Annotated in this window: 51 protein-coding genes and 1 pseudogene (1 of these 52 only partly in view); 13 read left to right on the top strand and 39 right to left on the bottom strand. The window is 70.2% G+C overall.

The window, feature by feature from the left end; translation table 11 throughout:
* Positions 1–502, bottom strand: partial view of an SDR family oxidoreductase gene (locus tag ACIBF8_RS00525; protein ID WP_396780195.1) — the 5' portion only. It extends 326 nt beyond the left edge of the window; 502 of the gene's 828 nt are visible here — the first part of the coding sequence; it begins with the start codon at positions 500–502; its stop codon lies beyond the left edge, outside the window.
* A gap of 293 nt (positions 503–795) precedes the next feature.
* Entirely contained in the window at positions 796–2184 is a 1389-nt protein-coding gene (locus ACIBF8_RS00520; RefSeq protein ID WP_396780683.1) for a glycoside hydrolase family 6 protein, read from the bottom strand.
* Between the two features lie 388 nt (positions 2185–2572).
* On the opposite strand from ACIBF8_RS00520, the gene ACIBF8_RS00515 reads away from it, so the two are divergent.
* The 6 genes from ACIBF8_RS00515 to ACIBF8_RS00490 all read left to right on the top strand — a co-directional run bounded on the left by ACIBF8_RS00515 (position 2573) and on the right by ACIBF8_RS00490 (position 9287).
* Positions 2573–2842 (top strand): hypothetical protein, encoded by a 270-nt coding sequence (locus tag ACIBF8_RS00515; RefSeq protein ID WP_396780194.1) that lies wholly within the window; start codon positions 2573–2575, stop codon positions 2840–2842.
* Between the two features lie 198 nt (positions 2843–3040).
* Entirely contained in the window at positions 3041–4099 is a 1059-nt protein-coding gene (locus tag ACIBF8_RS00510; RefSeq protein ID WP_396780193.1) for a CapA family protein, read from the top strand.
* Positions 4100–4255: 156 nt separating this feature from the next.
* On the top strand, positions 4256–6460 hold the full coding sequence (locus tag ACIBF8_RS00505) for a HAMP domain-containing protein (RefSeq protein WP_396780192.1): 2205 nt from the start codon (positions 4256–4258) through the stop codon (positions 6458–6460).
* A 2-nt stretch (positions 6461–6462) separates the two neighbouring features.
* Positions 6463–7740, top strand: coding sequence for a poly-gamma-glutamate synthase PgsB (pgsB, locus tag ACIBF8_RS00500; protein WP_396780191.1), 1278 nt, complete (start codon positions 6463–6465; stop codon positions 7738–7740).
* Entirely contained in the window at positions 7737–8222 is a 486-nt protein-coding gene (locus ACIBF8_RS00495; RefSeq protein ID WP_396780190.1) for a poly-gamma-glutamate biosynthesis protein PgsC/CapC, read from the top strand. Before pgsB ends, ACIBF8_RS00495 begins: the two co-directional genes overlap by 4 nt.
* 27 nt (positions 8223–8249) lie before the next feature.
* Positions 8250–9287 carry an NlpC/P60 family protein gene (locus ACIBF8_RS00490; RefSeq protein ID WP_396780189.1) on the top strand — a complete coding sequence of 346 codons (1038 nt, stop codon included), beginning with the start codon at positions 8250–8252 and terminating at the stop codon, positions 9285–9287.
* Positions 9288–9340: 53 nt separating this feature from the next.
* Here ACIBF8_RS00490 and ACIBF8_RS00485 read toward each other — a convergent pair whose 3' ends face one another.
* The 18 genes from ACIBF8_RS00485 to ACIBF8_RS00400 form a co-directional block, all read right to left on the bottom strand.
* Positions 9341–10270: a hypothetical protein gene (locus tag ACIBF8_RS00485; RefSeq protein WP_396780188.1), complete on the bottom strand. Its 930-nt coding sequence runs from the start codon at positions 10268–10270 to the stop codon at positions 9341–9343.
* A gap of 161 nt (positions 10271–10431) precedes the next feature.
* Entirely contained in the window at positions 10432–11409 is a 978-nt protein-coding gene (locus tag ACIBF8_RS00480) for a carbohydrate kinase family protein (RefSeq protein WP_396780187.1), read from the bottom strand.
* 14 nt (positions 11410–11423) lie between these two features.
* Positions 11424–12869, bottom strand: coding sequence for an adenosylhomocysteinase (ahcY, locus tag ACIBF8_RS00475; RefSeq protein WP_396780186.1), 1446 nt, complete (start codon positions 12867–12869; stop codon positions 11424–11426).
* A 107-nt stretch (positions 12870–12976) separates the two neighbouring features.
* Positions 12977–14512 (bottom strand): peroxidase family protein, encoded by a 1536-nt coding sequence (locus tag ACIBF8_RS00470; protein ID WP_396780185.1) that lies wholly within the window; start codon positions 14510–14512, stop codon positions 12977–12979.
* Between the two features lie 82 nt (positions 14513–14594).
* Positions 14595–15980, bottom strand: a complete 1386-nt coding sequence (locus ACIBF8_RS00465; RefSeq protein ID WP_396780184.1) for an acetyl/propionyl/methylcrotonyl-CoA carboxylase subunit alpha — start codon at positions 15978–15980, stop codon at positions 14595–14597.
* Positions 15981–15982: 2 nt separating this feature from the next.
* On the bottom strand, positions 15983–16309 hold the full coding sequence (locus tag ACIBF8_RS00460; RefSeq protein WP_396780183.1) for an acetyl-CoA carboxylase biotin carboxyl carrier protein: 327 nt from the start codon (positions 16307–16309) through the stop codon (positions 15983–15985).
* Positions 16310–16406: 97 nt separating this feature from the next.
* Positions 16407–18068, bottom strand: a complete 1662-nt coding sequence (locus ACIBF8_RS00455; RefSeq protein ID WP_396780182.1) for an acetyl-CoA carboxylase carboxyltransferase subunit alpha — start codon at positions 18066–18068, stop codon at positions 16407–16409.
* A complete protein-coding gene (locus ACIBF8_RS00450) occupies positions 18065–18535 on the bottom strand; it encodes an SRPBCC family protein (RefSeq protein WP_396780181.1) in 471 nt (156 codons plus the stop codon). Before ACIBF8_RS00450 ends, ACIBF8_RS00455 begins: the two co-directional genes overlap by 4 nt.
* A 4-nt stretch (positions 18536–18539) precedes the next feature.
* Positions 18540–18797 carry a phosphopantetheine-binding protein gene (locus ACIBF8_RS00445; protein ID WP_396780180.1) on the bottom strand — a complete coding sequence of 86 codons (258 nt, stop codon included), beginning with the start codon at positions 18795–18797 and terminating at the stop codon, positions 18540–18542.
* Positions 18794–19255, bottom strand: coding sequence for a cupin domain-containing protein (locus tag ACIBF8_RS00440; protein WP_396780179.1), 462 nt, complete (start codon positions 19253–19255; stop codon positions 18794–18796). The genes ACIBF8_RS00445 and ACIBF8_RS00440 overlap by 4 nt, the downstream gene beginning before the upstream one ends.
* Positions 19256–19257: 2 nt before the next feature.
* Positions 19258–20265 (bottom strand): methyltransferase, encoded by a 1008-nt coding sequence (locus ACIBF8_RS00435; RefSeq protein ID WP_396780178.1) that lies wholly within the window; start codon positions 20263–20265, stop codon positions 19258–19260.
* On the bottom strand, positions 20262–20603 hold the full coding sequence (locus ACIBF8_RS00430; protein ID WP_396780682.1) for a TcmI family type II polyketide cyclase: 342 nt from the start codon (positions 20601–20603) through the stop codon (positions 20262–20264). The genes ACIBF8_RS00435 and ACIBF8_RS00430 overlap by 4 nt, the downstream gene beginning before the upstream one ends.
* A 2-nt stretch (positions 20604–20605) precedes the next feature.
* Positions 20606–22228: an FAD-dependent oxidoreductase gene (locus tag ACIBF8_RS00425; RefSeq protein ID WP_396780177.1), complete on the bottom strand. Its 1623-nt coding sequence runs from the start codon at positions 22226–22228 to the stop codon at positions 20606–20608.
* Positions 22221–22547, bottom strand: coding sequence for an antibiotic biosynthesis monooxygenase (locus tag ACIBF8_RS00420; RefSeq protein WP_210781784.1), 327 nt, complete (start codon positions 22545–22547; stop codon positions 22221–22223). The genes ACIBF8_RS00425 and ACIBF8_RS00420 overlap by 8 nt, the downstream gene beginning before the upstream one ends.
* A gap of 15 nt (positions 22548–22562) precedes the next feature.
* Positions 22563–23621 (bottom strand): methyltransferase, encoded by a 1059-nt coding sequence (locus tag ACIBF8_RS00415; protein WP_396780176.1) that lies wholly within the window; start codon positions 23619–23621, stop codon positions 22563–22565.
* Positions 23618–24838 (bottom strand): ketosynthase chain-length factor, encoded by a 1221-nt coding sequence (locus ACIBF8_RS00410; RefSeq protein ID WP_396780175.1) that lies wholly within the window; start codon positions 24836–24838, stop codon positions 23618–23620. The genes ACIBF8_RS00415 and ACIBF8_RS00410 overlap by 4 nt, the downstream gene beginning before the upstream one ends.
* Complete coding sequence (locus ACIBF8_RS00405) at positions 24835–26097, bottom strand: beta-ketoacyl-[acyl-carrier-protein] synthase family protein (RefSeq protein ID WP_396780174.1); 1263 nt, start codon at positions 26095–26097, stop codon at positions 24835–24837. Before ACIBF8_RS00405 ends, ACIBF8_RS00410 begins: the two co-directional genes overlap by 4 nt.
* Positions 26098–26178: 81 nt before the next feature.
* On the bottom strand, positions 26179–26967 hold the full coding sequence (locus ACIBF8_RS00400) for a BTAD domain-containing putative transcriptional regulator (protein ID WP_396780173.1): 789 nt from the start codon (positions 26965–26967) through the stop codon (positions 26179–26181).
* 232 nt (positions 26968–27199) lie between these two features.
* Between ACIBF8_RS00400 and metK the strand changes: the two genes are divergently transcribed.
* Positions 27200–28387 (top strand): methionine adenosyltransferase, encoded by a 1188-nt coding sequence (gene metK / locus ACIBF8_RS00395; RefSeq protein WP_396780172.1) that lies wholly within the window; start codon positions 27200–27202, stop codon positions 28385–28387.
* Between the two features lie 16 nt (positions 28388–28403).
* Here the strand turns inward: metK and ACIBF8_RS00390 are convergent, their stop codons facing one another.
* The 6 genes from ACIBF8_RS00390 to ACIBF8_RS00365 all read right to left on the bottom strand — a co-directional run bounded on the left by ACIBF8_RS00390 (position 28404) and on the right by ACIBF8_RS00365 (position 35523).
* The gene (locus ACIBF8_RS00390) at positions 28404–29102 is read right to left on the bottom strand and encodes a response regulator (protein WP_396780171.1); all 699 of its coding nucleotides are present in this window, start codon (positions 29100–29102) and stop codon (positions 28404–28406) included.
* Positions 29103–29231: 129 nt separating this feature from the next.
* Positions 29232–30353 (bottom strand): ScyD/ScyE family protein, encoded by a 1122-nt coding sequence (locus ACIBF8_RS00385; RefSeq protein WP_396780170.1) that lies wholly within the window; start codon positions 30351–30353, stop codon positions 29232–29234.
* A gap of 88 nt (positions 30354–30441) precedes the next feature.
* Complete coding sequence (locus ACIBF8_RS00380) at positions 30442–32523, bottom strand: multicopper oxidase family protein (RefSeq protein ID WP_396780169.1); 2082 nt, start codon at positions 32521–32523, stop codon at positions 30442–30444.
* 117 nt (positions 32524–32640) lie between these two features.
* Positions 32641–33300, bottom strand: a complete 660-nt coding sequence (locus ACIBF8_RS00375) for a response regulator (protein WP_396780168.1) — start codon at positions 33298–33300, stop codon at positions 32641–32643.
* A complete protein-coding gene (locus tag ACIBF8_RS00370; RefSeq protein ID WP_396780167.1) occupies positions 33297–34415 on the bottom strand; it encodes a sensor histidine kinase in 1119 nt (372 codons plus the stop codon). The genes ACIBF8_RS00375 and ACIBF8_RS00370 overlap by 4 nt, the downstream gene beginning before the upstream one ends.
* A gap of 82 nt (positions 34416–34497) precedes the next feature.
* Complete coding sequence (locus ACIBF8_RS00365) at positions 34498–35523, bottom strand: methyltransferase (RefSeq protein ID WP_396780166.1); 1026 nt, start codon at positions 35521–35523, stop codon at positions 34498–34500.
* 127 nt (positions 35524–35650) lie between these two features.
* On the opposite strand from ACIBF8_RS00365, the gene ACIBF8_RS00360 reads away from it, so the two are divergent.
* Entirely contained in the window at positions 35651–37168 is a 1518-nt protein-coding gene (locus ACIBF8_RS00360) for an aminotransferase class III-fold pyridoxal phosphate-dependent enzyme (protein ID WP_396780165.1), read from the top strand.
* Between the two features lie 160 nt (positions 37169–37328).
* Entirely contained in the window at positions 37329–39026 is a 1698-nt protein-coding gene (locus tag ACIBF8_RS00355; protein WP_396780164.1) for an MFS transporter, read from the top strand.
* A 53-nt stretch (positions 39027–39079) separates the two neighbouring features.
* Here the strand turns inward: ACIBF8_RS00355 and ACIBF8_RS00350 are convergent, their stop codons facing one another.
* Genes ACIBF8_RS00350 through ACIBF8_RS00340 form a run of 3 tightly spaced genes read right to left on the bottom strand, consistent with a single transcriptional unit; the run spans position 39080 to position 41513 of the window.
* Positions 39080–39691 (bottom strand): PadR family transcriptional regulator, encoded by a 612-nt coding sequence (locus ACIBF8_RS00350; RefSeq protein WP_396780163.1) that lies wholly within the window; start codon positions 39689–39691, stop codon positions 39080–39082.
* Between the two features lie 20 nt (positions 39692–39711).
* Positions 39712–40359, bottom strand: a complete 648-nt coding sequence (locus tag ACIBF8_RS00345; RefSeq protein ID WP_396780162.1) for a response regulator — start codon at positions 40357–40359, stop codon at positions 39712–39714.
* 29 nt (positions 40360–40388) lie between these two features.
* A complete protein-coding gene (locus tag ACIBF8_RS00340) occupies positions 40389–41513 on the bottom strand; it encodes a sensor histidine kinase (protein ID WP_396780161.1) in 1125 nt (374 codons plus the stop codon).
* Positions 41514–41796: 283 nt separating this feature from the next.
* Here ACIBF8_RS00340 and ACIBF8_RS00335 point away from each other — a divergent pair, with 283 nt between their 5' ends.
* Together ACIBF8_RS00335 and ACIBF8_RS00330 are read left to right on the top strand one after the other, a co-directional pair.
* Positions 41797–43260: a multicopper oxidase family protein gene (locus ACIBF8_RS00335; RefSeq protein WP_396780160.1), complete on the top strand. Its 1464-nt coding sequence runs from the start codon at positions 41797–41799 to the stop codon at positions 43258–43260.
* A 19-nt stretch (positions 43261–43279) separates the two neighbouring features.
* Positions 43280–43714, top strand: a complete 435-nt coding sequence (locus ACIBF8_RS00330; protein WP_396780159.1) for an SRPBCC family protein — start codon at positions 43280–43282, stop codon at positions 43712–43714.
* A 983-nt stretch (positions 43715–44697) separates the two neighbouring features.
* On the opposite strand, the gene ACIBF8_RS00325 is transcribed toward ACIBF8_RS00330, so the two are convergent.
* The 8 genes and pseudogenes from ACIBF8_RS00325 to ACIBF8_RS00290 all read right to left on the bottom strand — a co-directional run bounded on the left by ACIBF8_RS00325 (position 44698) and on the right by ACIBF8_RS00290 (position 54316).
* A complete protein-coding gene (locus ACIBF8_RS00325) occupies positions 44698–45972 on the bottom strand; it encodes a cellulose binding domain-containing protein (protein WP_396780158.1) in 1275 nt (424 codons plus the stop codon).
* A 330-nt stretch (positions 45973–46302) separates the two neighbouring features.
* Positions 46303–47448: an alanine racemase gene (locus ACIBF8_RS00320; protein WP_396780157.1), complete on the bottom strand. Its 1146-nt coding sequence runs from the start codon at positions 47446–47448 to the stop codon at positions 46303–46305.
* Entirely contained in the window at positions 47445–49043 is a 1599-nt protein-coding gene (locus ACIBF8_RS00315; protein WP_396780156.1) for an IucA/IucC family protein, read from the bottom strand. Before ACIBF8_RS00315 ends, ACIBF8_RS00320 begins: the two co-directional genes overlap by 4 nt.
* Positions 49040–50668: an IucA/IucC family protein gene (locus ACIBF8_RS00310; RefSeq protein WP_396780155.1), complete on the bottom strand. Its 1629-nt coding sequence runs from the start codon at positions 50666–50668 to the stop codon at positions 49040–49042. The genes ACIBF8_RS00315 and ACIBF8_RS00310 overlap by 4 nt, the downstream gene beginning before the upstream one ends.
* Positions 50665–51834, bottom strand: coding sequence for an acetyl-CoA carboxylase biotin carboxylase subunit family protein (locus tag ACIBF8_RS00305; RefSeq protein ID WP_396780154.1), 1170 nt, complete (start codon positions 51832–51834; stop codon positions 50665–50667). The genes ACIBF8_RS00310 and ACIBF8_RS00305 overlap by 4 nt, the downstream gene beginning before the upstream one ends.
* An 86-nt stretch (positions 51835–51920) precedes the next feature.
* Positions 51921–52229: pseudogene (locus ACIBF8_RS00300) on the bottom strand (MFS transporter); the annotation flags it as partial.
* Positions 52230–52352: 123 nt separating this feature from the next.
* Positions 52353–53609, bottom strand: coding sequence for an MFS transporter (locus ACIBF8_RS00295; RefSeq protein WP_396780153.1), 1257 nt, complete (start codon positions 53607–53609; stop codon positions 52353–52355).
* Positions 53606–54316 carry a siderophore-interacting protein gene (locus ACIBF8_RS00290; RefSeq protein WP_396780152.1) on the bottom strand — a complete coding sequence of 237 codons (711 nt, stop codon included), beginning with the start codon at positions 54314–54316 and terminating at the stop codon, positions 53606–53608. Before ACIBF8_RS00290 ends, ACIBF8_RS00295 begins: the two co-directional genes overlap by 4 nt.
* A gap of 81 nt (positions 54317–54397) precedes the next feature.
* Between ACIBF8_RS00290 and ACIBF8_RS00285 the strand changes: the two genes are divergently transcribed.
* Positions 54398–54958 (top strand): GNAT family N-acetyltransferase, encoded by a 561-nt coding sequence (locus ACIBF8_RS00285; protein WP_396780151.1) that lies wholly within the window; start codon positions 54398–54400, stop codon positions 54956–54958.
* Between the two features lie 123 nt (positions 54959–55081).
* Here ACIBF8_RS00285 and ACIBF8_RS00280 read toward each other — a convergent pair whose 3' ends face one another.
* Entirely contained in the window at positions 55082–55258 is a 177-nt protein-coding gene (locus ACIBF8_RS00280; RefSeq protein ID WP_396780150.1) for a hypothetical protein, read from the bottom strand.
* The gene (locus ACIBF8_RS00275; RefSeq protein ID WP_396780149.1) at positions 55255–57138 is read right to left on the bottom strand and encodes a sigma-70 family RNA polymerase sigma factor; all 1884 of its coding nucleotides are present in this window, start codon (positions 57136–57138) and stop codon (positions 55255–55257) included. Before ACIBF8_RS00275 ends, ACIBF8_RS00280 begins: the two co-directional genes overlap by 4 nt.
* Positions 57139–57461: 323 nt before the next feature.
* Between ACIBF8_RS00275 and ACIBF8_RS00270 the strand changes: the two genes are divergently transcribed.
* Entirely contained in the window at positions 57462–57647 is a 186-nt protein-coding gene (locus ACIBF8_RS00270) for a hypothetical protein (protein ID WP_396780148.1), read from the top strand.
* Positions 57648–57671: the final 24 nt, after the last annotated feature.

Genomic DNA, 57671 nt, shown 5'->3' with positions numbered 1-57671 from the left:
GCCCAGCCTCGACGGCCAGCGACTCGGCCGCTCCCTCCACCGCGAACTTGCTCGCGGTGTACGCGGCGAGGCCCGGGAAGGGAACCATGCCGGCGACCGAACTGACGAAAATGGCGTGCCCGTGGTGCTGCGCCCGCCACACCGGCAGCACCGCGCGGGTGAGCCGCCAAGGCCCGAACACGTTGGTGTCGAACTGCGCGGCGAGTTCCGCGTCGGAGACCTCCTCGAAGGTGCCGAACTGTCCGTAGGCCGCGTTGTTCACGAGGACGTCGACGCCGCCGAAGGCATCCACCGCCCGCTCGACGGCTGCCGCGCACTGCCCCGGATCCCGTACGTCGAGGGCGGCGGCCACCACGTTGCCCGGATGCCGCGCCACCAATCCGTCCAGGGTCTCCAACCGCCGGGCCGTCGCCACCACCTGTTCACCCTCGGCGGCGAGCCGGGCCGCGAGGGCCTGACCGAGTCCACTCGAACACCCCGTGATCAACCAACGCTTCGTCATTCCCTCGACCCGCCCTATCCACTACGTCACATGGCGATTGCAGAGTGTCAAAGGCGGCGTGAGAGGCATAGCGGAATCGGCAGTCGACTACCGGACGCGTCGGGTATCCGGCACGAAGCCCCGATGGGGTCGGAACTGACCGCGCCGGGACCTCGAGGCGTTGAGCGCTGGCCTACGCCCCGGCCGAGGCGCCGCTCGCCGCGAACGCCAATTCCCCCGGCCCGTGCCACCGGGACAGGGACGGCCCGGCGCGGAGAGCGGTCCTCCACGCCGGGCCGCGGCATCGGGTGGGGTCAGCCGACGCAGGTGGCCATCACGCCGGGGCCGGTGCCGGTGCCCTGGAAGCCGAAGGTGGTCGACTGCCGGCCGCCGATCCGTCCGTTGTAGCTCACGTTGGTGAATTGGACGGTGCCGCTGGTGCCGCTGGCCTGGGCGTTCCAGGTGCCGGTAACGGCAGCGCCGGCGGGCAGCGCGATGCTCACGGTCCAGCCGTTGATCTCCGACGTGCCGGCGGTGACCGTCACATTCGCGGTGAAGCCGCCGGCCCACTGGTTGACCGCGACCGACGCGTAGCACCCGTCACCGGCCGGTGGCGTGGTGCTCGGCGGAGGGGTGGTCGGCGGCGTCGTCGTCGGCGGGGTCGTGGTCGGCGGGGTCGTGGTCGGCGGCGTGGTCGTCGGCGGGGTGGTGGTGGGCGGGTTGGGAGCGCCGTTGGCCAGGCTGAAGGCCAGGTCGGGCTGGAAGGAACCGGCCGTGAAGCGGCAGCCGTCCGCCTCACCCGGCGGCTTCACCCAGAGGTACGCGTCGATGTTGCTGTCGCCGGTGTTGGTCGTCGGGTACTGCCCGATGCGTCGGTCGGTGTTGTCGTCGCCGCACCAGTCCCCGCTGGCACCGCCGTTGCGGCTGGTGTCGATGACCTGGCGCTTGCCCGAGATGCCCATGCCGTTGAGGGCGGAGATGACCGAGCGACCGAAGTTCGCCTCGCTGGAGGTGGAGTTGTAGTTCGACACGTTGGTGAAGAAGCCGTCGGCGTACTGCACGCCGGCCGCCCTGAGCCGGTTGGCCGTCTCACCCGCGCTGTTCCAGGTGGAGTGGCCGCCGTCGAGGTACACCTTGGCGTTGGGGTTGCCCGACTTGATGGTCCGGGTGGCCGTCGAGATCGCCTCGTTGCGCGCGTTGATCTCGGCGCTGCTCAGGCACGTCAGCAGGGCGAGCGAGTCGGTTTCCAGGATGATGATGACGGTCTGGTTGCCCAGTCCCCTGGCGAAGTTGGACACCCAGGTCTGGTACTGGTTGAGGTCCGGCGCCCCACCGGCGCTGGCCCCGCCGCAGTCCCGGTTGGTGATCTCGTACACCGCCAGCACCGGGATCTGCTGTGCCGCGTTGGCGGCGCCGATGAACCCGGAGACCTCGGACTGCACGGTCGAGGGGTTGAAGTTGGCGAACCAGCGGGCCTGCGGCTGGCTCGCGATCTTGTCGCGGATGACGGCGGTACGCGAGTCGCCGGGGTTGGCGGCCACCCAGCGGACCACGGCCGAACTCGGGTCGCGGTAGAGAGACCCGGACAGGGTGCCGGCGGAGGCGCTGCTGACGGCGAGGCAGACGCCGACAGCGGTGGCGCCCGCGACGGCCGCCACGCTGACGGCCGCCGATCTGCGGCGGAGCGAGGAGAGGATGGCCACGTCGTGTTGCCTCCAGATCACATAGATGTATCTAAGTTCATGGGAGCGTTCCCATGGACGTTAGCGGAGGCGCGCACCGCTGCCAAGACGTGAGCGCTTGTCGATGCGTCAGTGGCCCGGGTTTTGGGGGGTCAAAGGCCCGAGGCAGCGGCGTAGGTGAGGCGTAGGTGCGTCGCCGGAGCCTCGGACGCGTACCAGGCACGCCGTCGATGGACAGGTCGCGGGGGCGCGTCGGTCCGCGTGCCCCTCGGCGCGCTGGGGGTGCTGGCCTTCGGCATGCCGCTGCCGGCCACCAGGGTCGCCGTGCCGGATCTCGATCCATGGTTCGTCGCCTTCGGCCGGGCGATCGGCGCGGCGCTGCTGGCGTACGCGTACCTGCGGTTCACCGGTGCGCCGCGATCCAACCGACGGGCAGTGGCGACGGCTCTCGATCATTTCTTTCGGCGTCGTGGACGGCTTCCCGCTGTTCACATCACTCGCGCTCACCACGCAGACCTCAGCGCACGGCGCGGTGGCCATCACCGTACTGCCCGTCGTGACGGCCGCCTTCGCGGTGCTGACCCTGATCTGGTCGACGCTGCTGCTCGGCAAGCCGTCACACCCGCGTCGGTCGGGTCGGTGGAGGTGCTGCTGCTGCTGGGCTACCCAGCACACCTGAGCCAGTGCTCAGGCGGCCCGCACCGAGACGTACTAGCCTGTCGTGGTGGCGAGTAGTTCTCAGCCGAGCGGCGCGCTCTCCGGCACGCTACGGGCGACCCTCAGTTGCATGATCGCGCTAGCGGTCGGCGTAGGTGCGATCTATGTCCTCGGACCCTGGTCGACTGAAACGGCTGGGCCCCATGCCCCGCCCCGTCCGATGGGCGCCTCGGTGGAGGTCGCCGGCCGTACGGTCTCCGTGCTCGGGGCGGGGGACATCCTGCTGCACCCCGAACTGTGGGACCAGGCCCGGCGCGACGGTGGCGGCGAGTTTGACTTCGGCCCGATGCTGGCGCCGGTGCGTGAAACCGTTTCCAGCGCGGATCTGGCCCTGTGCCACCTGGAGACCGCGCTGGCACCGCCGGCAGGCCCGTACCTCGGCTTCCCGAAGTTCAGTGTGCCGCAGGAGGTGCTCAAGGGCATCAAGAGCGTCGGGTACGACGGTTGCTCCACCGCCTCGAACCACACCATCGACCAGGGGTACGACGGCGTCAAGCGGACCCTCGACGCGTTCGACAAGTCGGGTCTGGGTCACACCGGCAGCTACCGGACCGAGCGTGAGGCCGGCATCGTCAAGATCTATCGGGCCAAGGGCGTGAAGATCGGTCACATCAGCTTCACCAAGAGCTTCAACGGCCTGCGCCCGCCGGCTGGCAAGGAGTGGGTGGCGAACCTGATCGACGTGAAGGCGATCCGGCGGGACGCGGCGGCGGCGCGGAAGGCGGGTGCCGAGATCGTGGTGGTCAGCCTGCACTGGGGCACGGAGTACGAGCACGAGCCGGACGTCGACCAGCAGACCTGGGCCCGCCAGATCGCCGCGATCGACGACGTGGACGTTGTCTTCGGGCACCACGCGCACGTCGTTCAGCCGGTGGAGCGGATCGGCGACACCTGGATCGTCTACGGAATGGGCAACCAGATCGCCCGGCACGCCGAGCCGATCAACGCCAACCGTGACGGTGCGATGACCCGGGTGACGTTCGGTCCGGCAGGTGAGACGAGAAGGTGGAAGGTGCTGGCCATCGAGGCGATTCCCACATTCGTTGATCTTAATCCAGACATCCGTCTGGTCGATCTGGAGCGGGCGATGGCGGATCCCGCCCTGTCCCCGGGGCGACGCCGAATCTACGAGGCCGCGGTCGAGCGCATCGAGGGCAACCTGTTGACCAGGGCAGCCGGCACGGCGGGCCTGGTGGTGCGCGGCGTGCCGCGCAGATAGCGGCCACGATCTCGCCGCCAGCCAGTCCACGTCGGCCCAGCTCGCGTGGTCGTTCACCTTGCTAGCATTCGCGACGGCCGGCGACTGTGCCTGGCTGACGAGCTGGGATGGATCGCAGCCCAGAGCGCAGGCTCCGCGCGGAAGGTTGTCGTTTCTTTGGCAGGCAGGTCAGCCCAGTACGCGCCATGGCAGTCGGCGGCTGGGCCCGCAAACGAGCAGGAACAGCTGCTGGCGTGGCGGCGACGGGCGCTGGACCAGCAACTACCGGCGGCGGCCTTCCCGGCCGGCGCCAGTGCGCCCTCACTGGTCTATCTCTGGGCCACGATGTTCGTGGTCGCCATGGCGATCCTCGGGTTCGCGGTCAGCGCCCAGCGCGGAGTGCTGCCGGCCGTCGTCGACTCCCAGCGCGACGTCGTTTCGAAGCTGGCGTCGGGCATGCAGGTCGAGGCGCGCGGCCGGGCGACCGACCTGGACCGGACGGTGCAGGACCGCCGCACCACGAGCGACGCCGACCTGCTCACCCGGTTGGTCGACGCGGGCACCGGCTTCACCGGCGCGGCGATCGTGGAGACCGCCTCCCGGCGACCTCTCGCAGCCAAGGGCACGGCGCTGCCGATCGACCTGCTGCCGCCGGTTCTGGTGATCGACAGGACGATCGCCGTCACCACTGCGGACGGCCCCGCGCTGATCTACTCCGTCGCGCTGGACGACACCCGCGCGGTGCTCGCGACCCACCCGGTCACCATGCGGAACCTGCGGCTCAACCCTGACGCCGGGCACGGCATCCACATGATCACCGCTGATGGCAAGAGCAGTCTGATGCAGGGTGCCAATGCGGTCGACGCCGTACACCTGCCGACGGTCTTCGCCGGCCTGGCCGGCGCCGACTCGCCGCAGAGCCGTGAGGTGATAGTCAAAGAGTGGACGGACCGCAGGTTGGTGGTGTCGTCCGCGCCGGTGGGTGAAACCGGACTCGTGGTCGTATCCCTGCTCGCGTCCGAGTTGAGCGTGGGGACCTCAGGCACCAAGGGTGCGCTGCTCGGGCTCAGTCTGCTGGCCGTGACCCTGCTCAGCTTCCTACTCATGCGCAAGTCCCTGGTCCGTCCGGTCCGGGCGCTGCTGGATCAGGCCAAGGCCGACGCCTGTGGAGCGATGACGCGGCACCGCGCGCCGATGCTCATCCGCGAGGCGCACCGGATCGCGCGGGCGTTGGCGCTGACCTCCGGCGACCAGTACCCGCCGGATCGGCGGTGGCGACCCACCGTCTTGCAGGGCCTGACCGTCGCTGTGGTGGTCGCGATGCTCTGGCCGGCGGCGGCTGCGACGCTGGCCTTACAGGCTCCCGACCCGACGATTCCGGTGCAGCTGGTCCGGGACGAGGAGAACCGGGCCGAGGAGGCCAGCAACGCCCTGGGGCACCTACTGGATGATGGCTTGGCCACCGTCTCCCGGGTGTCGCAGGGGGTGCCCACCAAGGACCTCGCGCAGGCGGAGCGGACACTCGACCGGGAACTCGCCGACGAGCATCGCCTCCGGGCCCTGTACCTGGTCGACCGAGACGGCACGGTGGTGGCCGGCGCCGGTCGGGATCCGCTGCGGACCGTCGCACCACTGCCAGGCGAGGTTGGTATCCACCTTGACCACGCGGCCCACCGGTTGCCACTGGTGTACGCCTTCAACCAGCGCTCTGACGGCTACGCGGTGGTTGGTGAGTTCGACCCTGACCGTCTGCTCGGGCTGGTCCGTCGGGTCGACGGCCGGGTCCGGGTCGTCGACGCCGAGCTGCGGACGATTCTGGATTCGGAGGGCTTCCGGGCATTCCAGCCGCTCCAGGGTGAGGTGGCCCGGAAAATCGCCGTCGAGGTGCTGCCAGGCAGCACGGTGGGTCAGTCGACCACCGAGGACGGGGCTCCCGCGCTGGTCGCCGCCTCCGGCCTGACCGCGCCGGCGACCGTCGCCCACCTCGAATGGGCTGTCGTGCTGGAGCAGGATGTCGCCGGGCTGCGCCTGCCGGCGATGGTGGAGCGGCGCTGGACCCTGCTGGTGGCGGGTGCCGTGGTGGGCATCGCCCTACTCACCCACGTGTGGCAGCTCTACATCTTCGTCCGGCCGTTGCGGAGGTTGAGCTCCTTCGCCGAGCGGATGAGCGACGGAACCGTGGAACTGCCCGTTCCGCCGCAGCGGCACGACGACATCGGCGCGATCGCGATGTGCCTGGAAATCTGTCGCCAGGTCCGGCACACCGGGTCCGCCCGGTTCGGCGGCGCGCTGCGGCTGCGCGGCGCGGGAACTGATCGGACCACGGTCCTCGCGCGCGTCCGGCACGCGGCCGGGACTCGCAGCCGGGCGACGAAAGGCTGAGCATGTTCTACCTGTACACCGTCTACAGCCTCTGTTGCCTCGCGTTGCTGGTCGCCGGCGTGATCGAGCAGCGGAACCACAACCGCAACCTCAACACCATTCCGCACCGGGTGCTGGTCAACGGGATCCGTGGCAAGAGTTCGATCACCCGACTCTGCGCGGGCGCGCTGCGCGGTGGCGGCAAGGTCGTGGTCGCCAAGACCACCGGCACCGCCGCGCGGTTCATCTTCCCGGACGCCAGCGAGGAGCCGGTACACCGCAAGTTCGGGATCGCCAATGTGGTCGAGCAGATCGGCATCGTGCGCCGAGCCGCCGTCTACCACCCGGATGCCCTTGTCATCGAGTGCATGGCGGTCATGCCCGCGTTGCAGGAGATCAACCAGAGCAAGCTCATCCGGTCCACCATCGGGGTGCTCTGCAACGTCCGCGAGGACCACCTCGCGGAGATGGGGCCGACTCTCGACGACGTGGCTCGGTCGCTGAGCCGGTCGATGCCCGAGGGCGGCATCTGCATCACCGCGGAGAAGGACCGGCTGGAGATCCTTCAGCAGGAGGCCGCCAAGCGGAAGTGCCAACTGATCGCGGTCGACCCCGAATCGGTGACCGACCAGGAGATGGCGGGCTTCGGCTGGATCACCTTCAAGGAGAACGTGGCCATCGCGCTCGCCGTCGCCGAGCAGCTCGGCGTCGACCGGCACAGCGCGCTCACCGGCATGTGGTCGGCGCCACCCGATCCCGGAGTGCTCTCGGTGGCCCGAGTCCTGTACGGCAGCAAGCGGGTCCGGTTCGCCAACATCTTCGCCGCCAACGATCCGGAGTCGACGTACATGAACATCGAACAACTCGGGAAGCAACAGCTGATCAGTCAGCCGTTGACCATGGTGATCAACTGTCGACCAGACCGGATGGAGCGAAACGGGCAGATGGGCACGCTCGCCGGCCGGGTACAGCCGCAGCACATCGTGCTGATCGGTGAGATGACCCGCAGCGCCCGGGTCAACGTGCCCGCCGAATTGCAGAGCCGGGTGGTCGACCTGGGCGGCAAGCTCCCGCCGGAGCGGCTGGTCAGCGAGGTGATGGCGGTGACCGAAGGGGACGCCTCCATCGTCGCCGTCGGGAACATCCACGGGCAGGGTGAGGTGCTGCTGCACGAGCTCGCCGCCCTGCCGAGCTGGGAACCGCAGGACCACACCAGTGCCGAATCGATGCTCCGTCCACCGACCGCGCGCAGTTTCGACGTGGACGGCGAGACCGTGTTCCTGGGAAGGACCCGCCGGTGACATTCGGAGGAGAACTCAGCGCCCAGCTCGCCACCGCCTGCCTCGGCATCGGCCTGGTCTTCGCGCTGCTCTGCTATCTGACCACCAACCTCTCGCCCGGAGGGATGATCACGCCGGGCTGGATCGCGCTCGCGCTGATCGAGGACCCGCTCCAAGCTGCGGTGATCGTGGTCATGACGGTCGTCACGTACGCCCTCACCAAGCTGATGCAGCGCATCGTGATTCTCTACGGCAAGCGCCTCTTCGCCGCGATCGTCCTGCTCAGCGTCCTCCTCCAGATGACGCTGTTCGTGATCGTCCAACGCGACCTGCCGCTGCTCTTCGCGCACCAGACCCTGGGCTTCGTGGCGCCCGGACTGATCGCCTACCAGCTCGTGCGGCAGCCGCCGAAGGCAACGGTGCTGGCCACCGTCATGGTCACCGTCATCACCTACGGCGTGGCGTTCAGCGGCGTCGTGGCCGGCTTCGTGCCGGTCACCTGAGGCCACCACCACCGAGGAGGGACAGGCATGAACTACCGGACTTACTCCCGCAGCCGCGCCGTGCTGATGACCGTCGCCGCCTTCGCGTTGCTGACTGGTGGCAGCACCTTCACCTACGTCGCCGTCCGGCACAGCGCGACGGACCCGATCGAGTTGAGTCTCGGCGCGCAGGCCGCCGGGCCGAGTTCGTCCGGCTACAGCTACCGGCGGCTGACCGCGCCGGACCGGACGCAGATGGTCGACGCCAAGGGAAAGACCGTCGCGATCATGACTGACGGTGCCCGTACGGTGCACATCAGTGGCCCGCAGCGGAACTTCGCCGAACCACGGTTCACCAAGGCCAAGGTGCCCGCCGAGTTCTGGGTGCGACTCGCCCCGCGGGAGTGGCGGGCGGGCGCCGAGAAGGAGAAGTGGTTCACCGACTGGTTCGCCAAGGCTCGCAAGGACCGCTCACCGGATGTGCTGGCGGTCGCCCGGGAATACACCTACGTCGCCCTGCCGAAGAAGGATGCGAAGGGTCGGCAGTACTCCGGCGACGCCGCCTTCGGGCCACTTTCGGACATCGACCCGGACGGCCGCGCGGAGAACTCCGACTTCTACGACTATCTCGGGGTGTCGTGGGAGTTCCCCGACAAGAAGGAGAAGCCGACGGCGTCGCACATCCGCAGCCTGGACTGCTCCGGGTTCCTGCGCATGGTGTACGGCTACCGGATGGGCTATCCGCTGCTCGGCACCAACAACGCTGGCCCCGGCCTGCCCCGGCGGGCGACCGCGATGGCGTCGGTGGGACCAGGGACGCTGCTGATGCCGAACACCGGCATGCGGGCCCGGGAGCTGGATCGGCTGCTCCCCGGCGACCTCCTCTTCTTCAACGCCGGCCCGGTGCAGGGCGCGAACATCGAGCACTCCGGCATGTACCTCGGTGTGGACGACCGGGGACACCACCGGTTCATCTCCAGCCGTACCACCGCCAACGGCCCGACCATGGGTGACCTGGGTGGCGAGTCCATCTTGGACGGTACCGGCTACTGGGCATTGCGCTGGCGGACGGCTCGCCGGATCTGACCTTGATGGCAACCCCGCACCGGATCACGGCTTCGTGGGTCTGCTGTCGCTGTTCAACATGCCACGGCGGCGAGCTGCTCCGCGAGCGCCGTCGCGACGCGGCCCCGAGCCTCGGCGTCCCGCCGGACCGACCAGCTCAGCTCCAGGTGGATGAAAACGGCTTCCAGCGCCGCCGCGGCGCGGCCCTGCTCGTTCGTCTTGCCCTCAAGCTGACCGCACTTCTTCACCCACGCCCGGCAGGTGGTCAACCCGGACCCGGAGAGACCGTCCGCGATCCGGCGGGCCACCGGGGTCACCCTCGCCGAACCGGTCGACACCACCGCGTCGGACGTGGGCAGGTTCCGGTCGGCAAAGCCGTGCAGTTGGATCTGATCGAGGCCGTTCTTGGCGAACTCGACCGCCAGGGTGTGGAACAGCGACCGATCGTTGTGGGCGACGTCCGCGTCGCCGCCGGCGGCCTGCCGATGGGCCCCAGCGACCAGCAGCACACTGGCCGGCACCTTCCGGTGCAACGCCAGCCCCAGCTTCTCGGTGTTGATGTCGAAGCCGGGGTGCGGCACCTCGATGACCGTACCCGGGGCCGCGCTCCGGTCCACCAGGACAGCACCCCAGGAACGATCGTCGGACCCGGTGGCGAGGTAGAGGTCGAACGGGCGGCCGGTCGCCGGGTCCGCACCACGGTGCGCCCGGAAGCCGAGGTCGTCGAAGATCTGGCCCACGTCGACGCCGTCACCCGGACCGGTGACCAGGGATCGCGCGGCCCGCCGGGCCGCCGCTCGCTCCCCAGCGTCGGGGTCGCGGTAGGTGTTGTCCCGGGAGAGGCCGGCGGTCAACTCATCGATGAGAAGCTCCGGGTCGGGCCCGCGCTGCTCTTCGGACTTCGGCTTGGCGCCGGCGCACGCCCCCGACCCGAGCATCGCCAGCGTCGCCGCCGCCAACAGTCCCCGGCGAGTCGGGCTCGCGGCCGGAAGCGGTGTAGGCACCCGTGCAGGTTATCCGATCATCCCCAGCGGATCGCTTCGACTCGGGCCGACGCGGCGCTGCGCCGGCCCGCCTCGGCCCGGCCCGGCGGCCAACCCCGCTGTTCTCCGGGCCCGGGCAGCGTGAGCGCGAGCGCCAGGTTCGTCTCGGCCGGGTGGCCCGGTCAGACCCGGGCCAGCCCCAGCGCGCGTACGTCGACCGCGACGTCAGGGCCGTACGAGTCGACGATGCGACGCTCGAAAACGTCGGCGTCGACCGTGTATTCCTGCGGGCCCTCGACCTCCAGCACGTGCGCCGCCAGCACGCAGCCCACCTGCGCCGCCCGCTCGATGGGCAGGTCCGCGGCGAGCGCGGCGAAGAAGCCGGCCCGGAAGCCGTCGCCGACGCCGGTCGGGTCGACGATGCCGCCCACCTGCGCCGCCGGCACCACGAAGTCGCCGTCCTGCCCGGTGATCCGTACCCCGTTGGCACCCAGGGTCACGACCCGCACGCCGACGCGGCGCAGGATGTCGTCTTCGCTCAGCCCGGTCTTCGACTCCAGCAGCGCCGCCTCGTACTCGTTCGTCAACAGGTAGCGAGCACCACTGATCATCGCTTCGATGTCGGCCGACGACATGCGGGCGAGTTGCTGTGACGGGTCGGCGGCGAAGGGCAGACCCAGTCGCCGGCAGGCGGCGGCACGGGCGAGCATCGTCTCCGGGTTCTCCGCGGCGACGATGACGAGCCCGAGCCCGCCGGCCCGCGCGGCGACACCGTCGAGGCTGATCCGGTCGGGCTCGCCCATCGCGCCGGGATAGAACGACGCGATCTGGCAGAGGTCGGTGTCGGTGGTGCAGATGAACCGGGCGGTGTGTGCCACGGAGCTGACCTGCACCTCCGAGCAGTCCACCCCGTTGCGCTCCAGCCAGCTGCGGTAGTCGGCGAAGTCGCCGCCGACCGCGCCGAGCAGCACCGGCCGGTGCCCGAGTTGAGCGAGCCCGAAGGCGATGTTGGCCGCGACCCCGCCACGCCGGACGACGAGGTCGTCGACGAGGAACGAGAGCGAGACGGTGTCGAGGCTGCCGGCGATGAACTGCTCGGCGAACCGCCCCGGAAAACGCATCAGATGGTCGGTCGCGATCGAGCCCGAAACGGCGATCATGCGGGACGGCCCTCTCAGTAGCGGTAGTGGTCGGGCTTGTAGGGGCCTTCGACCGGGACGCCGAGGTAGTTGGCTTGTTCCTTGGTCAGTTCGGTGAGGTGGACACCCAGCGCGGCGAGGTGGAGTCGGGCGACCTTCTCGTCCAGGTGTTTGGGGAGGGTGTGCACGCCGACCGGGTACTGGTCGGTGCGGGTGAACAGCTCGATCTGCGCGATGGTCTGGTTGGCGAAGCTGTTGGACATCACGAAGCTCGGATGCCCGGTGGCGTTGCCCAGGTTCAGCAGGCGGCCCTCCGACAGCACGATGATCGAGTGGCCGTCGGCGAACCGCCACTCATCCACCTGCGGCTTGACGGTGATCCGCTCGACGTCGTCGCGTTTCGCGAGACCGGCCATGTCGATCTCGTTGTCGAAGTGACCGATGTTGCCCACGATCGCCTGGTGCTTCATCCGGGCCATGTGCTCGTTGGTGATCACGCTGAAGCAGCCCGTCGCGGTCACGAAGATGTCCGCGGTCTCGACCACGTCATCGATCGTCGCGACCTGGTAGCCGTCCATCGCCGCCTGCAGGGCGCAGATCGGGTCCACCTCGGTCACGATGACCCGCGCTCCCTGACCACGCAGACTCTCGGCGCAGCCCTTACCGACGTCGCCGTAGCCGAACACGACGGCGACCTTCCCCCCGATCAGCACATCGGTGGCCCGGTTGATCCCGTCGATCAGCGAGTGCCGGCAGCCGTACTTGTTGTCGAACTTGCTCTTGGTCACCGAGTCGTTCACGTTGATCGCCGGGAACAGCAGGTTGCCCGCCTGCTGCATCTCATACAGCCGGTGCACGCCGGTGGTGGTCTCCTCGGTGACGCCCTTGATCCCGGCGGCGACCCGCGTCCAGCGGCGATTGTCCTCCCGCAGCGACTGCGTCAAGACGCCGAGGATGACGGCATACTCCTCCGAGTCTGCGCTCTCCGGCGACGGCACCGCCCCGATCGACTCGAACTCGGCACCCTTGTGCACCAGCAGCGTGGCGTCACCACCATCGTCGAGGATCATGTTCGGGCCCTGCCCGTCCGGCCAGAGCAGCACCTGCTGGGTGCACCACCAGTACTCGTCGAGGGACTCGCCCTTCCACGCGTAGACCGGGACACCCGCCGGGGCCTCCGGGGTGCCGGTCGGGCCGACCACGACCGCCGCTGCCGCGTGATCCTGGGTGGAGAAGATGTTGCAGGAAGCCCACCGGACCTGCGCGCCGAGTGCCACCAACGTCTCGATCAACACCGCCGTCTGGATCGTCATGTGCAACGAGCCCGTGATCCGCGCGCCCTTCAACGGCTGCCGGTCGGCGAACTCCCTCCGGATCGACATCAACCCCGGCATCTCATGCTCGGCAAGCTCGATCTCCTTACGCCCGAAGGCCGCCAACGACAGATCCGCCACCTTGAAATCGCTGAAGTTGCCAGTCATGCCCCGCACCCTCCCCCACCCGCGTCGAGGACCGTTGGAGTCCCGTTCAACCGCGCTCGTGCTCCGCACACCGGGCCACCCCGGGCCCGGGTGCGGAGCAAGCGCCGTCAGGAGTTGCGGCTGGCCGGGTCGACCCGGGCGTACGTGAGCAGGTCGGCCATGGTGAACTGACCCGAGAAGCGGGCGGGCAGGGTCGGGCGCCAGTTGGGCTGCACCTTCAGGTAGCTCCCCGGGTCGAGCTGGGCGATGCCGATGAGCACCTCTGCCACGATTCGCCCACCGACGGCGCCCAGTGAGCCGCCGCCGGCCTGGAGTTGGGCCTCCTTGAGGATGTAGTAGAAGAGCGGGGTGTTGGTGTCGAGGCCGAGGCCGTAGCCGGCGAGCTCCGGGAAGTTGAAGCTGCCGAGTGCCGGCGCGCCGATGTGTGCGGCGATCCGCTGGCCCGACGGGATGCCGAAGGTGAGCTGTCGCAGCAGGTCGCGGCCGAGCAGGTTGGCCGACGGCGAGCCGGACGGCGGCGGGGGCAGTGGGAAACCGAACAGCGGCGTCGCGTTGCGCACGTCGATCCACTTGCTCCACCGCACCTGGCCGTCGAAGAACTGGAACCAGAACTGGTAGTCGAGGTAGCGGCGGGCGGCCCGCTTCCCGCCGCGCAGGTCGGCCGGGTCGGCACCGCTCAACGCCGGGTCGAAGAGCATGGCGTAGAACTCGTCGCCGCCGTTGCCGGTGCGATTGACCAGGTAGGCCGGTCGCGGCTGGCTGTGACCGAAGCGGAACGCCGCGGCGGTGAACTCGACCGGGATGAACGTCGCGTTTGGCTCCGGCCGGTAGAAACGACGACCTCCGCTGAGAACGGTGGAGACCGTGCCCGGTCCGGCGATCAGCGGAAGGAACTCGTTGAGCACGATCCACTGGTAGTGCCAGGTGACGAGTTGCCGGGCCACTGCGAAGACCTGTGCCGCTGGCGTGCCCTGGGAGCGCACCAGATCGACCACGCGGTTGTGGAAGAGGATGAACGCGGCCGTGATCTGCGCGATCGGCAGGTTCTCGTCGTTGCGGACGTCGAAGACGATTGCGCTGCCGTTGGAGTTGCGCGGTAGGTCTTCGAAGCGCCCACCCGACTCGATCTTCAGCTTGGCGGGATCGGAGGAGTTGTAGAGCTGCGGGCTTCCGGTCGGCCCGCCGCCGTAGAGTGAGTCGAGGTCGAGGGCCGGCGTCCGGGGGTTGGGCACCGTGGTCGGGTCGACCGGCGTGCCCAGCGGCGCCGTCGTCTCGAACGCCAGGTCGTGGTCGACGAACTGCCCGAAGTACGTCATGCCCTGCGGGATCGAGAAGTTGTCGGGGTTGTTGATGCTGTGCTGCTGCTGGTCGGCGAGCGCCTCCGCACCGACGCTGAGCGGGTCGCGGGCGTCCATCGGGCCGCCTAACCGGGACAGGTCGATCAGCGCGTTACGCATCTGGGTCGTCGCGGACCCGAACGGCGGCAGCGACGGAAACATCCGCCCGAACCGGTCGGAGAACGCCGCCGCCGCGGGCGACGCGTCGAGCAGAACTCCCCCGGTGCTGGCGACGAGCGCCCCCGCGCCGACCCCGGCCAACAACCGCCGCCGGCTGACACCTCGAGAAGCGTTGTCAATTGCCATGTCGGCCACCTTCCGTCCGCAGGCGCCCGCGTGGACGCACGGGCCGCAAACCCGCGAACCGGCAGCAGTGTGAACCCTTCGGTTAGTGGGGCCCTGGAGCCTCGATGGTGTCCGGCTGGAGGCTGGTGAGCATGGTGTCGACCAGCGAGGTGTCGTGTTTGGCGGCCCGGAATAGCGGGTGGTCCATCGTCGATCGCAGGAAGTCGCGGGTCGTGGCCACGCCCGGCCCTTCGACGGCGCACTCGTCGAGGGCACGAGCCATCCGGGCCAGGGCCTGTGCGCGGTCGGGTGCCCAGACGACCACCTTGGCGAGCAGGGAGTCGTAGTCGGCCGGCACCCGATAACCGGCGTACCCGTGCGTGTCGACGCGGACGAACGGTCCGGCGGGCAGGTCGAAGCGGGTCAGCTCGCCCGGCGTCGGGACGAAGCCGCGGGTCGGGTCTTCGACGTTGAGACGGCACTCGATCGCCGTGCCGCGCGGCACCACCTCGGCCTGGGTCAACGCGAGCCGTTCGCCGGCCGCGACGAGGATCTGTTGCCGCACCAGATCGACGCCGGTCACCAGCTCGGAGACCGGGTGTTCGACCTGGAGCCGGCAGTTGACCTCCATGAGGTGGAAGTCGTCCCCGCCGCCGACCAGGAACTCGAAGGTGCCCGCGCCCACGTAGCCGACACCGAGCGCGCCGGTGACCGCGGCGGCGGTCATCCGGTCGACCAGGTGTTGCGGCAACCCCGGCGCGGGCGACTCCTCGATCAGCTTCTGGTGGCGTCGCTGCACCGAGCAGTCGCGCTCGCCGAGGTGGATGCCGTTGCCGTAGCGGTCGGTGAGCACCTGCACCTCGACATGGCGGGCCGACTCGAGGTAGCGCTCGATGTAAACCCGGTTGTCGCCGAAGAGCAACTGCGCCTCGGCCCGCGCGGAGGCGAACTCGCCCAGGAACGAGGCTGGGTCGCGAACCACCCGTACGCCTCGGCCACCGCCGCCCGCGACGGCCTTGATGATCAGCGGAAAGCCGATCTCCGCGGCGACCGCGCGGGCGTGCGCTGCCGACTCGACGGCGTCGGTCGTGCCGGGGAGCACCGGCAGGCCGAGGCCCGCCATGATGCCCCGCGTGCGGGCCTTGTCGCCAAGCGCGGCCATCACCGCGGGCGGCGGCCCGATGAACGTGATCCCGTCGGCCGCACAGATCTCGGCGAAGTCCGGGTCCTCGGAGAGGAATCCGTAGCCCGGATGGATCGCATCGGCTCCCGTGCGGCGGGCCGCCTCGATGATGGCCGGTGCGCTCAGGTAGCTGCGCCGGCTCGGGCCCGGCCCGATCTGGACGGCTTCGTCGGCCAGGCGCACCACCGCCGAGTCGCGGTCGACGGTCGAGTAGACCGCCACGGTCCGCAGCCCCATCTCCCGGCAGGTCCGCGCGATCCGGACCGCGATCTCGCCCCGATTGGCGATCAGCACCGACTCGAACACCGTCAGTCCTCCGACACAGCTAAGGCGATCAACCGTTCGCCGTACTCGACCGGGGTCGCGTTGGGCACCAGTACCTTCACGACCTCGCCCGCGCGGTCGGCTTCCACCGGGATCATCATCTTCATCGCTTCGAGGATCGCGACCTGCTGGCCAGGCACGACCCGATCGCCCTCGCGCACGAACGGGTCAGCACCGGGCGACGGTGCGAGGTAGAGCGTCGCAACCATCGGCGCGCACACGTAGTGCAGACCGGCGTCGGCTTCGACCGGCAGGGCCACCGGGACGGTCGCCACCGCCGGTGCGCCCTCCGGCCACTCCACCTCGACCACCAGGTCGCCGTGCTGGAGCCGGGCACGGCGGACCGGACCTGGCGTCGATCCGATCAGCCGCGCGAGACTACGGACGGCGGCATCCAACGGGTCGGCGTTACCCTCCGGCATCCGTCAAACCTCCCATCTGTCGGAAGCGGGCCCGGCGCTGGGCCCGCACCTCCACGCGGTCGAGACCGGCCAACTCCGCCAACGCGTCGACAACCGACCGGTGTACGGCCGCCGCGGTCGCCCCGGGATCGGCCGGCGCCCCGCCGGGCGGTTCGGCAATCACCCCGTCGACGATGCCGAGCGCGAGCAGGTCGGTGGCCTGGAGCTTGAGCTGCGCGGCGGCCTCGTCGGCCCGACCGGAGTCGTTCCAGAGGATCGCGGCACAGCCTTCCGGACTGATCACCGAGTACGTCGCGTTGGCGAGCATCAACACCCGGTTGCCGACGCCGAGGGCCAGCGCGCCCCCGCTGCCACCCTCGCCCGTCACGACCGCGACGACCGGCACCGTCAGCCCGGCCATCAGCCGGATGTTGTCGGCGATGGCGAGGGCCTGCCCGTTCTCCTCGGCCGAGATGCCGTGGTAGGCGCCGGGGGTGTCGATCAGGGTCACGATCGGCGTCCCGAGCTTCTCGGCCAGGCGCATCAGCCGGGCCGCCTTGCGATAACCGGCCGGGGTCGCCATGCCGAAGTTGCGGCTCGCCACCTCGGCGACCGTGTGGCCCTTCTGGTGCCCGATGACCACAACTGACCGACCGTCGACCAGGCCGACGCCGCCGACGATCGCCGGGCAGTCACTTGCGAGCCGATCGCCGTGCAGCTCCACGAAGCCGTCGACGAAGTGACCGATGTAGTCCAGGGTGGACGGCCGGGCGAGATCGCGGGACCGTGCCACGACCGCCCAGGAATCCTGCGACTCGGGTGGTGCCGTCGCCCGTACCCCGTAAGGATCCGGCGCGGACCGCTCGCCTCCCGCGAAGGCCAGCAGCCGGCTGATGGTCGACCGCAGGTTCGACCGGGGCACCAGGTCGTCGAGCATGCCGCGCGCGAAGAGGTACTCGGCGGTCTGGAATCCGGCTGGCAGTGGCTGGCGCAGCGTCTGCTGGATGACCCGCGGCCCGGCGAAGCCGAGGCGCGCACCCGGCTCGGCGAGAATGACGTCGCAGAGCGTCGCGAAGGACGCCGCGACACCGCCGTAGGTCGGGTCGGTGACCAGCGAGATCGTCAACACGCCCGCCGCGTCGAGGGCCCCGAGTGCCGCGCTCGTCTTGGCCATCTGCATGAGCGACAGGACGCCCTCCTGCATCCGGGCACCGCCGGAGGCGCTGACGATCAGCAGCGGCGTACGGCTCTGCAGCGCCAGCTCCGCTGCCCGCGTGATCCGCTCCCCGACGCCCGCGCCGAGGCTGCCACCGAGGAACCGGAAGTCCATGACGGCGGCGATCAGTGGCTGCTGATCGACCGTGCCCCGGACGCAGACCACCGCCTCGTCGAGCCCGGTGCGCCGGCGGGCACCCTCCAGCCGGTGCGGATAGGGCTTGGTGTCGACGAACCCGAGCGGGTCGCCGGACGCGCCGACCGGTGGCAGCTCCTCGACCGAGTCGAGATCGAAGAGCTGCTCGATCCGCTGGTGCGCGGTGATCTGGTCGTGGTGGTTGCACTCCGGGCAGACGCCCAGGTTGCGCTCGACCCGGCGCTGGTAGAGCAACGCCCGGCAGCCCGGGCAGACCAGCCAGCTCTTACCGACGGGCGTGTTGACGGTGGCGGTCATGACTGCCCGCGCTCGGCCGCGGCCTTCTCCACGATCTCCCGGATGCGCGCCTGCTGCTCGCGGGTGGTCCGGTTGAGGTGGGCGGTCATGCCCTCGTCGTCGGCGTGACCGCCCGGCCGCATCTCGAAGTCCTGCACCCACCGCATCCGTACGCCGCCGCCCGGAAGCTCGGTGTATTCCCAGAACAGGTTCATGTACTTGAAGGCGCCGGTCTCCAGCCGCCGTGCCCGCACCACCTTGTCGGCGCGGTCGGGCACCCGCTCGGAGACCCAGCTCCAGACTCGACCGGCCGGGTCGGGGTGCATCGTCAGCCGGAAGACGACGGCGCCGTCGGCGGACGTCGAGAGCACCTCCGTGCTGGCGTACTCGCTGAAGAGGGACGGCCAGTTGGGCACGTCGTTGGTCAGGTCCCAGACCAGGTCGAACGGCGCGTTGATGACGACCGCATTGTCCGTGTGTCCGGCCATGGGTTCACCGATCCGCGAGTCGTTGGTTGACGTAGTCGACGGCGAGCCGGGGCGTCTTCATGATCGACACGGCGTCGTCGGGGATGCGCACCTCGTACTCCTGCTGCACCCGCGCCGCCAGTTCCAGCAGCGCGAGCGAGTCGTAGCCGAGGTCGTCGAATGACGCGTCGAGCGTCGCCGGGTCGGCCCAGTCGGTCTGCTCGACCACGCCGGAACTGGCTTCCAGGATCCGGCGCAGGTCGTCGAGGGTCAGCTGGCTCATGAGTTTCCTCCCGTGGGTCGCTGCCAACCGTCGCGCACGCCGCCGACCTGCGGCACCGGCGACTCGGGGTGCGGGACTTCCTCGGTGTCGACGTGGCCCAGCTCGGGACGCGGCGCGAGCGGACTGATCTGGAAGACGATCAGCGCGGTCTCACCGCCGGCGTTGTCGATGCGGTGGCGTTGGCCGCGCCGGACCATGAGGGCTTCGTCGGCGGAGAGCTTGACCTCCGTGCCGTCGATCCGGATCACGACCTCACCGCGCACGAGATAACAGAACTTGTCCGAGTACGGGTTGTACTGCTCGGCCAGGAACTCGCCCGGCTTCAGCCGGACCGTGCCCATGAAACCCTCAGTCGCGTCGACGGTCTTCGGGCTGAGCAGGATCCGCACCTCGCCACCGATCCGGTTGATGCCGGGCACGTCGGTGGCGGCGACCTTGACTATCGGTTGCCGATGCATGGTCATCCCTTCTCTGCGACCAGGACTCGGAACGGCAGGTCCGTCGGGTGCACGGTGGCCGGGCCGAAGCCCGCCGCGGCGAGGACCCGGTTGTAGGCGGCGACGGAGTGCGACTCCCCTTCGAAGGTCCAGACCAACATCAGGACCGAGAAGAGGTACGGTGCCGGGTCCAGTGCCGGCGACTCGTCGCCGGTGGTGAAGCCGACGATGACGAGCCGTCCACCCGGCTTGACCACGGCACCGAGCCGGATCACCAGCTCACGCACCCGCTCCTCGGAGAAGTGGTGGGTGACGTTGGTGAGCAGCACGACGTCGTACGGGCCACCGAGGTCGGTGGTGAACATGTCGCCCGGCAGGAACGACGCCCGATCGCGTACGCCGAGCCGCTCGGCGTGCTTCTCGGTCACGGCGAGCACGTTGGGCCAGTCGAGCGAGGTCACCGCCGCCTGTGGGTTGTGCTGCGCCAGCGTGTAGCCATAGACGCCATGGCCGCAGGCGACGTCGAGGATGTCGAGCTCGGCGCGCTCCTTCGTCCACGGCGCGAGCGCCTCGGCCATCACCTCGGCGGTCGGCTGGGCCACCTTTGTCGCGTACGCGGCGAAGTCCTCCCAGTAGGTGTACTCCGGGGTCTCGGCGTGCACGTCGAGAACGGTGCCGCCGGCCCGTACCGCGGCGCTGAGGTCGCGCAGCGCGTCCCATTCCCAGTCGCTCGACATCACCTTGACCATTCCGCCCAGATAGTCAGGGCGGGTGCTGACCAGGTGGTCGGCAGCGGCCGGGGTGAGCGAGAAGTGCTCGCCAACCCGGTCGGTGAGGCGGATGGCGGTGAGCGCGTCGAGCAGGATGCGGGCGCCACGCGGGTGGATGCCGAGCTTCGGAGCCAGCCCACCGGCCGTTGCCGGGCCCGCGGCGAGCGCGTCGAAGACGCCCAGCTCGACGCCGGTACGCAGCAGGCTCGTCTTCTTGTAAGCCTGCATCATGTCGTTGATGTCGCGGCGGGTCAGCGTCACGTGATGCTCCCTGTCTCGGGGCTCCAGGTGTAGAAGGGCGTGGCCTTCGAGTCCTGCAGTTCGCGCATGCTGTCCGGGGCATAGCGCTGCAGGTAGGCCGCGAGGCGCCGATTGACCTCCTGGAAGTCTGCGCGGGCTCGGGCCGCGAGCAGCTTGTCGAAGACGTCGGTGTCGGCCTCGAGCAGATGCATGTAGAGGTCCTGGTAGCGGAAGAGCGTGCGCCGCGAGATGCCCACGACGTAGGGCATGTCGCCCTTGTCGTGCTCGGCGAAGAGTTCGGCGACCGCGTCGGCGTGGCTGGGGTCCATCCGCATGACCATGAGAGCGCGGTAGGACATGGTCACGCTCCCCGCAGGATCGTGGCCAGGGCCGCGGCCAGGGTCTGCGTCTGGTCGTCGACCGGGCCGGCGCTGCGCCAGGCGACGATGCCGTCGGGGCGTACCAGCAGCGCACCACCGGGGCCCACGCCGCAGCTGGCGAGCCAGGAGCCGTCGTCGGCGAGGTCGCCGTCGGGGCCGGCGGTCAGCGCCTTGATCGGAAGACCGGTCTCCGCCGAGACCGCCTCGGCCGCGGCGAGCCAGGTTTCGTCGCCGGGAGCCGTGGCCAGCGTCCAGCCGTCGGTCAACACATCGATGGTGGAGACCCGGCTGCCGTGGTGGTCGACCCAGCCGTGCGGTGCACGCGATCCGGGCTGGCCGGTGAAGGTCAGCTCGCGGGGCAGCAGCTCGGCGTCGGCGGGCGCGCCGACGATCGCGTTCGAGGTGTACCGGTAGCCCATCGTCACGATGACGAAGTCCCGATAGGCGGCCTTGTCCTCGTCGGCGAGCTGACCCCGGGTGCGGAAGAGCATCCACGCCTGGTCGGCGGTGGCGGCGCCGACCGGCCGGCGCTCGGCTTCGTAGGAGTCGAGCAGGCTCTCGTCGGCGTGCCCCTGGAGCACGTCGGCGAGCTTCCAGGACAGGTTGTGCGCGTCCTGGATGCCGGCGTTGACGCCGAAGCCACCGGCCGGCGGATGCGCGTGACAGGCGTCGCCGGCGAGGAAGACCCGCCCCGACTGGTACGCGTCGGCGACCATGTGCCGCGCGTCCCAGGGCTGGGCCGACTCGACCTCGACCTCCAGCTCAGGGTCACCGGCGGCGATCCGAGCCAGCTCGACGCAGCGTTCCGGCGTGAAGTCGGCCGGCGACTGCCCCCGCTCCGGGTAGTAGTTGACGCCGAACATCCACCGCCCCGGCTCGATGAAGAGCAGCAGGCCCTGGGCCAGCTGATTCATCAGGTAGATCAGTGTGAACCGCGGCGCGGTGTCGGGCAGGTCGACCTTGGCCCGGAAGATGATGCTGACGAAGTGCCCGGCGACGCCGTTGCTGCGGTTGCCGATCTGGAGCATGTCGCGGACCGGGCTCTTCACGCCGTCGGCCGCGACGACGTAACGCGCCCGGATGGTCCGCGTCGTGCCGTTGTCGTCGACGGTGGCCGTCACGCCGTCCTGATCCTGGGTCAACCCACGCAGCTCGGTCCGGAAGCGGATCTCGGCACCCGCTTCGGTGGCCGCGTCGAACAGCAGAGGCTCGTAGTGGTCCTGGCCGCACCAGATCGGCCAGCTCGGCGTGAACCGGTCGTAGTCGACGTCGTGCGCCTCCATGACGAACGACTTGTGCAGGTCGGCCAGCGACTGGGCGCCGAGCATGACCAGTGGCGTGGCTCGGCCGGCGCGGACGAGGTCGAGTTCAGCGCCCGGCCCGACGATCTTCATGCCGGCCTCCTGCACGGCCGGCTCCAGGCCGACGGTGCGGAAGATCTCCACCGTGCGGGCGTGCAGACCGGTCGCCCGGGGGATCGTCGACAGCCGGGGCCGACGTTCGACCAGGATCGGCCGGATCCCCTTGCGGGCCAGGAAGAGTGCGGTCGACAGGCCGACCGGGCCGCCGCCGACGATCAGGACGTCGGTGCTCTCGTCAGACATGAGCGTCCTCCGTGTAGACGACTTTGTAGAGGTGGCGTTCCGGCGTGGCGATCGCGCGTACCTCGCCGAAGTGGGGGTGGACCTCGGGGTTCTGGAGCATCGCGGTGAAGTGCTCTTCGCTCTTCCACTGCGCGTAGTTGACGACTCGGGTCCCGTCGAGGCTGGCGTGGATGTTCGCCGACACGAAACCGTCGACCTTGGACATCACCGCGTCGGTAGCCTCGATCAGGATGTCGACGAGCTTCTGCTGGTTGGCCGGCTCGACGGTGAAGACGTTGACCATCGTCACGACCGGCTGGTCGATGCCGATGTGTGCCATTGCGGACTCCCTTTCCTAGATCGGACGCGCTTCGAGCAGGGCCCAGCCGCGAGGGGCGGGGGTGTTGACCAGCTCGAAACCGGACGCGGCGAACAGCGCCTGCCATTCGCGCAGGTCGCGCTCCTTGCCGCCGAAGAGCACCAGCATGTCGATATCGATGATCTTGGCGTGGTCCCATTGGTTGCGTGGCGGCACGATCTGGTCGATCGCGATGAGGCGGGAGTCGGCGTCGCCGATCGCCGCGCGGATCCGGCGCAGCAGCGTGACGCAGGTGTCGTCCGGCCAGTTGTGGACGATCGACTTCAGGATGTACGCGTCGGCGCCGGCCGGGAGGTCGTCGGTGAAGAAGTCGCCGCCCCGCACCTCGACCCGCTCGGTGACACCGTGCTCCTTGAGCAGCGGTTCGGCGTCGGCCACGACCTCGGGCAGGTCGAAGAGCACGCCGGTGCCCTCGGGATGACGCTGGAGCATCTTGGCCAGGAAGTAGCCGTTGCTGCCGCCGATGTCGGCGATCCGGCCGAACCGCTCGGGCGCCAACTCCGCCGCGAACCGGTCGGCGAGACGCCGGCTCCAGTGGGCCATGAAGCCCTCGAAGAACCGGTTGGCCTCCGGGTGGGCCTGGAGATAGTCGTAGAAGCCCATGCCGAAGACCTTGTTGAAGGCCGGCTCACCGGTGCGGACACTGTGCAGGATCTCCGCGTACGGCAGACGGTTGAAGTCGGCGCCGCTGAACTGCACCATCGGCCGCAGCCCGCCGATCCGGGCCGACGTCAGCCCTTCCCCGAGCGGCGTCAGCGCGAACGCCCCGTCCTCCTGCTCGTCGAAGATGCCGACCGCCGCGGCCGCGCGGAGGATCCGCCGCAGCGAGTCCTCGTGCGACTCGGTCGCCACCGCGAGTTGGGCGACCGGCACCGGCCCGTCGACGAGCAGGTCGGCGACGCCGAGCTCGGTGACCACGTAGATCACGTTGGCGATCTGTTTGGCGCTTCCCAGCACCGCGATCTGCCGTTCACGCAGGTCGAGTGCCTGCTGCTCGTCGAAGTTGGCGACGGCGGCGAGGCTGGCGTCGGTCATCGTCCATTCCTTTCGTCGGTCACGACCATGGCCGCGTTGAACCCGCCGTAGCCCCTGGCGAGCACGAGCGCCGCGCGGACGGGTGTCTCCCGCGCGGTGTCGCGCACCAGGTCGAGGTGCAGGCCCTCGGCCGGCTGGCGGATGTTGGTGGTGGGCGGGATGACGCCGTGCCGGATCGACAGCAGCGCCGAGACGAGGTCGAGCGCCGCCCCGCCGGAGTAGAGCCGGCCGGTCATCGTCTTGGGCGCGGTCACCGGCACCCCGCCCGGACCGAAGACGGCGGTGATCGCCTCGGCCTCGACGCGGTCGAGCTCGGCGACCCCGGCGCCGTCGGCGAAGACGACGTCGATGTCGGCCGGGGTGAGGCCGGCGTCGGCCAGGGCCATCTCCGCCGCCCGACGCAGGCCCGGCGGACGGCCGGAGCCGGGCCGGGGGTCGAAGGTCGCCCCGTAGCCCGCGATCACGCCGTAGACGGTGGCCCCCCGCTGGGCAGCGGCGTGCACGTCCTCCAGGACGAGGATCGCGCCGCCCTCGCCCGGCACGTAGCCCGACGCGTTGGCATCGAACGGCAGGAATGCTGTGGCGGGATCGCGCCCGGTGCTGAGCAGGCCGTTGGCGAGTTGGGCCGTCCAACCCCACGGGCAGAGCGACGCGTCGACGCCGCCGGTCATCACCAGCTGCACGCCCTTGCGCACCTGCCGCCGGGCCTGTGCCACCGCGTCGAGCCCACCCGCCTGCTCGGTGACGAGCACCCCGGTCGGTCCGCGCATGCCGTGCCGGATGGAGATCTGGCCGGTGTTGACCGCGTAGAACCAGGCGAACGACTGGTAGGCGCTGACGTGCTCGGAGCCCTTGCTCCAGAGCTTCTCCAGCTCACGGTGGCCGAACTCGAAGCCGCCGGACGCGCTGGCCGTGACGACACCCATGCCGAACTCGGGCAGCGCCGACGGATCGACGGACGCGTCGGCCAGCGCCCACTGCGCCGCGGTCAGCGCCAGCCGGGTCATGTGGTCGGTCTGCGCCATCAGCCGACTCGGGATGTGCTCGGCCGCCTCGTATCCGGGAACCTCGCCGGCGAGTTGTGCGGGATAGCCCGAGGGATCGAAGCGGCTGATCGGCCCGATCCCACCCACCCCGGCGACGGTGGCCGCCCAGAAGGCGTCGCGGCCCAGCCCGTTGGGCGCGGCGACCCCGACCCCGGTGACGACAGTGGTCATGCCACACGCGCCAGGAGCATCGCGCTCTGGAAGCCGCCGAACCCGCTGCCCACGCTCAACACCACGTCGGTCTGCTGCTCGCGGGCGGTGAGCGGCACGTAGTCGAGGTCGCACTCGGGGTCACGCTCGTGCAGGTTGGCGGTCGGCGGCACCACGCCGTGCTTGATCGCCAGGGCCGACGCCGCGATCTCGATCGAGCCGATGGCCCCGAGCGAGTGGCCGACCATCGACTTGATCGAGCTGACCGGCGCGCGGTACGCGTGGTCGCCGAGGCTCCGCTTGAACGCCGCCGTCTCGTGCCGGTCGTTCTGCTTCGTACCCGAGCCGTGCGCGTTGATGTAGTCGACGGCGTCGCCGTTCAGCCGGGCGTCGGCGAGCGCGACCCGGATCGCCTCGGCCATCTCGCGCCCGTCGGGCCGCAACCCGGTCATGTGGAACGCGTTCGAGCGCGAGGCGAACCCGACCAGCTCGGCGTAGATCTGCGCACCTCGCCGGCGGGCGTGCTCGAGCTCTTCGAGGACGAACATCGCCGACCCCTCGCCGAGGACGAACCCGTCCCGGCTGTTGTCGAACGGTCGCGACGCGTGGGCGGCGTCGTCGTTGCGGGCGGTGGTCGCCTTGATCGCGTCGAAGCAGGCCACCGTGATCGGCGAGATCGGCGCGTCGGTCGCGCCGGCGATCATCACGTCGGCCGAGCCCTCACGGATCAGCTCCCGGGCGTGGCCGACCGAGTCGAGGCCCGACGTGCAGCCGGTGGAGATCACCGTCGCCGGACCCTCCGCCCCGACCGACCACGCCACCTCGCGGGCGAATGAGCTCGGCACCAGGTAGTCGTAGAGGTGCGGGGTGGCGTACCGGTGGTCGGTCAGCCACTTCCGCCCGCCGTCGCTGACCACGACGTACTCCTCTTCGAGGCTCATCGTGGCCCCGACCGCCGTGCCGACACTGACGCCGACCCGGGTCGGGTCGGCGACCTCGAACCCGCTGTCGGCCAGCGCCTCCCGGGTGCAGACCACGGCCATCTGGGCCGCCCGGTCCATCCGGCGGACCTCCTGCGGCGACAGACCCTCGGCAGCCGGGTCGAAGTCGGCCTCTGCAGCGACCCGGGACCGGAAGGGTGTGGCATCGAAGAACGACAGGGTACGAGTGGCCGTCCGGCCAGCGGTCAACAGTTCCCAGAACGCCTTGGTGCCCAGTCCGCCGGGGGCGATGACGCCAATCCCGGTGATGACCACCCGACGGTCGGATGTGCTCGTCATGGAAGACCTCCTGGCCGCGATGTCCGTGTGAAAGCTAGGGACGCTCGGTCGAACGGCGCTGGAGCGTCGGTCGAGGGCCTGTCAGGAGGCCCTGGCGAGCCCTGGGCGCAGCGGCCCGCCGGCGGCCAACACCTCCCGCTGGAGCCGCTGGAGGTCAGGCGAAGGGTCCAGGCCCAACTCCTCACTGAGCACCCGGCGCAGGTGGTGGTACGCCTGCAACGCCTCGCCTCGGCGCCCGGACCGGCTCAGCGCCACGATGAGCTGGCGGTGGAACCACTCGTTGAGCGGGTACGTGCCCACGAGATAGCGCAGCTCGCCGATCAGCTCCCGGTGGCGGCCCAGCGTGATGTCGGCCTGGATGCGCAGCTCCAACGCCCGGATCCACTGCTCCTGCAGGTGGATCGCGTGTGCCTCCAACGCCGGGCCGAACGTCACGTTGGCGCCCACCGGCCCGGTCCACATGGCCAGCGCCCGCCGCAACACCTCGGCGCCCTCTTCGGGCCGGTCCGACTCGATGTGCGTACGGCCCTGATCGAGCAACGTCTCGAACACCTCGGCGTCGAGCTGGCCCGGCTCCACCTTGAGCAGGTAGCCGCGGGCACGGCTCTCCAGTACGGTCCGGTCCGGGGTCTCTATGCCCTCTTTCGCGAAGAGTTTGCGCAGGTGGTAGATGTAGGTCTGCACCGTGGTGACGGCGCTGCGCGCCGGATCGTCACCCCACAGCTCCCGGATGATCGAGTCGACCAACACCACCCGGTTGGCCCGCATCACCAGCAGCGCCAACACCGTCCGCACCTTCGGCGGCGTCGGCGTGCAGACCCGGCCCTCGTGGATCACTTCCAGCGACCCGAGGATCTCGTACCTGACCACAGCGGTCCCCCCATTCCCCATAGCACTCGTCGAGACGTCCTCAAGCTATGGATGAGCGGGGTGGCCCGGAACGACCGCAGGTAGTGACATCGCGGGTTCTTCCGAGGATCGATGCGTGTCGAAAGTTGTACGGCGGATACCCCTTCGATCGCTCGATGCTTCCTCAAGGCAACCTCCACCAGCGGAAGGAAGACTCGCCGGGCCCGCACGCTCCCTGGGATAGGAGTCACACATGTCGCGCCGCCTCTTCACCTCCGAGTCGGTCACCGAAGGCCATCCCGACAAGATCGCCGATCAGATCAGCGACGGGATCCTCGACGCGCTACTGGCGCAGGACCCGCACAGCCGGGTCGCGGTCGAGAGCCTGATCACCACTGGTCAGGTCCACGTAGCGGGCGAGGTCACCACGCAGGCCTACGCCGACATTCCGCGCATCGTGCGTGAAACCGTCCTGAACATCGGCTACGACTCGTCGAAGAAGGGCTTCGACGGCGCCTCCTGCGGCGTCAGCATCTCGATCGGGGCGCAGTCGCCCGACATCGCGCAGGGCGTCGACTCGGCGATCGAGCTGCGCGACGGCTCGTCCGGCGGCGGGCTCGACGCCCAGGGCGCCGGTGACCAGGGCATGATGTTCGGTTTCGCCTGCTCGGAGACGCCGGAGCTGATGCCGCTGCCGATCGCGCTGGCCCACCGGCTGGCCCGCCGCCTGGCCGCCGTGCGCAAGGACGGCACGGTGCCCTACCTGCGGCCGGACGGCAAGACCCAGGTCACCGTGGAGTACGACGGCCTGCGCCCGGTCCGGCTCGACACGGTCGTGGTCTCCTCGCAGCACGCCGCCCACATCTCCCTCGACGAGCTGCTCGCCCCCGACGTACGAGACCAGGTGATCACGCCGGAGTTGGAGGCGCTCGACCTCGACACCGAGGGTTACCGGCTGTTGGTCAACCCGACGGGGAGGTTCGAGATCGGTGGCCCGATGGGCGACGCGGGCCTGACCGGGCGGAAGATCATCGTCGACACCTACGGCGGGTACGCCCGGCACGGTGGCGGCGCGTTCTCGGGCAAGGACCCGTCGAAGGTCGACCGGTCGGCGGCGTACGCGATGCGGTGGGTGGCGAAGAACGTGGTCGCCGCGGGCCTGGCGGAGCGGTGTGAGACTCAGGTGGCCTACGCGATCGGCAAGGCCCATCCGGTGAGCCTGTTCGTGGAGACGTTCGGCACCGAGACGGTGCCGCTGGACCGGATCGAGAAGGCGATCGGTGAGGTCTTCGACCTTCGTCCGGCTGCGATCATCCGCGACCTGGACCTCCTCCGTCCGATCTACCAGCAGACGGCGGCCTACGGTCACTTCGGCCGTGAACTCCCGGACCTGAGCTGGGAGCGCACGAACCGCGCCGCCGACCTCAAGGCCGCATGTTGAACACCGTCGCCGATCACTAAGGCGGCGGGCGGCGAGGGCGTGGCACCAACCGGTCGTGTGGCAGCGTCACCAGTGACGCTGCCACCGCCTTGTTGACCGCGTCGATGCGGGAGACCGCGCCGAGCTTGGCGAAGATGCGACGCAGGTGGCTCTTCACCGTCGCCTCGGTCAGGTCGAGCCGGCGTGCGATCTGGGCGTTTGTCATCGCCTCGGCCGCGAGTTGAAGGATCTCCAGCTCGGCGGTGGACAGGATGGCGGACTCGGCGTTCTGCACCTGCACGAGGCTCTGGCCGGACACCGAGAGCAGGACCGACCCGCTGCCGTCGCGCGCCTTGCGGATCGCGGCGACCAGCTCCTCGCGACCCACGCTCTTGAGCAGGTACGCGCGCACCCCGGCGGCGATCAGGCGGCGTAGCAGGTCCGGGCTGTCGTACATGCTGAGAATGACGACCGCGCTGCCGGGCGACACCTCACGGATGCGGCGCACCGTGACCACCGCGTCGTCGCCGGGGATCTCGACGTCGAGCAACACCACGTCGGGACGCTCCGACGCCGCTTTCGCGACCGCGGTAGCTGAGTCGCCCGCCTCGTCGACCACGTCCAGGTCGGCCTGGACCTCGAGGACCCAGCGCAGCCCTTCGCGGACGAGAGCGTGGTCGTCGACTATGAGGATGGTGGTGGCGCCGGCGGGAGACCCGCCGTCGGACCGCGTCAACCTAACCCCCAGACCCCGTCCCCCGCCGCCAACGTGCTCATGATGGGCACCGTATCGCGGACGTGTGACGCCACGGCTATCGTGGCGTCCTCCCGACAGGAAGAACGCCACGATCGCCGCGCGATTTTGTCAGTCTCGTGTGGACAGACGGACCAACTCGCCGATGCCGAGGCCCTTGTTGGCGATGTAGAAGCTGCCGTCTCGCGCGATGGCGAACGACATCGGTGAGTCGAGCCCGGTGCTGGCCAGCTCACGGTGGCTACCGTCGCGCTCCACCCGGATCAGCGCGCCGGTGGAATCCCCCGAGCTGAGCCCGTTCTTCGCGATCTCCAGCACGACCAACCGGCCCCGCTTGTCGAACGCGATGTCGATGATGTTGGTGAAGCCGGTCGCATAGATGGTCGGCTCCTGGCCGGGCACCAACCGCCAGACCCGAGCACCGCCGTTCGGGAACGGGTGACCGGTCAACTGCCCGATGTAGAAAGCACCGTCCGGGCCACGGGTGATGGTGACCGGCACGAACTGGATCGGCGTCGTCGAGCCGGGCGGCAGGCCCCACTCCGGCGGCGCCGGCACATCCTCCAGCGGCCAGACGTGTTCCGCAGTGACCACGCCGCGACGGTCGATGCGCAGCAGGTCATTGGCGGCCGCGTCGAGCGCGTAGACCTCACGCCCGTCGGCCACGACCGCGTACGGCTGGCTCTCCGGGATCACACCGTCGGGGTTGTTGCGCCCCTCGAAGGCGGAGAGGTCGCCGACGACCGACCACCGGTGCTTCCCCTCCACCCGGAGAATGGTCCCCATCGTGGCCCCGGCCGGGCCGAGCAGGTCGCGTGAGACCGGGTCGGTGCTGTAGCCCATCGCCACCAGCAGCTTGCCGTGCCGATCGAAGGCCAGGTCGTGTGCGCCGTAAACCGAGAAACCGGCGCCAGTGCTGCGCAGTGACGGCAGACCCGTCACCACCCGCTTCTGCCAACCGTGACGGACCGCCGTGACGGCGCCCGTCGAGCCGAAGCAGAGGTTGGTGCCGAAGGTGCCGGGAATGCAGACGCCATCGCCGCCGAGCCCAGCCTCGGCGACGTAGACGGTGCCGGCGTGGTCGATGGCGACACCACGTGGATTGTCGAGGTTGCGGGCGACGACGGTGAGTCGCCCAGTGGTCGATGTGGCCGCGGCGGCGGGCGCGGCGATGCCGGCCACCAGTACCAGCGGCACGGCAAGCGACAACGTTCGTCGCATCGCGTCGAGCATGGGTTCTCCTCAGCAAGAGGGGTACGGATGCGAACGACGCTGCCGGCGCTGGCTCGAGGCCCGGTGGAGGAAGGCTCGACGGGCCCGCCTACTCGGGCTGATTTGGGGTGCTCCGCCCCAGCTCATAGGGGGACGTCACGCCCTCGTAGGCGAGGTGCATCACCATGCCGTTGGCCGCGTGGTCGAGGTTGTGGCAGTGGTCCATCCAGAGCCCCGGGTTGTCCGCCGTGAAGCCGATCTCGTAGATCTCGCCGGGTATCACGTCGAGGCTGTCGATCCACCAGGGCGACCCGGTCGCGCGGACCCCGTTACGGGACAGCACCAACGCGTGATGGCCGTGCAGATGCATCGGGTGGTTCTGGTGGCTGCGGTTGACGATCCGAACCTTGACCAGATCGCCCATGCGGACCATCAGCGTCGGCGTATCGGGGAAGCTGTGCCCGTTGATGATCGGCACCAGGTGGAGGCCGCCGTCGTAGAAGGACAGCCGGTCGTCGAGGAGCTGGGCGAACGATCGGTCGTACGACGAGCCGGCGTCGAAGGGCCGGGAGCCGCCCGAGCCGTACGAGAGCGGGTCGAACTGGTCCCCGTCGTCGACGACGGCCGGCGTCGAGGTGTCACCCGGTGGGGCCAGCACCAGCCCGCCCTTGGGGTTGGCGAGATCGGTCAGGCGCACCGCGCCCGCCGGCATCGTGAACGTCACGTCGAAGCGTCCACCGGTCGCCAACCCGAACCGCGGGTCGGTCAGCGGGGTCGGGCCGTTGACGTCGACGCCGTCGATCGCCGCGACCCGTACCGGCGTGCCGTTGACCGTCAGCGACCGCGGGCGGCTGTCGGTGGACGGGTTGTTGTCGGTGTTGATCAGGCGCAGCCGCACCGGCGTGCCCGGTGCGATCTCCTGGCGCTGCAGAGTGTCGCTGGTGCCGAACGCGACGATGTTGTCGTCCGGCGTACGCCACTCGTGCGCCATCACGACGACGTCGCGCTCGCCCGGCGGCGGGCCGTCGCGCGGCTCGACGATCAGCGCGCCGAACAGGCCCCGCCGAATCGCCTCAAGCGGGTTCTGATGGGTGTGGTACCAGAATGTGCCGACCTGCTCGGCGAGGAACCGGTAGGTGAAGGTGCCGCCCGGCTGCACCGCGTCCTGCGTCGCGCCAGCAACACCGTCCTCACCGTTGGGCACGTCGAGACCGTGCCAGTGGATCGTCACATTCTCGTCGGGGATCTCGTTGTGCAGCGTCACCTCGACGAGGTCGCCCTCGCGCACTCGCAGCTCCGGCCCGGGCGACTGACCGTTGTAGGTCAGGGCGTCGATCTCGGCCCCGGACGACAGACGCACCGTGGCGGTCTTGGCGGTCAGGGTGAAGGCCTTGTTGGGCTTTCCGGTCCGCGGCCCGCGCAGGTCGTCGACGGAGACCCCGCCGTGACCGCCGGCGCCGTGACCGAACGAGGGGCCGCCACCGTAGTCGACGTTGTCGTGGGACATCATGCTCATGCGGTCGGGCAGTCTGCTGCTCTGGGCCACGTAGGTGATGCCAGCGGCGACGACGAGCACCACGATGGCGGCCTGCGCCGTGGCGCGCAGGGCGGTGGCACGCCGGCCACGGCGGGCGAAGTCGGTCGAGGTGACGACCCGCAGGCGATGCGCCTGCCAGAGCCACAGCACCAACACCGACAGGAGGATCGGCGCAGCGTGGGTGGCGATGTCGTCGAGGTAGGAGGGGACCGGACGGGACACGTACGCGAAATAGACGCCAATGACCGTCGCCACGGCCGTCACCTGGACCGGAACGACGAGTTTGGGATTGGCGGCGGCGGAGCGCGTCTCGACGTCGACCGGTGCGTCGTCGCGGTTGGCGAGGGCCCGCAGGCCCGGCACGGTCCAGATGAGGACGGCCAGCATCGGCAGCAGCAGAAGCGGCATCTGCACGATCACGCGGTTGTCGGCGAAGATCCAGTCGACGGCGAGCATCAGCCCGATCGCGACGCACTTGATGACCAGCACCACGAGCGCGGCGACGAGCAGGCGCAGCAACCGGCGGGCGCTCTTGCGCAGCGCCACGGGCGTCGGCCGCCAGGCCAGCCGCGTGGCGAGGATCGCCGCGGACAGCCAGATCAGGAACAGGACCCCGGCGAGGATCCCATCTGCGTTCTCTCCGACCTCAAACATGACGCCAACATACGGAAGACGTGCGACGCCGGGCATCCGTTGACCAACGGCTGCGGTGTACGGCGATCGCCGTAGTCGCAATCCCTCGCGAAACAAGGGCCGTAGCTGCTCGGCTGCCTAGCTGCCGGGTGCGACGAGACCCGTCTGGTAGGCGAGCACGACGAGTTGCGCGCGGTCGCGGACGCGGAGCTTCATCATGGCCCGATGGACGTGGGTGCGGGCCGTGGCGGGGCTCATCGACAGCCGGCGTCCGATCTCCTCGTTGGTCAGCCCGTTGGCCACCAGGCTCATCACCTCACGCTCGCGGTCGGTCAACACCGCCAGCCGGCCGCCGTCGACCGGTGCCGGCGCGACCTTGCTGACGAACGCGCTCACCAGCCGGCTCGTCACACGCGGGGAGATCAGCATGTCGCCGCCGGCCACCACCCGCACGGCCTGGCGCAGCTCCTCGGGCTCGATGTCCTTGAGCAGGAAGCCGCTCGCGCCGGCGCGCAGCGCCTCGAAGACGTACTCGTCCAGCTCGAAGGTGGTCAGGACGATGACCCGCACGGCCGGAAACCGTTCGACGATCGCGGCCGTGGCCTTGACGCCGTCGAGCACAGGCATCCGCACGTCCATCAGCACGATGTCGGGTCGCGTCGCGGCGACCATCTCGATCGCCTGGGCGCCGTTGGACGCCTCACCGACCACTTCCAGGTCGTCGCTGTGGTCGAGCAGGCCCCGGAAGCCGGCCCGCACGAGCGTCTGGTCGTCCGCCAGCACCATCCGGATCGTCACGCTGTCTCCTCCGCCTCGATCGGCAGCCGCGCGGCCACCCGGAACCCCCCACCCTCCGGGCGCGGCCCGGCCTCGAGCGAGCCGCCCGCCGCCGCGGCCCGTTCGCTCATGCCGGCCACCCCGTGCCCTCGCCAACTCTCCCCGGCTCCGACCCCGTCGTCGACGACCTCCACGGTGACGGCGCCGGCCCCGTAGGTGATGGTGACGTCGACGGTCGTCGCCTCGGCGTGTTTGACCGTGTTGGTGAGCGATTCCTGCACGATCCGGTAGACCGAGAGCGCCACCTCCGGTGGGATCGGGCGTGGGGTGCCGGCGACCGTCGGCCGCACCTTCACGCCGGCCTGCTCGGCGACCGCGTAGACGCGGGCCAGGTCGGGTACCTCCCCGCCGTCGCGGAGCATGCCGATCGCCGAACGGACCTCGTGCATCGCGTCGCGCGCCGCACCGCGGATGCTGCGCAGCGCGGCCCGCGCCTCGGCCGGTCGGCTGTCGAAGACGTCGTCGGCGAGGCTGGCCTGCACACTGATCGCGGTGATCGTGTGGCCGAGCACGTCGTGGACCTCACGGGCGATGCGGAGCCGCTCCTGGGTGACCTCGTGCTGACGTTCCTGGCGCATGACGGCGAGACGTTGCTGGGCCTCGGCCAGCCGGATCCGGCGGGTGCGGATCGTCTCGGCGAGCAGCACCACGGCGGCCAGCAGCGAGCCCTCCTCGAGGGTGGCCGCGAGAGCAGGGAAGAAACCCTCGCCGAGCAGCGTGTAACGCATGATCAGTTCGAGGATGACGAAGAACCCGGCGACGACGAGCGCCCAGGTGAACCGGCCGGCGGCCGCCACCGAGAAGAGGGCGGCGGCCAGCGGAAGGGCGGGCGGAATGCCCGGGTATTCGAGCGCGTAGTAGATCATCAGCGCGGTGACCGAGCCGACCAGCACCAGTAGCGGCCAGCGGCGCCGGAAGACCAGCAGGAGCCCGATCACCGCGCCGATCGCGTAGGCGCGCGCGTCCGGCGGCCGGGCGCCGGGCTCGTCGGCGACCCGGATCGCCACCGCCACGACGGCCGCGACGACGATCGCGAGAAGAACGTCGGTCGCGATCCGCCGGACGGCCAGGTTCATGCTCGCAACGGTACGACGCGCGCACGGTCCGTTAACGAGGGCCCCTTCCTATCCGGAAACCGTCAGCAAGGGGCCCTTCCCTTCATCCGCGGCGGAGGGTGAGGAGGGTCTGCCCGGTGGGGATCACCGTGCTGTCGTGCACCTGAAGCCCGGCCTTCTCGCCCAGTTCGGCGTACTCGCGCCAGGTCCTCGCCTTGCCGGCCATGAGCGAGAGCAGGCGCAGGTCCATCTGGGTGATGAACATGAGCCGGGCCGGGTCGTCCGGGAAGTTGTCGTTCTCGTCCTTCACGAGGATCTGCACGATCAGCACCTTCCCGTTCGTGCCGATCGCGTCCGCCGCCCGCTGGAGGATCTTCTCGGCGGCGCTGTCGTTCCAGTCGTGCAGCACGTTCGACAGGATGTAGACGTCAGCGCCGGCCGGGAGCGGGTCGAAGATGCTCCCGCTGACGACCTCGGCGCGGTCGGCGATGCCCGCCGCCTCGAACCGGGCCCGGCCCTGCTCGACGACGCCCGGCAGGTCGACCACGGTGCCGCGCAGGTGCGGCTGAGCCTTGAGGATCTCGGTGAGCAGGGCGCCGGTGCCGCCGCCGACGTCGATGACGTGGTTGACATTGCTCCAGTCGTAGCCCTGGACGACCTGGTCGAAGTAGCTGGCGTGGGTGGCCATCAGCGCGCCGAAGGACGTGGCCCGGTCGGGGTTGCTGGCCAGGTCGTCCCAGAACTCGATGCCATACCGCACCGGGTACGCCGCGTCGCCGGTACGGATCGAGTGGGTCAGCGAACTGAATGTCCCCTCGATCCGGCCGGCCATCGAGTCGACGTCGAGCCAGGGGCGCTGGGCAGCCGGGTGGTCGGTCTTGAGGAACTCGGCCGCTTCGGTCAGGGCGTACACCCGCGGTTCGGTCTCCTTGAACACGCCGCGGACCGCGAGGTAGCGCAGCAGCCGGTGCAGCGCGTCGGGATTGGCCTTCGTCGCCGCGGCGAGCTCGTCGAGCGTGGTGGTGCCCGCGGCGATCAGGTCGGCGAGGCCGAGCGTCGCCGCGGCCCGCACTGCCCACGGCGTGATCGTGTCGGTCAGCGAGTAGAGATTGACCCGATTTTCCGTCATGGCGGCGAGCTTCGACGACGGCGCTCGAGACCTGCTCGAATCCGCGTCGATCGACCCGTTCTCCAGCCGGGTTCGAGTGGGCCGGCGCAGGCTGCGCCTGTCACGGCCGTCATCCGAAGGGGACACGATGGGCGCCAGCCAACAGGAGCGCGGAGCGATCGAGGTCATTCAAGACCTCATGCAGCAGAAGTGGGTCTACGAGCTGTTCGGCGAGATCGGCGCGCGCCAGGGTGCCTCGGCCGCGCACGTCGAGCGACTAAGGGCGGTCGACGCCGCCGCGCACGTGTTCTGGCCGTTCCAGGCGCCGCCGTTTCCGATCATCGCGGCCACCGCGAGCGGGTCGACGTTGAGCGACATCGACGGCAACACCTACCTGGACTGTCACATGGGGTACGGCGCGCAGGCGCTGCACGGTCACAACCCCGCCCCGGTCGTCGACTTCGTCCGCGAGCACCTGGGCAAGGGCACCGGCAACGGCTACACCAATGCGTTGGAGCTGGAGCTGGCGACGCTGCTGCGGGAGGTCCTCCCGCACAACGAGAAGTTCGCCTTCCAACATTCCGGTACGGGCGCCACGCAGTCGGCGATCCGGCTCTGCCGGGCGTTCACCGGACGACGGATGGTCGCCAAGTTCGAGGGCACCCTGCACGGGTCGCACGACCTGGCCGTGCACAACACCGCGCCCTGGTATCACGGGCATCCCGCCGTACCGTTCCCGGAGATCGGCAAGGACGGTATTCCGCTGGTCTCGGCGTTCGCCGGCGTCACTCCAGCCGAGTCGCGCGACCTGCTGATCCTGCCCAACGACACCGCGCTCGCGGTTGAGTTGATCGAGCGTCACGCGGGTGAGTTGGCGTGCATCCTCGCCGAGCCGGCCGCCTCGTCGTTCCCGTTCGAGGAGACGACGATCCCGATGATCCGCGAGGTGGCGTTGGCCGCGCGGCGGCTCGCGGTGCCGTTCATCCTCGACGAGGTGCTGACGGGCTTCCGCTCGGGGCTCGGCGGCGCCGCGCAGAAGTTCGACATCCCGACCGACCTGGTCACCTACGGCAAGGTGATCAGCGGGCTCGGGTTGCCGCTGTCGGCGATCGGCGGTCGGGCCGACATCCTCGACATCACCCAGACCAGTGGTCAGTCGTGGACCGACTTCGGCCAGAAGACCGGTCTGCAGGGCAGTCACACCGGCAACTACCTGTCGGTGGCGGCGTCGTTGGCCACGCTCCAACTGCTCCGCGACAAGGGGCCCGCCTACTACACCGACCTGCGGGCAAAGGTCGACCGGGTGCAGGCGCGGCTGGCCGCGTTCCGGGCCGCCGAGGGGATCCCGCTGCGGATGGTGGGGTTCGGCGACTACATCGGCTGCTTCCAGTTCCTCCCGGAAGACTCCTATACCGACTACCGGGACTACTCGCGGGCGCTCAACCCCGCGACGTTCATCCTCACGCTCCTGCTGCGCAAGCGCGGCATCTACACGCTCGGCATGCCCATGTTCTTCGCCGGTGGCGCCCACAGCGACGCCGACGTCGACCGGCTGACCGACGCCGTGCTGGAGAGCACGTTGGAGCTACGCGCCAACGACTTCCCGTTCGACCTGTCCTGGCCCGCCACGTCCGAGTGGGGTTCGGGCTCCTCCGACTGGTCGTAGCCCCCTGCTTCACCGGGCCCGGGTCAGCTTCTGACCCGGGCCCTCTTCATGTGCCGTACCGGTCATACGCAAATAGCCGTACTTGACTAATCGTATGCGACAGCGTGTAGTCGGAAGGGTGGGTCCGCTATCGACCCCGTGCGATTTCAGGAGGAACGCGATGACGGAGAGCTGGACCGACGAACGCAGCGCCGCGCCACCCAACCCGCGCCGATGGCTGATCTTGGCTGTCGTTCTGGCCGGGGCGTTCATGATCCTGCTGGCAACGACAATCGTCAATGTTGCGGTTGCGCCGATCCAGCGAGATCTCCAGTCGACCTACACGGCCATGGAGTGGGTCATCGCCGGCTACGCGCTCGGCTACGGGCTGCTGCTCATCCCCGCCGGCCGGATCGGCGACCGCTTCGGCCACCGCAAGCTGTTCCTCATCGGCGTCGCGGGATTCACGCTCGCGTCGGCGGCGTCGGCGGTCGCGGCCACACCCGGCCAACTGATCGCCTTTCAGGTGGTGCAGGGCATGATGGCCGGCATCCTCAACCCGCCGGTGCTGGCGCTGATCCAGACCACGTTCCCGGCGAAGGAGACCGGCAAGGCGTACGGGATCTACGGGGCGATCGGCGGCATCGCGACGGCGAGCGGCCCGCTCCTCGGCGGCCTGCTGATCGCCTGGGATCTCGGCGGCTGGGACTGGCGACCGGTGTTCCTGCTCAACGTGCCGATCGGCCTGGTCACGTTCGTCGCCGCGCTGATCCTGGTGCCCGAGTCGCGGGGTCGCCGTGGCGGGCTCGACGTGGTCGGCATGCTGCTCGTCTCGGCCGCCGTCCTGCTGTTGGCCATCCCACTGGTGGAGGGCCAGCGCCTGGGTTGGCCGACCTGGACGTTCGTCTCGATGGCCGCGGCCCTGCCCGCGCTGGTCGTCTTCGCGCTGTGGGAGTTGCGTCGCGCCCGCCGCGCCCAGGTCCCGCTGGTCAGCATGCGCCTCTTCGCCCACCGCTCGTTCTCCGCTGGCGTCGGCATCAGCCTCTGCTACTTCGCGGGCTTCATCGGCCTGCTCTTCGCACTCTCGCTGCACCTACAGATCGGCCTGGAGAAGTCCGCCCTGACAACGGGCCTGATCCTGCTCCCGTTCTCGTTCGGCACGCTGGTCGGCGCGGCCATCTCCGACAACGTCGCCCGCGCGCTCGGGCGTGGTGTCCTGATGCTCGGCGCGGGCATCGTGATCGTGGGCATGGTGGGCATCATCGCGACCATCCACTGGTGGGGGTCCGGCCTGGAGCTCCTGCCGGCGCTGCTCTTCGCCGGCTTCGGCTCGGGTCTGGTGATCGCGCCGAGCGTCGAGATCGTGCTGGCCGGCGTGCCGTGGCAGGACGCGGGCGCGGCCAGCGGCGTGCTCGGGACCGCCCAGCGCCTCGGCCAGGCCATCGGCGTGGCGGTGGCGGGCGTGGTCCTCTTCGGGACGCTCGGCTCGTACTCGGCGACGGCTGCGGAGAAGGCGAGCCCGGAACTGCAGGCGTCGCTGGTCGCCGCGGGTCTACCGCAGGCGGAGGCGAGCACGGCGACGACCGCGTTCGCCGACTGCTTCATCCGCCAGTCGCGCGCGTCGGATCCGACGGCCACGCCGCCCGGCTGTCCGGACTCGGCGCCGGGTACGGTCGGCGCGGCCTTCGACAAGGCGGCCGCGTCGGCGCTGGAGACCAACTTCAACCGCGCCGTCCAGTGGACGGTCGGCGCCGTCCTGGTGGGCGTGATCCTCACGTTCCTGCTCGTCTACCTGCTGCCCCGCCGCCCGGAGGAGCCGTGGGCCGAGGCGAGCAAACCCGATTGGAACGTGACCAGCGAGCCCGAGCCCGCTCAGTGACCTCCGCCAGCCCTGACCCCGGGTGTGACACCCGGGGCCAGGGGCTGGCGCTGTCAGGACGTGGTCATTGATGTCGGCTGGTTCGCCATCAGCTTGGGCAGTTGGTCGAGCAGCTCGTCGTGCCAGGCCAGCTCGGTACGGAGTCGGAGCTCGGTATGACGGAAGGTCGTCCACTCGAGACCGCGGATATGTGGCGCCGCAAGCTCCCGGAGAGCGAGCCAGGAGTCGAGCTGAGCGGCGAGGGCCGCCCGGCGCGCGACGATGATCGCGCGGAGCGCATCTTCTTCGAGGTCGATCACGTTCTGCAGGGCCAGATCCACCGGGTCGTGGCGGAGCTTGGTGTCGCGCAGCGCTTCGTCGCGGTGGTCGATCAGCTCGGCCGCGCCGGCCGGGGTGAGCGCGTAGATCGTCCGGGCCGGTCGGTTGCCCTCCTGTTCGGTGCGGACCGCCTCGATGACCCCCTCGACCTGCATCCGGTGGAGCGCGCCGTAGAGCGACCCCGGCTTGACGTCGCTCCACAGCTCAGTACGGTCGATCTGGGCCGCCCGGCGGATCTGGTGCCCATGCATCGGGCCTCCGCGCGCGAGCGCTCCGAGCACGAACAGGCGAGTGCTATTCACGGCATTAGTCCAACACGAGTGCCCGTTTGCGGGCAACCCACCCATAGCGATGCTTGAGCGGATTGCTATCCGCCGTGAAAGGTGGGGTCGACGCAGAGCCTGGGCAGGACGATCAGCGAAGCAGCGATGGCCCTGTTGACCGCGTCGATCCGCGACACCGCGCCGAGCTTGGCAAAAATGTTGCGCAGGTGGCGTTTGACCGTCGCCTCCGACAGGCAGAGCCGACCGGCGATCTGGGCGTTGCTCATCGCCTGGCCGACCAACTGCAGGACCTCGCGCTCGCGGTCGGACAGCGTGCTGTGGACCGGCCCCTGCACCTGGGTCAGGCTCTCGCGCGACACGGCCAACATCACCGGCGCGTCATCGGCCCGAGCGCTGCGGATCGCCGCCACCAGTTCCTGGCGCGTCGAGTTTTTCAACAGATAGCCGCAGATGCCGAGGGTCAACAGCTCGCGGAGCAGCGTCGGGCCGTCGAACATGCTCAGGATGATCACCCGACTCGCCGGTGCGACGTCGCGAATCCGACGGACGGTCGTGGTCACCCCGTCGCCGGGGATCTGCACGTCGAGCAGCACGATGTCGGGCTGGCGGACGCGGATCTCGTTGATGGCGGCGCAGCTGTCGCCGGCCTCGCCGACGACGACGAGGTCGCGCTGGGCGTCGAGGATCTCCCGGAGGCCGTCGCGAACCACCACATGGTCGTCGACCAGCACGATGCGAGTCGGCTCGATCGTCACGGCGGTCACCGGCCGGCCCCCGCTTCGACGGTGAGCAGCGGTACGACGAGCTCGACCGACGTGCCCTGGTGGCCGGCCGCGCGGACCGCGAGGCGGCCACCGACGGTGCTCGCCCGCTCGGCCATCGCGCGCAGGCCCGAGCCACGCCGCTTTTCCGCGAGATCGAAGCCCACCCCGTCGTCGGTGACGGTCGCGCGCAGCTCGTGGGGCGTGATGTCGACGACCGCGTGGATCACCCGCGCGCCGGCGTGGGCGACCGCGTTGCGCAGCGCCTCGCGGACGACCAGGAACACCTCGTCGAGCACCTCGGGCGGCACCCACGACTCGTCGCCGTTGATCTCGGTGTGCAGACGCGTGTCACCCGTCTGCACCGTCGACAGGAAGTTGGCCAGCGCCTCGTCGAGTGACCCCAGCGGCTGGGAGAGCCGGAGGTCCGCAATGAGGACACGCAGATAGCCGACCGCGTCGTGCAGCGACTCCCGGGCGATGACCACCCGTCGATCGACGTCGTCGCCGCGTCGTTCCTGGGCGAGCTCGTGGGCCTCCAGGTTGCGGTAGGCCGCGCTCAGACTGTGGCCCAGCCGGTCGTGCAGCTCGCGGGCGATCAGCGAGCGCTCCGCGATCTGCGCCTGGTGGACGTCGTTCATCAGTGACGCGGCGTAGCGCGAGCTGGTATCGAGCAACTGGGTCAGTGTGGTGCGGGTGAGCGCGTCGGCGACCAGCGCCAGGATCGCGCTCTGGTCGGGCTGGCCGCACAACTGCTTCAGCACGTCGGCCAACACGACGTCGGCCAGCGTGACGACCGCACGGAAGCACTCGCGCGGATGAATCTCGACGCCCTCGGCGAACAGTGGCGGCGGTGGTGTCGACAGCGGGTCAGTCGTCTCGCGACGAATCTCGGCCGTCGTTTCACGGACCAGAACATCAGCCTGCGTCGTGTAGCTGTCAATCAGGTCAGCGGCTCCGGCGAGATCGTCACTCGCAGCGGATAGGCGCTGACGGTAGGCGGCGAGTATCGGTTGACGCCTGCGTTCGAGGACCTCGGCAGCGGTCCGGCGCAGCGCATCGCTTTCTACAACCATCGCGGATCCCCCGGTGTGTGCCCTACTGCTCCCCAGGTGCGGGCACAACCGGCTCTCCCCAGCCCCGGCTGCCCGCCGTGTCGCCGACTCCCCAAGCGCGGCGACAAAGCACTCAGATCAGATCGGCCTTCTAAGAGTTGTCACGGCCGACTACTCGCACGAGTGTACGGTCTCACCGCGCGTCGTTGGAAGCATCGAAGCTTAGCTTTTGGTAGTCACATGAAAACTTAAGGTGAAATCCACATTCGGCCGCGATCAGCTTTCGACGGCGCGTCGAGGGGCCTCCGCGACAGTTCACCCGAGACCTCGACCACCAGGAGTGGAGCGACCAATGGTGAGCAGACGCAACGTCATGAAGGTCGGTGCCACCGCAGGAGCAGCCGCGCTGGTCACGACCACCGCGGCGGCCGCGGCCCGCGGATCCACCCCGCCCGCGGCGCCGGCCCACGGCACCCACAAAGGCCACGCGGCGACCGCCCACGTCGCAGCTGCCGCCGCCCCGTTCAGTGTCCGGATGCCGATACCGCCCGTGCAGCAGCCGGTCGCCTCGGTAGCCAACACCGACTTCTACGTCGTTTCCACCCGTAAGGCCCAAGTGGAGATCCTTCCGGGGACGCGTACCGAAGTCCTGACCTATGACGGGTTGTTTCCCGGCCCGACGTTCCGGGTCAAGACGGGCCGGCTCGCGGTCATCGCGCACAGCAACCACCTCGACATGCCGACCGCGGTCCACGTCCATGGCGGTCACACGCCGTCGAGCAGCGACGGGTTCCCGACCGACGTGCTCGACCCGGGCAAGAGCCGGCTCTACAGCTATCCCAACAAGCAGCGGGCCGCCACGCTCTGGTATCACGACCATGCCCATCACATGGAGGCCGAGCATGTGTTCCGCGGACTCGCCGGCTTCTTCCTGATCGACGATCCAGCCCAGGCTGATCTGCGGTTGCCGTCCGGCGACTACGACATTCCGATCATGTTGCGCGACGCCCGGTTCGCCGAGGACGCGAGCCTGCTCTTCGAGCACGACGACTTCCAGTTCCGCAACACGATCCTCGCCAACGGCAAGCCGCAGCCCTACTTCCCGGTGGCCGCCCGCAAGTACCGGCTGCGCTTCGTCAACGCATCCAACCTGCGTACGTTCACCCTGCGGCTCGGCAACGACACCGAGGTCGCCCAGATCGCCAGCGACGGTGGGCTGCTCGCCGGGCCGACGCCGATCCGCTCGTGGAGCCTGACGCCCGGCGAGCGGATCGAGATCGTCGTCGACTTCCGCGCGTTCCCGGTCGGCAGCCAGATCTTCCTAGACGACGCCGTGGCCGGGCCGGTGCTGCGCTTCGACGTCAACCGAACCGCCAGCGACAGCAGCCGGGTGCCCGATCGGCTCAGCACCATCCCCGCGCTGCCGGCGCCCACGAGGGAGCGGGCGTTCACCCTCAACTTCAACCCGGCGACCGGCCAGTTCCTCGTCAACGGACGGCAGTTCGACGCCAACCGGGTCGACACCGAGATCAAGCGCAACACCACCGAGGTGTGGACGGTGACCAACGGCGACACGCTCTTCGGGATCCCCCACAACTTCCACCCCCACCTGGTCCAGTTCCGGGTGCTCACCCGCAACGGGCAGCCGCCGGCGCCGGGCGAGGCCGGGGTGAAGGACACCATCTCGGTGGGACCGGGCGAGACGGTCCGGATCCAGGCGACATTCGGGCCGTACCTTGGCCGGTATGTCTACCATTGCCACATGATCGACCATTCCGCAGGTGGGATGATGGCACAGATGAAGATCGTTCCCTGACCGCTGAGAAAGGTTTCTTGTGCCCTCGGCAGAGAAGACTGTGCAGATCAGACGGACTCCTGACGTCGTGTTCGCCTTTCTCGCCCGCGGCGAGAACGACGCGCGCTGGCGCCCCAACGTGCTCGACGTCGCGCGCGTCTCGGGCGAGGGAGTCGGCACCCGCTACAAACAAGGGCTCAAAGGCCCCGGCGGAAGCCGCATCCCGGCCGACTACGAGGTGACCGAATACGAGCCGGGCCGGCGGTTGGCGTTCCAGGCCACCGGCAGCGTGGTGCGCACCCAGGGCGAGTACACGCTCGCCCCGACCGGCGACGACGGGACCAAACTCACGCTGAGGCTGGCGTGGCAGCCGAGTGGGCTGTCGCGCTTCCTCGGCCCGGTCGTCGGCAAGACGTTCGAGGAGGAGATCGCCGCCCTCGACGCCCTCCGGGACCTGCTGGAGAGAGAAACCTAGTCGCGGGGCGGCGCACCCGGCGCAGACGAGCACCGAGGCCTTGATCAGCTTGCCGCTGGTCAAGGCCTCGGGCGAGGTGCCCGCGGCAGGATTCGGGCCGAGGCGCCGGGTCGAATGCCAGCAACGCGACCCGGCAGGACACGCCCTGGTCGCCCGTCAGGTCACGACCGATGGTGAGGGTTGCCACGACAACGGCCACGCCGGCCCACAGGGAGGCGATCAGGAGGCCACGCGTGTCGGCTCCGGCGCTGATCAGCGACGTGAACGGCAGTGGCAGCTTCAATCTGCCGATCAGACCCTCGACGAAGACGAACCAGCCTGCACTACCGAGCAAGAGCCACGTCGACCGCCGAACTATGGACGCGCACGAGGCAGCGAGGATCGCCACGATCGGCACCACCGTCAACAGGTCCTGGTACGGCCCTGACTCACCCCTGATCAGCACGGCGAGGCCACTGGTCGCGACGAAGGCGGTGGCTACCACGATGGCCGCCACCAGCTGCCCACCGAGCACCACCATCCGCCTGGGCTGCGAGAGGTACAGCAGGAAGGCTGATTCCCTGTTCGAGGACGGCGCCGACCTCCCTCGACCGGAGGGTCGTCGTCTTCCCCGACCCGTTGAGTCCGAGAAAGCCGGTGACCCGGCCGGGCCGCGCCGCAAAGCTCACCCCGTCCACCGCGCGTACGCGGCCGTACGACTTCGTCAATCCAAGAGCTTGAATCATCGCAGGTGCAGACCTTTGTGGGCTGTCATGGGGTCTGTCGGCTCAACTCTCAGGCCCACTACGCCGACCCTCCTGCCTTCGCCAGAGACGCCTGTTCCGCTACGCGCGACGGCCTGCGCAGCACGACGATCAGTCATCTCTACCCGACGTGACCGCCGAGATCCATGATGATCTCACGGAGTCGCGCGGCACCCCGCCCCGCAAACAGCCGAAGGGCCCGGAGCCAGCTGACTCCGGGCCCTCATCCTGCCCCCGCCCTCAGGGGCTGGTGCAGGTGACGTTGCTGGGTGCGGTGGCACCGTTGCCGGTGGCGGTGAACCCGAAGTTGGTTGACGCGTTCGGACCCACCGCGCCGTTGTAGGGGGCGTTCCTGACGGTGACGCTGCCGGTGGTGCCCGTGTTGACACCGCTCCACAGGCTGCTGATGGCCTGTCCGCTGGCCAGGGTCAGGCCCACGGTCCAGCCGTTCAGGGCCGCCGTGGAGTTGTTGGCCACGGTCACCTCAGCCTGGAAGCCGCCGGGCCAGGTGTTCAGCGTCCGGTAGGTGGCCGTGCAGGTGCCCGGTTCGCCGGTGGGCGGCGGGTCGGTCGGCGGCGGGGTGGTCGGCGGCGGGGTGGTCGGCGGCGTGGTCGACTCGAACTGGCTGAAGAACCTCCAGATCTCGCCCGAGGTCCAGGTCCGCGAGTCGTTGGGGCTGCCCGACCCGTCGACAGGGCTGGGGGTGTGGTCACCATCGAATGCCGCCCACTGCACGGGGTAGCCGGCTCGGCAACCCGAGTAGGCGGTGGTGATGTGGGTGAGGCTGCCCCGGCTCGGCTCGCGCGGGCTCTGCGCGGTGCACCCGTTGTTCCGCACGAACGTGTCGCGCAGCTGCCGGCCCTGCGAGATGTTCAGCACGCTGTCGTAGATGCCGTGAATGCCGAAGTAGGCGACGGGCTGGGTGCCCCCGTTGCATCCGCTGAGGTTGGCACCGGATATCACGGTGACCGCCCGGATGACCGTGGGCCGGGCACAGGCCACCGCGTAACTCATCGCCCCGCCGTAGCTCCAGCCCAGGGCGAAGCGCTGGGTGGTGTCCACGCAGAGGTCGTTCTCGATCTGCCGGGAGATGTCGTCGAAGAGGGTCAGGTCCCGGCCGTTGGTGTTGGCCCAGCCGGCGTTGAGGCCCTGCGGGGCGACGAAGATCGCGCTGTTGTTCGACAGCGGCTGGAGCCCGTAGTAGCCGGCCGAAGTGACGTTGTTGGCCGAGCCGTTCAACCAGTGGAAGCCGAAGATCAGCCGGTAGGGACGGTTGCGGTCGTACCCGTCCGGGATCCGCAGGTTGTACGTACGACTCTGTCCGCTGCTCTGAATCGTCCGCGTCCCGCTGGTGAGTGTGGGGGCCTTGCCGCAGCCGGCGGTCGCGGCGAGGGTGCCGTTGCCGGCGGCCACCGCCGTGGCACCGAAGCCGCCGCTCAGGGCGCCGCCGGCGGTGGCCGCGAGGAGAAGCGCCGCGGCCGCGATGGATGGGAGGAAGAACCTACGTCTCAGCATTGCTTGGGCTCCTTGCCGTTCGGCGTCTGGTGCGCGTGGCGTGGCAGCGGCACAGGGGGCGTACGGCTGCCGCCCGTCGGCGCCGGGGCTGCCTGCGGTGGGGCGGCGGAGCTGGGCATGCGGCCGGAGCATTGCGGTCCGGCGACCAACCACGGTCGCCTGGCATCGACGGGGCCCGGACTGGTCACCGACCGGGAAGGCGGCGGGAGGGGCGGACCCCTCGGCACGCCCTCGCCGACTGGCTTAGGTGACCGGGAGCGTGCCCTTCACTCCCGGGATGAAAGATAGCATGTTATCGATAACATGCTGAACCGCCCGCACGCCGAAAAGTCACGATCCAAGTGGCCGTTCCGCCCATTCGGCGGCCACCTCGTCCGGGTCACCGGTACGGAACAGTGGCGGCTCGTGCAGCAGGAAGTCGCGGTGGCTGATGTTCCAGGCGTACGCCCCGGCCATGGCGAAGGCCAGCACGTCACCCACGCCGATCGGCCCGGCGGTGGCCGACCGGGACAGCACGTCCTTCGGGGTGCAGAGTTGCCCGACCACGGTGACCGGCCCGCCATCGGTGCGGGGGCCGACGGCACCGCGTCGCGGGTGCACGGTGAATGGCTGCGCGTGCCCCTTCGCCGCCGGTGTGCGCAGGTGGTGGGTCCCGCCGGCCACCACCACGAACCACTCGCCGTAGGAGCGCTTCACGTCGACGACCTCGCTGAGGTACGCACCGCAGTAGGCGGTGACCGACCGGCCCGGCTCGATGCGCAGCCGCACTCCCGGATGCCGGTCCAGCACGTCCGCCAGGGCCCGGCCGTAACCCTCCCAGTCGAACCGCGCGCCCGGGTCGGTGTAGTCGACGGTCATGCCCCCGCCCACGTCGACCTCGGCGGCGCCGACCTCGGCCACCGCCCAGCGGACCACGGCGGCGGCGACCGTTGCGGCCAGCGGTGCGTCCAGGCCGCTGGCCAGGTGGGCGTGGACTCCGCGTACGTCGATGCCGGCGGGCGGACGGCGGGCGCACGCGACAGCGTCGGCCGGGTCCATGCCGAACGGGCTGGGTCCACCGCCCATGACCAGGCTCGCCCCCGGCGCGGCGACCGGCAGGTTCACGCGCAGCAGCACCGGGGCCGACCTGCCGGCGGCGGTGGCCAGCGCGCCGAGCCGCGCGAGCTCGGTGGGTGACTCGACGTGGATGCGGTGCACCCCGGCGGCGAGAGCGGCGGCGAGGTCCGCGTCGGTCTTGCCCGGCCCGGCGTACGCGGCCGGCGCCCGTCCCGGCAGCACCTCGGCGAGCCTGCGCAGCTCGCCCTGACTCGCGGCCTCGAACCCGTCGACGACCGGGGCGAGAGTCCGCAGCACACCGGGATCGGGGTTGGCCTTGACCGCGTAGAGCAGCTCGACCGGCCGGGGCAACGCCGCCCGGATGACGCGGGCCTGCGCGGCCAACGCGTCGAGGTCGTGGACGTAGACCGGTCGGGTCACCGTGGCCCACCCAGCGGGTTGGGCACCGGCACGAACGGTGCGGCCCGGTCGGCGTCGCGCCGCCAGCGGACCAGGAGGTTCGCCTTGGCCAGCAGCGATTCGCCGTTCAGCAGCGCGCGCAACTGGGGTGGATCACCGAGGTCGGCGGCCACCGCCTCGATGACGGCCCGCAGCTCCTGCCACAGCCGCCGTTCGATCCCCGGCCGCGCGTCGGCGAGGGCCGCGCTGATGCCGCCGAGGTGGTTGACGAACAGGCAGTAGACGATCCGACGGTGGGCGGCCCGGGGGTCGTAGCGGACCTGCGTCGGTACGCCATGCGGCCAGGGGTCCCACCGGTCGACGTCCAGCTTCACCCCCTCCAGGTCGCGCAGCAGCATGCGCACCGGGCGGTGGTCCCGGTCGAGCACGACGACCACGTTCTGCAGGTGCGCCTCGTGCACGACGCCGTGGCTGAGCCAGCTGCCCAGCACCGCCGGCACCAGCAACCCGACGTACGCCCGCCACCAGGTGACCGGATCCGGCGTCACCAGCGGCGCGGCGGCCAGCGCCGCCGCCAGCACCGGCACGTCCCCGGAACGCAGGTGCGGTCGTAGACCGCTGCGCAGGATCGTCCCATACGCCTCGTCCGGCCCGGGGGCGTCGACCGTGCGGTAGGTGGGCTCGGCCAGCAGCCCGACCCCGGCCGGCAGCGGCACCCGGGCCAGCAGGTCGGTCAGCGCCACCGCGCCGGTGAGTTCGTAGCGGGCGTTCTTGCGCAGGCAGTTGGTGATCCGCACGTGCAGGCTGGTCTTGACGAACAGGTCGGCCTCGGGAGCGTAGAGAGTGCGGACGCTCGCGGTCGGGCGGACCGGCACACCGGCCGCACCCAGGTCGCGCAACCGTGGGTGGGTGGGTGGGATCAGCGACAGCTGCCAGGGGTGCACCGGCAGGACGCGGTGCCCGGCCGGGGGCCGTGGCGGGTCGAGGGCCGCCACGAGCGGATCGAACGGCCCGGCCTCGGCGATCAGGTCGTCCGGCACGGCGAGCCAGTGCAGCCGGAACGACGTGCGCAGCTCCGGCGCGTACGCCCGCCAGCTGTCCGGATCACCGCTGCGCCACTTCGGGGTGGGGTGGTGCGGGTGACCGAAGACCAGCGACTGCTCGGAGTCGACGTACGCGTCGATGGCGGGTTCACCGGTGGGGGTCGGATCCTCGGCCGGCCGGTCGGCCAACAGCCGGGCCACCGTGTCCCGGCTGGCCCGGACCTGCTCAACGAACTCGTCGTTCGTCAGTCCGGTACGAGTGGTGAGTTCCGCCGCGACCAGGGCGGCCAGCCGGTCCGCGTCCAGGTCCTCCCACCGGCCGCCGTCGGTCCTCCGTTGCACCGGGCCGGTGTAACGGTGTGCACCGAGCGGCGAGACTCGCGCGACCTCGCAGCGCACCGTGACGTCGAGCTGCCGCAGCAGCAGACGGACGGCACCGTCGACCACGGCCGGGGTGCCCGGTGGCGGGGCCAGCTCGCGGAGCAGACAGCCGAAGACGGCATGGGCGGCGGCCAGGTCGGCGCGCCGACCGGTGTCGGTGGCCGGCCGGGAGCGCAGCTGCGCGCTCGTCATCGTGTCTCCCGGAGGTAGTTCGGGCCGGTACGCAGGTAGTACTTGTTGATGTCGGCGCAGCCCAGCCGCTGTTTGGGTAGCAGGGTGCCGGCGGTGAGCATCGCCTTGATGGGCAGCTGGGCGGCCCGCAGAACCCGCTCGGTGAAGGTGCGCGCCACCGGCCCGTCCCCCCACCGGTCCCGGGCGGCGGCGAGCCGGGGCACCAGCGCCTCGGCGGGCGACGGCACGGGCAGCCCTCGGGCGGCCAGGGCGAGCAGCGGCGCGGCCGCGGCCAGGTGCAGGGTGATCGTGATGAACACGTCGGCCAGCTCCTGCGGGTCGCGCGTCCACATCCGGTCGTCGTGCAGGACCAGCCCGCTCGGACCGTGCTGTCGCGGATCGAGCCGGGCGCCGTCGTTGTCCTTGTAAAGCAGCCCGACCGTGCCGTCCGGGTGCACCAGCAGCTGGATGTTCTGCGGGTGCGCCTCCAGGGCGATCCCGTGGCGCAGCCACAGGAAGACGTGCCAGTCGAGCAGCAGGTCCAGGTAGGACTCCAGCAGCGCGATGGGCCGCTGCGGGCTGATCCGTTCCAGGACCGTACGCGCGGCCGGGTCGGCGGCGGCGAGGGCCGCGACCGGCACGACGTGGACGCCGGCCAGGTCGTGCGGAAATCTGCGCAGCAGGAACCCGCGCCGCTCGTCCCCGCCGACGTGCGCCCAGGTGCTCTCGTCCGCGTGCCGGATCCGACCGGCGAAGGCGGGTTCGGTGGTGGCGATCCGATCAAGCAGCGCGGCGACGGTCGCGCCGTCGGCGAGCGAGCCCGGTTGCAGCGTGCGTCGGTTACGGGCGCCGAGGCTCGCGGTCGGCAGCGGCAGCTTGAGATGCAGGTACGGGTCATGGTCGAGTGCCACCGTCCGCATGGAGAGGGTGGGTCGCACCGGGGTCAGCGGCAGGTCGACCACCGGCAGTGCGTCGCGGGCCACCGTGATCGGATGCGCGGGCAGCAGCAGTTGATCCGGTCGGGGCGACTGCGGCCACCACGTTGGAAGCTGGCCCGCGAGCCGGACGTCCTCGGCGGGGGCGGTGTACCAGCGCAGCGCGAGGCGCGGGGCGTGCTCCGGGGCGTACCGGAGCAGTTCGTCGTCGTGGAGACCGTGCCGGCACCGGTCGGTGGGATAGACCGGGTGACCGTGGTGGGCGGCGAGCACGTCGTCCAGCAATGCCCCCGGCAGGCCGGTCGGGTTGACCGCGCGGTCGGCGGCCACCTCGGCGAACACCCGTGGCCGGTTCCGGGCGGCCAGCCGCCGGGCCCGCAGGTCGGCGCGGCACTCGGCGTCGAGGTCCCGCCAACCGGCCTCGGCCTCGGCGTTGTCACGCGGGGCGAGCAGCGTCAACAGCCCGTCCACCGTGTCCGTACGCCGGATGCCGCCGTCGTCGGCGACCAGCGCCACCATCGGCGCGGCGCTGCGGAGAACCTGCTGGAACCCGTCCGCTCGGACCGGAATGCGCAGCACCCCAGCGGGGTGCGGCACCTGCCACCAGTCGGGCCCGTCCGCTCGGCCGCTGCTGCGCAGACCGAGGTGATCCTCACGCAGCAGGGCGTCGAGCACCCGGGTGAAGACCTCCCGCTCGCAGTCGTCGCTCACTCGACGATGGTCCACTGCAGGTCGCCGCGGAGGGCGGCCAGTGCCTGCCGGACCGCGCCCTCGTCCGGACCGATCGCGTGCAGCACGGCGAGATAGTCCCGGTTCGTGCCGGTGTGCTCGGCGGTGCGGCCCGCCTCGCGCAGCGGATGGCAGCCCAGCCGGACGTCGCCACGGACGGTGTCCAGCCGCCCCGGTGCGGCGACGAGACGGCCGGACCGGTCCGCGCAGACGTACTCGACCTGGGCGTAGCGGTCGACGGTGCCGGGCAGGTCGAGGGCGGACAGCGACTCGCCGAGGTGCAGCCGGATGACGTACTCGAACAACGGCACACCGAGCAGGTCGGCGAGGATCAGGTCCATCCGGTCGCCGATGAGGCGGTAGTTCACCTCGATGAGCCGGACCCGACCGTCGGAGACGACGTACTCGGTATGGCAGGCGCCGAAGCCGACCCCGAGCGCGTCGAGCCGCGCCCGCAACTGGTCACTCGCCTGCTCGGACGGGGGTGACCAGGCGAGGCTCTCCTCGGTGAAGGTCGGTGGCGGGCCGAGACCGGTGCGCCAGCCGCCGAGGGATGCCAGCGCCGTACCGTCGCCGAGGGTCTCGAAGGTCCGCAGCTCCCCGTCGAGATACTCCTCGACCACCAGGGCCACGTCTGGTCGTCGGGCACGGATCTCGGCGACCCGGGCGGCCAGTTCCCAGTGGTCGACCACCAGGTACGCGTCCTCGCTGGCCACGCCCTCGCGGGGTTTGACCACCGCCGGAAACATCCCGGCCGGCACCTCCGGCGGAACACCCGGGTCGACGGTGACGGTGCGTACCAGATCGAGGCCCGCAGCCGCGATCGCCCGGCGGGCCGCGGCCTTGTCCTTGCAGAGACGGGCGGCGTCCGGGTCCTTGCCGGGCAGGCCGAGCTTTCGGGCGGCGATCGCGGTGGCCTCCTGGAGATGGTCGCTATTGGACAGTAGCGCCACCGGTCGGTTCGGTGCCGTCGCCGCGACCACCGCGGCCGGGTCGCGGACCGCGCACCGCGAAACCGGCACGTGCGCCGGCCATTCGGCCGGCCGGTCGGTGAGCACGGTGGCCGACAGGCCGAGCGACGCCGCCGCCGGGAGGAACCCGTCCAGGACGGCGTCGGTGGGGTTGAGCGCGGTCAGGTAGAGCCGCATACCGCCTCCGTCGACTACCACGTTGTCGCGATTAGGATAGCCTACCCTAATTAGACGGATATGGTGCGGTCTGCCCGGTGTAGCAACCCGTCGGACGGAAAGAGGGTGACCACCGCGAGCAACGTCATGCCGGCGGCGATGGCGACCGCCAGGCCGAGTCGACGGATCACGGCCGCGACGACGCCACTGACGCTGAGCAGCACGATGGACAGCGCGAAGGGCGTCATCCGCAGACCAGCGCTCCAGGCGGGATAGTCACGGACGAACTGGAGGTGCTGGGTGAGCAGGAACAACGCGCCGGTAGCGCCGAACGTGATCAGCACGACCCCGGAGATCGCGCCCACGAAGCGCCGGTCCCGGAAGAAGCGCATGTCCAGCATCGGGTGTCGGCACCGCCACGGTCAGCACGGTGTTGTCCAGCACCACGAGGAGCTGCGCGACGCACAGCACGGCCAGGACGAGCCACCGCTGGGGCAGGCGTGCCGATGGCACGGTGTCGGTGGCCGGTTGCACCGTGGTCACGCCACCGCCTTGACGCCGTCCATCGCGGGCTGGTCGACCGGCGGGCCGGCGGGACCGGGCTGCTGCGGGAACCGCCGCTGGTGGGCCAGGCCGAGAGCGACGCCGGCGGCCACCAGCACGATGGCCGCGACCGCGACCGCCGGGTAGCCGACCCGGTCGGCCGCCGCGAGACCGATGGACGCCGCCACGAACGAGCAGACCAGGCCGAACGACGACAGGACGGTGAAGTCGGTGCCGCCGGTGTCGGGCCGGGAGTAGTCCATGTTGACCGTGTAGAGGACCACGTTGGCGATGGTGTAGGCCACCATGAAGCAGCAGAGCGCGGCGACCGTCCCGCCCAGCGGCGCGCGGCCGTTCATCAGCGGCAGCAGCAACAACGTCGAGACCGTGAGCGCGACGCCGCCGACCACAAGCACGCCACCGCGCCCGAACCGCCCGATCCCGAGCCCCGCGACCAGACCGGCCACGATGGCCGGAGCGCTGGTCACGACGCCCGTGACGACCCCGATCCGACCCAACGACCACCCGGCGTCGACCAGGGCCGGCGTCACCAGGGCGTACGCCATGCCCGCGCCGACGTAGACCAGCGGCACCACACCGAACGTCCACCAGCGGCAGCCCGGCTGGCCGAACACCGACAGCAGCGCCCGGTAGGCGGCGCCGACCCGCTCCACCCGATCGGTCCGGGGAGGCTCCCGGAACCGCCACACCACGAGCAGGCCGACCGCCGTCATCGCGGCCAGCAGGCCGATCGCCGGCACCCAGCCAAACTGGTCGTAAATCAGGACACAGGCTCCGCCGCCGAGCAGGTTGCCGAGGTAGCTCGCCGCGACCTGGATGCCGTTGCCGGTCCCCCGGGCCGACTCGGCGAGCATCCGGACGGCGACGGCGTCCACGGCGATGTCCTGCGTGGCCGAGAAGAACACGTACGCGGCGCAGATCGCGATGATCGGGCCGAGCGCGTCGGCCGGGCGGGAGAACGGCAGCAGCGCCAACAGGGCGAGCACCAGGGCGCTCTGCAGCACGAGCAGCCAGGAGCGGTAGTGGCCGCGGTGCCGTGAGCCGTACCGGTCGAGGATCGGTGCCCAGAGGAACTTGACGGGCCAGATCAGGCCGACGATCTGCAAAAGCGCCAGTGTGTCCAGCGAGGTGCCGCCGTCGCGCAGGATGGCGGTGAGCCCGACGGTGATGAAGCCGACGCCGAGGTACTGGGTGACGTACAGCGCGGTCAGGGTGCCGAGCCGGCCCCTCATGCTGCTTTCCAGTAGCCGAGGGAGGTCAACCGGTCCTTGTCGACGCCCAGCGTCTTTCGGATGTGTCGGGTGATACCCCGGGTGGTGGCCGCCTCGCAGGCCACCCAGTAGTGGCCCGTGCCGCTGGTCGGCAGGGCGGCGCAAACCGTGTCGACGAGGTGTTGACCCGCGTCGCGCCGCGGCACCCAGGTGACGTCGTGGTGCGCGCGGGCCCGTGGGGCGAGCGCCTTCTCACCCTCGTGGGCGTACTCCAGCCAGACCGTCGCCGGGATGTCGGCACCGGCGTCGAGCAGGCTGTTCACCGCGGGCAGGGAGGCCGCGTCGCCGACCAGATAGAGGTGCTCGGGCGCTGGGTCGGGCAGCTCGAACGCACTGCCCTGGACGGTCGCGCCGATGGTGTCGCCGACCTGCGCGGTGGTGGCCCAGCGGGCGGCGCAGCCGTCGTGGATGGCGAATTCGAGGGTGAAGCGGCCGGTCGTCGGGTCGGGGTCCACCAGCGTGTACGCGCGCTGGTGTGCCCGGCCGTCGTTGTCGAACCACAGCCGGATCCACATCGTGGGGTGCACCCCGCACGTCTCCAGCAGGCCGCCCCCATCCAGGAGAAGCCGCTGGTAGTGCCCGTCGATTGACTCGGTGCTCAGCACGGTCAACCGAAAGTCCCGGCCTCCCATGGCCTTGAGGACCAGGGCCTCCCAGTTCCGTTTCACGCACCCCTCCAGGTAAGGTCATCCTTGGTTAGGGGAGGTTAACCTAAGTTGCGCCCCGGATGGAACAGAGGACAGCGCCCGATGACGTACCTGGAGAAGATCGCCGGTCTCGGTGAGTTGTCGTTGGTGACCGTGGACCCCGACCGGGACGCCGCGCTCCTACACGGCTGGGTGACCCTCCCCCGCAACTCCTTCTGGGGCATGGGTTCACACACCCTCGAAGAGGTACGCGAGATCTACGCCTTCGTCGACAGCCTGTCGACGCATCACGCGTACGTGATCATGCTGGACGAGGAGCCGGTCGGCCTGTTCCAGACCTACCAGCCCGAGGCGGACCCGGTCGGCGAGCGCTACCCCGTGCAGCCTGGTGACGTCGGGATGCACCTGCTGCTCAGCCCCGACCGACGCCTCGCCCGCAGCCTCACCAACGTGGTCGCCCCGGCCCTCGTCCGCTTCCTGTTCCGCGACCCGACGGCACAGCGGATCGTGGTCGAGCCGGACGTCCGCAACCACCTCGCCCTGCGTCGCTTGGAGATCGAGGGCTTCACCTTCGACTCGGAGATCGACATGCCGGACAAGCGGGCCCAACTCGCGTTCCTGACGCGTGCCCGCTTCGCGGAGCGACACCCGCCGACGGCCTGACCATCGGGACACCGGGCGGGCGTCGGCGTGCAGGTCAGACGTCCGCATGGCCGGGTCTTCCGGGCGGCATGCTCAGTCGACCGGTGCAGCCGTGGCCCGTGGGCCGGGTGTCGAGTTGGTCGATCAGTGCAGCGCACCCTCGTTCATCGGGATCAGCAGTTGGACGAATGCATCGTCGGTGCTGTTGAGCACCACCGGCGCGGTTGGCAGCGCGGCGACCGACCGGGCCGCGGGCGATGGGACCGCCGGTGGTTGGTCGGTGCGGCACGGTCTGCTCGTCCATCCGATCGCCCTGCTCAACGCGCAGCCTGGAACGCCCGGCCGACCAGGGTCGCGTCGGTCCCGTTGCTGAACAGCCCAGACCGGTCCTTGTCCGTGGCCGGCAGGCCGAACCAGGCGTAGCGCTGCAGGTAGGAGAGTTGGCCGAGCATGGTGGTGGCCGCCGTGAGGAAGGCGGCCTGCTGCTCCTGACTGGGAAACTGCGAACCACCGCCGTCGAAGCGGATGAGCGCGAACTCGGTGAGCCAGATCGGCTTCCGGTACCGCTGGTAGACCGCCTGCAGGTACTGCCGGAGCTGGTCCACCGCGGTGGCGGTCGTGAAGTCGGCGCCGAACCAGTGCAGCGTGATGAAGTCCACCCGGTGACCGCGTGCCTGGGCACCGGTCATGAACCTGTCCAGCCAGCCCTGGGGGTCCGGCGCGCCCCAGGCAACGGCCGGGCTGCCCAGCTTGCTGCCCGTCGCCATCAACTGCGGCCACAGGTCCAACGCCTGCTCGACGGTCATGTTCGCCTGCTCGGGCAGGTCCGGCTCGTTGAAGGTGAGTAGGTACGGGCCGGCCGCCTTGGCCTGGGCCAGCTCCGTCGCGGTGACATTCTCCGCGCTGCGGATCATAGGCACGAAGGTCGTACCGCGCGGAGTGCTGATCCCCGGGTGCTGGGTGCCCCAGGTGTAGTACCAGTTGGCCCGGGAAGTCGCCAACGCCTGACTGGCCCCGGCGAAGTTCCACACTCCGACGCCTTTGCGCCCGGAGCTGGCCGCTGGCGCGACCGGCGCTTTCGAGGAGGGCCGCGCGCTCGGCGTGGGCGCGACGCTCCGGGAGGCGGCGGCGGTGGGCGGTGCGGACGGCGGCGCAGCCCACGAGGGCGCGGACGGATCGTCCGGCAGGATCACCACCGCCATGGTGATGGCCAGGACGGCGGCAGCCACACCGGCCGCGAGAGATGGCACGAGGCCACGGGGGCGGTGCACCGCCAGGTCGGCGATACTCGGGCCGCCGCCGGCATCGGTGGGCACTCCGCCGGACGGGGTCGGCCCGGCCGCGGGCCCGGCCGGCGGGCTCGGTGGCCCGACGACGTGCGCGGCGGCAGCGGACGCGGTCGCGTTCGGCAACTGGGCGCTGAGGCCCGCCGGCAGGGGCAACAACGGCAGGCCAGCGAGCAGCCGGTCGATCGGCAGCAGGGTGGTGCCCAGTCGACCGCAGAACGCGCAGTCGCGGACGTGCCGAACCAGTCGCTTGCGCCACAGCGAACTGGGAGTGCCGTCCCACTCGGCGGTCACGGCGCGCAGGTCCGGACAGCCGGGGCGGGCGCGGAGCGCGCGTACGACGCCGCGAGCGCTCTGGATCTGCTCCTTCATCCGATGGATCCGCACTGCGACGTGCCCGGGGGACAACCCGAGCGCGTCGGCGACCTCATTCCGGTCGATCTCGCCGGTCTCCTCCAGCCACCACAGCGAGAGCAGTTCCTGGTCGTCCGGGTCGAGCCAGCGGGTCGCCTCGGCGACCTCACGCCGTTGGTCGGTGAGACCGAGCCGGAGAATGGTCATGCCCGCGAAGTCGGAGGCGGGGTCGGGCACGTTGTGGATCGCGTCGAGCCCGGCGTCGCGGTTGAGCGCGACGCGTCGACGCGTCTCCCAGTCCCGCACCTGGCGGATCGTGATCGCCACCAGCCAGGACCGGTATGCCGCCGGGTCGTTGAGCGCGGGCAGGTACCGGATCACCCGTACCAACGTCTCCTGGACCACGTCGTCGACGTCGGCGTGCCCGCGCAGCGCGCGCCCGACGATGTTGTAGACCAGCGGGAGCGAGGCCGCGACGACGTCGTCGAGAGCGCGCTGGTCGCCCTGCCGGGCCGCGACGACCAACCCGACATCGGGCAGTGCTCGACCGGCTGACGACATGAATTTCACTCCTTGGGTGCTCATCCGCGCGGTGCCCACGCTGGCTGCGCTGACCGCCCTCAAGATCGGAGACTCGCGGCAGCGGGTGGGATTACAGAATTCCCGGGCGGCCGGTTCGCCACAAGCGACGCGGGTCCGTCAGCGGCGCATACGAAGTGGCGGCGCCGGGTATGGTGCGGGGTGTCGGTGTCGCCGGGCGCGCTCGCCCGTGCACAGGACACCCGCATTCGGGCGCCAGCGTGTGCGCCGAAGCGTCACCAGGTCGCACGGCCAACGTTGCCGAGGCCCCAGACGCACCCCTCTCGTAGAGACAGGATCCCTGCATGACATCGAACGACAGCGGTCGACCTGCCCTGTTCCTCGCCACGTCGAACGGTGACGGGCTGGACGGGCCGGCGGTGACCTTCGACAGCAGCGAGGAGGCCATGCGGCGACTGCGCCACCCGTTCGCGGTGAGACCTGCCCAGCCGGCCCCGGCCGCTGTCGAGGCGCCGGATCGGCGCGGCTGATCCGAGCGCAACTGCCTCTCGTCG

It is taken from the genome of Micromonospora sp. NPDC050276 (genome assembly GCF_044459545.1).
In the GTDB taxonomy this organism is placed as follows: Bacteria; Actinomycetota; Actinomycetes; order Mycobacteriales; family Micromonosporaceae; genus Micromonospora.
Note: the sequence above shows the minus strand (reverse complement) of the source record. Positions and strands in the feature narration are given on the sequence as shown.

What these genes read in the sequence shown, in the direction of transcription:
- ACIBF8_RS00510 (WP_396780193.1), top strand. Translation starts at nt 3,041, where the DNA reads ATGGGCGCCTCGGTGGAGGTCGCCGGCCGTACGGTCTCCGTGCTCGGG.
- pgsB (WP_396780191.1), top strand. Translation starts at nt 6,463, where the DNA reads ATGTTCTACCTGTACACCGTCTACAGCCTCTGTTGCCTCGCGTTGCTG.
- ACIBF8_RS00490 (WP_396780189.1), top strand. Translation starts at nt 8,250, where the DNA reads ATGAACTACCGGACTTACTCCCGCAGCCGCGCCGTGCTGATGACCGTC.
- ACIBF8_RS00480 (WP_396780187.1), bottom strand. Translation starts at nt 11,409, where the DNA reads ATGATCGCCGTTTCGGGCTCGATCGCGACCGACCATCTGATGCGTTTT.
- ahcY (WP_396780186.1), bottom strand. Translation starts at nt 12,869, where the DNA reads ATGACTGGCAACTTCAGCGATTTCAAGGTGGCGGATCTGTCGTTGGCG.
- ACIBF8_RS00470 (WP_396780185.1), bottom strand. Translation starts at nt 14,512, where the DNA reads ATGGCAATTGACAACGCTTCTCGAGGTGTCAGCCGGCGGCGGTTGTTG.
- ACIBF8_RS00455 (WP_396780182.1), bottom strand. Translation starts at nt 18,068, where the DNA reads ATGACCGCCACCGTCAACACGCCCGTCGGTAAGAGCTGGCTGGTCTGC.
- ACIBF8_RS00450 (WP_396780181.1), bottom strand. Translation starts at nt 18,535, where the DNA reads ATGGCCGGACACACGGACAATGCGGTCGTCATCAACGCGCCGTTCGAC.
- ACIBF8_RS00445 (WP_396780180.1), bottom strand. Translation starts at nt 18,797, where the DNA reads ATGAGCCAGCTGACCCTCGACGACCTGCGCCGGATCCTGGAAGCCAGT.
- ACIBF8_RS00440 (WP_396780179.1), bottom strand. Translation starts at nt 19,255, where the DNA reads ATGCATCGGCAACCGATAGTCAAGGTCGCCGCCACCGACGTGCCCGGC.
- ACIBF8_RS00430 (WP_396780682.1), bottom strand. Translation starts at nt 20,603, where the DNA reads ATGTCCTACCGCGCTCTCATGGTCATGCGGATGGACCCCAGCCACGCC.
- ACIBF8_RS00425 (WP_396780177.1), bottom strand. Translation starts at nt 22,228, where the DNA reads ATGTCTGACGAGAGCACCGACGTCCTGATCGTCGGCGGCGGCCCGGTC.
- ACIBF8_RS00420 (WP_210781784.1), bottom strand. Translation starts at nt 22,547, where the DNA reads ATGGCACACATCGGCATCGACCAGCCGGTCGTGACGATGGTCAACGTC.
- ACIBF8_RS00415 (WP_396780176.1), bottom strand. Translation starts at nt 23,621, where the DNA reads ATGACCGACGCCAGCCTCGCCGCCGTCGCCAACTTCGACGAGCAGCAG.
- ACIBF8_RS00410 (WP_396780175.1), bottom strand. Translation starts at nt 24,838, where the DNA reads ATGACCACTGTCGTCACCGGGGTCGGGGTCGCCGCGCCCAACGGGCTG.
- ACIBF8_RS00405 (WP_396780174.1), bottom strand. Translation starts at nt 26,097, where the DNA reads ATGACGAGCACATCCGACCGTCGGGTGGTCATCACCGGGATTGGCGTC.
- metK (WP_396780172.1), top strand. Translation starts at nt 27,200, where the DNA reads ATGTCGCGCCGCCTCTTCACCTCCGAGTCGGTCACCGAAGGCCATCCC.
- ACIBF8_RS00385 (WP_396780170.1), bottom strand. Translation starts at nt 30,353, where the DNA reads ATGCTCGACGCGATGCGACGAACGTTGTCGCTTGCCGTGCCGCTGGTA.
- ACIBF8_RS00380 (WP_396780169.1), bottom strand. Translation starts at nt 32,523, where the DNA reads ATGTTTGAGGTCGGAGAGAACGCAGATGGGATCCTCGCCGGGGTCCTG.
- ACIBF8_RS00370 (WP_396780167.1), bottom strand. Translation starts at nt 34,415, where the DNA reads ATGAACCTGGCCGTCCGGCGGATCGCGACCGACGTTCTTCTCGCGATC.
- ACIBF8_RS00365 (WP_396780166.1), bottom strand. Translation starts at nt 35,523, where the DNA reads ATGACGGAAAATCGGGTCAATCTCTACTCGCTGACCGACACGATCACG.
- ACIBF8_RS00360 (WP_396780165.1), top strand. Translation starts at nt 35,651, where the DNA reads ATGGGCGCCAGCCAACAGGAGCGCGGAGCGATCGAGGTCATTCAAGAC.
- ACIBF8_RS00355 (WP_396780164.1), top strand. Translation starts at nt 37,329, where the DNA reads ATGACGGAGAGCTGGACCGACGAACGCAGCGCCGCGCCACCCAACCCG.
- ACIBF8_RS00350 (WP_396780163.1), bottom strand. Translation starts at nt 39,691, where the DNA reads ATGGGTGGGTTGCCCGCAAACGGGCACTCGTGTTGGACTAATGCCGTG.
- ACIBF8_RS00335 (WP_396780160.1), top strand. Translation starts at nt 41,797, where the DNA reads ATGGTGAGCAGACGCAACGTCATGAAGGTCGGTGCCACCGCAGGAGCA.
- ACIBF8_RS00325 (WP_396780158.1), bottom strand. Translation starts at nt 45,972, where the DNA reads ATGCTGAGACGTAGGTTCTTCCTCCCATCCATCGCGGCCGCGGCGCTT.
- ACIBF8_RS00315 (WP_396780156.1), bottom strand. Translation starts at nt 49,043, where the DNA reads ATGACGAGCGCGCAGCTGCGCTCCCGGCCGGCCACCGACACCGGTCGG.
- ACIBF8_RS00305 (WP_396780154.1), bottom strand. Translation starts at nt 51,834, where the DNA reads ATGCGGCTCTACCTGACCGCGCTCAACCCCACCGACGCCGTCCTGGAC.
- ACIBF8_RS00295 (WP_396780153.1), bottom strand. Translation starts at nt 53,609, where the DNA reads ATGAGGGGCCGGCTCGGCACCCTGACCGCGCTGTACGTCACCCAGTAC.
- ACIBF8_RS00285 (WP_396780151.1), top strand. Translation starts at nt 54,398, where the DNA reads ATGACGTACCTGGAGAAGATCGCCGGTCTCGGTGAGTTGTCGTTGGTG.
- ACIBF8_RS00275 (WP_396780149.1), bottom strand. Translation starts at nt 57,138, where the DNA reads ATGTCGTCAGCCGGTCGAGCACTGCCCGATGTCGGGTTGGTCGTCGCG.
- ACIBF8_RS00270 (WP_396780148.1), top strand. Translation starts at nt 57,462, where the DNA reads ATGACATCGAACGACAGCGGTCGACCTGCCCTGTTCCTCGCCACGTCG.